Raw genomic sequence first — 44,682 nt, 5'->3', positions numbered from 1 at the left:
GTCACTCTGTCTTCTGGCTGCAAGTGCTCGTATCTCGTTCCCATTTGCGTACATTACCCTCGGTGAGGGTGTTGCACTTCAGATTTGAGACCGCCAGGGTTAACCCGAGCGTCCTAACCGGGTAATCTGCACCGAAAGTGACATCACCCTCAGCTGGCGGATGCGGGGGCAACTCTCGGGGGGCCAACGGAATAATCTGTGCACTGAGCGCCAACTCCGCTGAGCACCCAATAGCCTACTAAATTTATCTGATATTTCCTTTTTTGCACGAAGTAAATGAAAGGGCGAAATGCAGGGGTACGTTAAGTTGTTGATTTATATAGTGCAGCTTTCCGATTTTGCAGACGGAAATGCAAAAGCACGAAATAGGGTTATTTCTCGGCGCGTTTTGCGGGGGCGCGTTTCGAGGCCATTTCCCCCTTCAAAAGCACGCTGGCATACCGGGCCACGCTGAAGCTCATGGTGCCCCGGAAGTTGATGTGCCCGAAGTGGACTGGGCCGATCCGGCGCAGGATGCTGTCGTCAATTCTTTGCCCGCTGGACTTCAGCCGATCGACGGTCTCTTGCAGCCTCATCGTGTTCCAGCCGATCACGACGTTCGTCAAAAGCGCATGCGATCCCGAGATCGACTTGAGCTCATCGCGGCGGCGGCCTCTTTCGGCGGTGATTCGACCGTAGTAGATGGCCCGCTGAAGGAGGTGCACCGACTCACCGCGGTTGAGCAAAGTGTGGATTTCCCGCCGGAAGACGTCGTTGGTGAAAAAGTCGCACAGGAACACCGATCGCAGCAGGCGGCCGTACTGGTCCAGGCAGCGGCGGACGTCGTCCCCAGCAGCTGCGCTCCCGTGGCGGGCCAACGCCCAAGCGACGCTTACGCGACCAGACTTGATCGAGGCAATGAGGCGCATGGTTTGGTCCCAGCCTTCCCGGATGGCTTTTTCGGTGATGGCCGGTATAGCGACTCTCTCAAGTGCCTCCGACACATTGATCGAGCGGGGCGTCCATATCTTGCGGTCGGGCAGCCCCGCCAATTGGGGACACAAGTCGAACTTCAGCAGCTTGGCCACGCTCATGCCGGAGTAGGTGTAGCCGTGGGTGTCCACCGCCAAAAGGTCGACTTTGATGCGGTCTTCGCTGGTCGAGTTGTAGGCTTCGATCCCATGCACTGCGGGCGCGTCCTGGCGCGTCAACAACACGATGGGTTGGTCAAAGATGACCGGGTAGCTGCCCAGGATATGGGTGTAGATGCCTGCCGCCGCAGTCTTGCGACGGGGATCGGTGCGGGCAATGGACAGGTGGCGAGTTGCGTCGAGCGCCATCATGTCCGAGGAGGCCTTCTTCCCATCGCTCCACAGCTTGACGATCGGAAACCGCTGCTGGAATGCCACCACGCTGTCGTTGGCTGAGCGCAGCCGGCCAGGCGCCTCCAGCATACGCATGGCGGCAGACACGCGACTGATGGGCACGCCGGGAATCATGGCTGCTGCCGCCTTGGCGTCGATCTCTGTGCCGTGCGCGAGCAATCCTGCATACAGCGCAATGAGTTCTTCGGCGTCTTCCGGCTGGCGGCCCAGCAGCATGGTGCTGATTTGGGTCCGACTGTCGATCTCCAAAATGACGTCCGGTAGCTGTGTTGCGCCAATCAAGTCGCTCAGGCGTTGGTTCGTGTGTCGAAGCTCCGGGTCCTCCTCAGCTGCGCGTATCGCCGGTATACGCACGCACCCTTCTTCATCGATCTCAAGCAGGCCTTTTTCAAGCCCGACCTCCACATCGGCAAGGCCGGCACGCAGTAGCTCGTACTGGAGGTCAAGCGCTTTGCGCGGATCCAATTCCAGGCCATAGGCTTCGCAGAGAGCGATCTTGTCGCGTTCCCACTCGTCCTGGGGGATAAGCAAGCTCGCCTTGCTCTGATAGGTTGCGCTGTGGTTCACATACAGACTTCCGCCCCGCAGACCTTTGCTGATGCGCATCAAAGCGCAACCTTCGAAGGCTCTGAGGGCGGCCTTTCGATCCGGCACCTGAAGCAGTGGGCGCCATTTTGGTTCGACCAACGAAATGTCGAAGTCAACCGGCAGTTCCTTGGCGCCTGCAGCGCGAAGTGCCTGCAATGCCGAAACCAGCTTACCGTCGGCGTGCTCGGGATCTCCCCGCAGGTCCAGGCAGTTCATGCCATCAAGGACCGTGCGAACGCGTGCGCTCTGCTCGGTCAAGGTTTCCCTGACAACCTCAGCATGGCTGACGGGCGGACGGCCCAGCATGTCATCGGCCAACGCCGTGATGGCTGCCAGCCGTTCATGGGCATCGCGCGCGCTGTCCGCAGCAATGTCCCGCATCGATTCAATGGAATGGCGATACTCGATTGCGCGCTGTGCCTGTTTGGCCTGGACGCGTTTGGTGCCCGAACGGACGATGTCGTTGGTGTGCCGGTTGTTCCGAAAAATCGCCTCGTCACTAAGCTCGCCGAGCAGGTGTTTGAGAAAGCACACGATCTCGATCGAGCGGGTGCCCTCGATGCGGCGGGCGGTTTCGGAGGGCGGCCGATTGACCACGGCCTGGGCGAACGCATGGATGCGCCCAATCGAGAGCCCTTGCAGGTCCCACAGGTGCACGCCCAGTGTTTTGAGAGCATCAATGCGTGAGTTCACCTCTTTGAGGCCCTTCACCCCATGTTTGCCGGCCGATTGCTTCAACCACTCCAGCAACGAGATGCCAGGAGTCGGACTCTCTTCGTGCATGACCTTGAGCACCGCGCGAAGGCGTACTGGAGTGACCGCTGCTCGAATTGTTGCCAGGGCCAGGTTCTCGACAACCTGAAACGCAGATCGGGCCAGGTCGAGCACCACACGCTGGCCTGGCAGGACGATCCTGTTGTCGAAGAGCCATTCCTGCGCGCAGGCGAGGAGGTCATCGACGCAGGAGGCGTCGATCGCCTGCTGGGACAATGCTGCCTGCAAGCGTGCCTCGGCGTTAGAGTCGTAGGTAGAGAAGAGGAGTTGTTCTCGAACCCAAGCCCTATGGTTGCTGATGGTCCGGTCGGCATTCGAGTACAGCGACTTGAGGGAGGCAATCGCGGTCGAGTGGATGCCCAGTTGCTCGCACAGCATTGTCAACATCGCACTCGGCATCTTGAGCGCGGCATCGGCATTCCTGCCAGTCAGCGCGAGGAACGACAGCTGCACGGCCAGTCCCAGGTGGTAGCGCTTCGCGTAGCCACTGTTCCTAATCTCCCTGATCAACTCGTCCGGTAAACGGCAGTGCAGCTGCACGTCATCCGCATTCATGCCAGACGGCAGCTTTTCGTAGCCTACGAATCTGTATCGGTAGCTCGACATCAGCGTTCTCCTTCGCTCCGGGGAACACTATAAATCGCAGCTAAGTTGTTGTCGCCAGAGGCTTATTTGGAGATGGATTCCGAAATTGCACGGAAACCGAGACTACCCCTGTTCGGGCAGGTCGGTGTCGTCTTTGGCATCGTTATCGCCGGTGTGTGGATCGCCACACAGTGGACAGCCGCTGCACTGGGTTATCAGCTACGCCTAGGCTCGCCCTGGTTCGATTTCTTCGGTACGCCGGTCTATCACCCCTGGCGGTTGTTCGAGTGGTGGTTCGTCTTCGATGCCTATGCGCCCCGGGTCTTCGATATCGGCGGCGCGATTGCGGGCGGCAGCGGCCTGGTGGCTGTCGTAGTCGCCATCGCCATGTCCGTGTGGCGCTCGCGGCAATCGAAACTGGTGACGACTTACGGCTCGGCGCGCTGGGCCGACGCCGTTGATATTCGCAAGGCGGGACTAACACAGTCTGCAGGCGTCTTCCTTGGTCGGCATGACGACCAATACCTGCGGCACGAAGGTCCGGAGCACGTCCTGACCTTCGCACCTACGCGATCCGGCAAGGGCGTCGGCCTGGTGGTTCCTACACTGTTGAGCTGGCCAGCGTCCGCCGTCATTCACGACATCAAGGGCGAGAACTGGCAGATCACCGCCGGCTGGCGCTCGCGCTTCTCGCACTGCCTGCTGTTCAATCCCACCGATCCGAAGTCAGCGGCCTACAACCCTCTGCTGGAAGTCCGGCGCGGCGCGCATGAAGTACGCGATGTACAGAACATCGCCGACATCCTGGTTGATCCCGAAGGCGCGCTGGAGCGCCGCAACCACTGGGAGAAAACTTCGCACGCACTTCTAGTCGGCGCCATTCTGCACGTGCTCTATGCGGGAACCGACAAGACACTGCGCGGCGTCGCCAACTTCCTGTCCGATCCGGCGTGTCCGTTCGAGCTGACGCTGCACCGGATGATGACGACAAAGCATCTGGGCGATGCCCCGCATCCCGTCGTCGCATCGGCTGCGCGCGAGGTTTTGAACAAGTCGGACAACGAGCGGTCGGGTGTGCTGTCCACGGCCATGTCGTTTCTCGGCCTGTACCGCGATCCCACAGTGGCCGAAGTCACGTCGCGCTGCGACTGGCGCATCGCCGATCTGATCGCGTCCGAATCACCTGTGTCGCTGTATCTGGTGGTGCCGCCTTCGGACATCAGCCGCACGAAGCCGCTGGTGCGCCTGATCCTCAACCAGATCGGTCGCCGACTGACCGAATCACTTGATGGCAGCGACGGCATCGCCCGTCGCCACAAGCTGCTGCTGATGCTCGACGAGTTTCCTGCGTTGGGCCGGCTCGACTTCTTCGAGACCGCGCTGGCGTTCATGGCCGGCTACGGTATCCGCAGCTTCCTCATCGCTCAGTCGCTCAACCAGATCGACAAGGCCTACGGCCAGAACCATTCGATCCTCGACAACTGCCATGTGCGCGTGACGTTCGCCACCAACGACGAACGCACCGCCAAGCGCATCTCCGAAACGCTCGGCACGGCCACCGAGCTGCGCGCACAGCGCAACTACGCCGGCCATCGGCTGGCGCCCTGGCTGGGGCACCTGATGGTGTCGCGGCAGGAAACGGCGCGCCCGCTGCTGACTCCCGGCGAAGTGATGCAACTTCCGCCGGACGATGCCGTGGTGATGGTGTCCAGCTTGGCGCCGATCAAGGCGAAGAAGCTGCGCTACTACGCCGACACCAATTTCAAGCGCCGTGTGCTGCCGCCGCCCACGCTCGCAGCCGGGCGCTACGCCGATGCGCCGCCGCTCCGTCCTGACGACTGGAGCGGCTTGGCTATCCCTGTCGTACCTGCCGCATCGGCGGACTTGAACGACAGCACAGCCGCTACCGACGACGGCGGGCCGCGTCGGCAGCCAGAGCTATCCGAGGTCACCGAATACCTCCCCGACCAAGAGCCAGCGATCAACGACCTGGCGCTGCTCGATGACGACGACTTGCCGTTACCCCTTCCTCGTCAGCTTGACCCGGCCATGCAGCGCACGGCCCGGCTGGCGTCCCTCGACCAACACGACGGAATCGAGCTATGAGCCAATACCGCCTCAACCTGTTCATTCCGCACGAGCACGCCAAGCGCTTGGACGAGCTGGCCGCCAAAAAAGGCGTGTCCAAGTCGTCCATCGTCGCGGCGGCGCTGGCGTCCTGGCTGTCGCCGGATGCGGGCGACCAGCGTGAGGCGGCCATTGCAAAGCGGCTGGATCGACTGTCGCGCCAGTTCGAGAGGCTGGAGCGCGACCAGAACATCGAGATAGAAACGCTGGCGCTGTTCGTCCGCTACTTCTTGACGGTTAGCACGCCGGTTCCCGAAGCCCATCAGGAAGCCGCCCGCGCGCAGGGCAAGGCACGCTTCGAGCAGTTCGTCGAACAACTCGGCCGCCATCTGATGCGCGGGCGCAGCTTGGTGCGCGACGTAGTTGAAGAGCTGCATCCCGACACCGCTCACCTGGACGATACGGCGGCACTGGCCGAAGCCCAGGAGCGTGCCTCATGAGTGCCATTCCCTCGACTGTCGGGCAGTCCTTCGCCACCACCTCGCTCGACCGGCGCATCCGCATGTTGCGAACCGCGATGGGGCCGCTGATCGCCGCCGCGCTGGAAGACCCGGACGTGGTGGAGATCATGCTCAACCCCGACCGCACACTCTGGGTCGATCGCCTGTCCTCGGGCCGCGCGCCGCTGGGCGCAGAACTGTCCGAGGAAGACGGCGAACGCATCATTCGTTTGGTCGCCGCGCATGTCGGCGCGGAAGTCCATCGCGGTCAGCCGCTCTTGAGCGCCGAATTGCCGGAAACCGGCGAGCGCTTCGAGGGCATCCTGCCGCCGGCCGCGCCGGGGCCGGCCTTCGCGCTGCGCAAGCGCGCCGTCGGCGTGATCCCGTTGGATCGCTACGTCACCGACGGAATGATGACCGTCGAGCAGGCCGAGTTCCTGCGCAGCGCGGTACGCGAGCGCCAGAACATCCTGATCGCCGGTGGCACCAGCACCGGCAAAACCACGCTCGCCAATGCCTTGCTCGCGGAGATCGCCGCCACCGGCGACCGCGTGTTGGTGCTCGAAGACACCATCGAACTGCAATGCATGGCGCGCGACCACGTGCCGCTGCGCACGCGTGCCGGCGTCGTGTCGATGACCGAACTGGTACGCGCCACGATGCGGCTGCGCCCCGATCGCGTGATCGTCGGCGAAGTGCGCGGCGGCGAGGCGTTGGATCTCATCAAGGTGTGGGGCACAGGTCATCCCGGCGGCATCGCCACCATCCATGCCGGCTCCGCGCTGGGCGCGCTGCTGCGCCTGGAGCAACTGATTCTCGAAGTGGCTGTGAACCCGCCGCGGGCGCTCGTCGCCGAGGCCGTCAACGTCGTCATCCACATCGCCGGCCGTGGCCGGCGCCGCCGCATCGAGAGCATTGCCCGCGTCCTTGGCTTCGACGGCGTGGGCTATCGCCTCGCGGATGCGCTGGAGCCCCCGCTTCCAGAGCTGCCGCTTTCTTCCCCATCCCCTGACCACCTTGGGGTCGTCTCAGAAAACGGAAAATAAAGCACGCTAAGCCGGTTGCAGCGGCCGTAGCGGCCTGAACTTGCCCGCGCCGATCTTGGCGCTGCTGCGCCAGAGGTAATCGCCGGTCAGGTTGATGTGCTCCCAGCCGAGCGGCGACAGGTACTGCAACAGGCCGTCATCGACGGCTTGACCGTGGCCACGCAAGGCGTTCGCGGCCCGTTCCAGATAAACCGTGTTCCACAGCACGATGGCTGCCGTCACCAGGTTGAGGCCGCTGGCCCGGTAGCGTTGCTGCTCGAAACTGCGGTCGCGGATTTCGCCCAGGCGGTTGAAGAACACGGCACGGGCCAGCGCGTTGCGGGCCTCGCCCTTGTTCAGTCCGGCATGCACACGGCGGCGCAGCTCGACGCTTTGCAACCAGTCTAGGATGAACAGCGTGCGCTCGATGCGGCCCAACTCGCGCAGGGCGACGGCCAGACCATTCTGGCGCGGATAGCTGCCGAGCTTGCGCAGCATCAGCGAGGCCGTCACCGTGCCTTGTTTGATCGACGTGGCCAGCCGCAGGATTTCATCCCAATGGGCGCGGACGTGCTTGATGTTGAGCGTGCCGCCGATCATCGGTTTCAATGTCTCGTAGGCGGCATCGCCCTTTGGAATGTAGAGCTTGGTGTCGCCCAGGTCACGGATGCGCGGCGCGAAGCGGAAGCCCAGCAGGTGCATCAGCGCGAAGACGTGATCGGTGAAGCCCGCCGTGTCGGTGTAGTGCTCCTCGATGCGCAGGTCGGATTCGTGGTACAGCAGGCCGTCGAGCACGTAGGTCGAGTCGCGCACGCCGACATTCACCACCTTGGTGTGGAACGGCGCGTACTGGTCGGAGATGTGGGTGTAGAACGTCCGCCCTGGGCTGCTGCCGTATTTTGGGTTGATGTGGCCGGTACTCTCGGCCTTGCTGCCGGTGCGGAAGTTCTGGCCGTCCGATGACGACGTGGTGCCGTCGCCCCAGTGCTCGGCGAAGGGATGCCGGAACTGCGCGTTGACCAGCTCGGCCAGCGCCGCCCCGTAGGTTTCGTCGCGGATGTGCCAGGCTTGCAGCCAGGCCAGCTTGGCGTAGGTTGTGCCGGGGCAGGACTCTGCCATCTTGGTCAGGCCCAGGTTGATCGCGTCGGCGAGGATCGTGGTCAGCAGCAGGTTCTTGTCCTTGGCCAGGTCGCCCGATTTCAGGTGTGTGAAGTGGCGAGTGAAGCCCGTCCAATCATCAACCTCCATCAGAAGCTCGGTAATCTTGACGTGCGGCAAGATCATGGCCGTTTGGTCGATCAACGCCTGCGCAGTGTCCGGCATTGCCGCATCGAGCGGCGTGATTTTCAGGCCCGACTCTGTGATGATGGCGTCCGGTAGGTCGTTGGCCGCCGCCATCCGGTTGACCGTGGCGAGCTGCGTTTCCAGCAACGTCAGCCGTTCATGCAGGTACTGGTCGCAATCGGTGGCCACGGCCAGCGGCAATTCGCTGGCCTGCTTGAGGCTGGCAAATTTCGCTGGCGGCACCAGGTAGTCCTCGAAATCCTTGAACTGGCGGGAGCCTTGCACCCAGATGTCGCCGGAGCGCAGTGCGTTCTTCATCTCCGACAGCGCGCACAGTTCGTAGTAACGCCGGTCGATTCCGGCGTCGGTCATCACCAGCTTTTGCCAGCGCGGCTTGATGAAATCGGTTGGCGCATCGGCGGGCACCTTGCGGGCGTTGTCGCTGTTCATGTTGCGCAGCACTTCGATAGCGTCGAGCACGTCCTTGGCGGCGGGCGCGGCCCGCAGCTTGAGCACGGCGAGGAATTCCGGCGCGTAGCGGCGCAGCGTGGCATAGCTCTCGCCGATGCGGTGCAGGAAATCGAAGTCCTCGGGCTGCGCGAGTTTCTGCGCCTCGGTGACGCTCTCGGCGAAGGCATCCCAGGACATGACGGCTTCGATGGCGGCGAACGGATCGCGGCCGGCTTGCTTGGCCTCGATCAGCGCCTGGCCGATGCGTCCGAATAGCCGCACCTTGGCATTGATCGCCTTGCCGGATGCCTGGAACTGCTGCTGATGTTTGTTCTTGGCGGCGTTGAACAGTTTGCCCAGAATGCGGTCGTGCAGGTCGATGATTTCGTCAGTGACGGTCGCCATGCCTTCGATGGTGAGCGCAACCAGAGTCGCGTAGCGGCGCTGCGGCTCGAACTTGGCCAGGTCGGCTGGCGTCATCTGGCCACCCTCGCGGGCGATCTTGAGCAGCCGGTTCTGGTGCACCGACCGCTCGATGCCGGAGGGCAGGTCGAGCGCCTGCCACGCCTTGAGGCGTTCGATGTGTTCCAGCATGTGCCGCGAGTTCGGTTTGACCGGGGATTGCCGCAGCCAGGCCAGCCAGGTCGTCTTGCCGTTGTCGCGGCGCTTGAGCAGATCGTCGAGGCGACGGCGATGCATGTCCGATAGCGGTTCGGCCAAGGCGGCGTAGATGCGCCGGTTGGCGCGGGTGATCGCCTCGGCGCTCGCCCGCTCGACGGCGTTGAGAGCAGGCAGAATGACCGACTGCCGCCGCAGGTGCTCGATGAAGGCGCTTGCCAGCACAATGCCCTTGTCGGTTTGCATGGCCAGCTCGGTCAGCGTGTGGACGGCCTGCCGGTAGTGGCTCATGGTGAAGGGCCGGAAACCGAAGACGGTTTGCAGCTCGATCAGGTGCTCACGCCGGGTCTGCTCCCGCTGTCCGTACTTGCCCCAGCTTTCGATGCTGACCTTGAGCTGGTCGGCGACCAGTTTCAGCAAGGGCGGGAACGGCGGTTCATCAACGCCCAGTATGACGCCCGGAAAGCGTAGGTAGCAAAGCTGCACCGCGAAGCCCAGCCGATTGGCCGGGCCGCGCCGCTGCCGGATGATGGAGAGGTCGCTTTCGCTGAACGTGTAGTGACGGATCAACTCATCCTTGGTGTCCGGCAACGCCAGCAGGCTTTCGCGCTCGGCGGCGGAGAGGATCGAACGGCGGGGCATGCGGTTTCCTTCTTCTTGAAAACGTAGGTTTGTGACAAGCCCGCCAAGGCAACCGGCGCGGCTGTCATTTTCAGAAGACGACTGCACCATTCAGCGCGGTTTGAAGCCTCTTGTGCATACGGCTCCTGACAGCCAGATATCAGGACTCCTCTGCACGAAACTCGTCTATGCTCAATACTCGTGTGCACCAAAGCGAGATGAGCATGGCGACCGATACCGCACCGATTACCGAGCACGGCGTGGCCACCCTGCCAGAACAGGCATGGGAGCGTGCGCGTCGTCGCGCGGAGATCATTGGGCCGTTGGCGCAGTCGGAGACGGTTGGGCATGAAGCGGCCGACGCGGCAGCCCAGGCATTGGGGCTGTCCCGGCGGCAGGTCTACGTCCTGATCCGCCGTGCCCGGCTAGGATCGGGGCTGGTCACTGACTTGGCTCTTGGGCAGTCGAGCGGTGGCAAAGGTAAAGGCCGCTTGCCGGAGTCGGTCGAACGAATCATCCGCGAGTTACTGCAAAAGCGCTTCCTGACCAAGCAGAAGCGTAGCTTGGCGGCGTTCCACCGCGAAGTTGTGCGGGCGTGCAAGCTGCAAAAGCTGCGGGTGCCGGCGCGCAACACGGTGGCTCTGCGGATCGCCGGCCTCGATCCGCGCGAGGTCACTCACCGCCGGGAAGGACAAGATGCCGCCCGCGACCTGCAAGGTGTTGGTGGTGTTCCGCCACCCGTCTCCGCGCCGCTGGAGCAGGTGCAGATCGACCACACAGTCATCGACCTGATCGTGGTGGACGAGCGCGACCGGCAACCGATTGGCCGTCCATACCTGACCCTCGCCATCGACGTATTCACCCGCTGCGTGGTTGGCATGGTCGTTACGCTGGAAGCCCCGTCCGCCGTCTCGGTCGGCTTGTGCTTGGTGCATGCCGCCTGCGACAAGCGCCCTTGGTTGGAAGGGTTGAACGTAGAGATGGATTGGCCGATGAGCGGCAAGCCCAGACTGCTCTACTTGGACAACGCGGCTGAGTTCAAGAGCGAGGCGCTGCGCCGTGGCTGCGAGCAGCATGGCATCCGGTTGGACTATCGCCCGCTCGGGCAGCCGCACTACGGCGGTATCGTGGAACGGATCATCGGCACGGCGATGCAGATGATCCACGACGAATTGCCGGGGACGACCTTCTCCAATCCTGACCAGCGCGGGGAATACGCCTCCGAGAAGATGGCCGCCCTGACACTGCGCGAGCTGGAGCGCTGGCTCACATTGGCGGTCGGCACCTATCACGGCTCCGTGCACAACGGCCTGCTCCAACCGCCGGCCGCGCGCTGGGCCGAAGCTATCACGCGGACCGGCGTGCCAACCGTCATCACTCGCGCTACGGCTTTTCTGGTCGATTTTCTGCCCATCATCCGCCGCACGCTGACCCGCACCGGCTTCGTCATCGACCACATCCACTACTACGCCGATGCGCTCAAGCCGTGGATAGCTCGGCGGGACCGCTTGCCTGCGTTCCTGATCCGGCGCGACCCGCGCGACATCAGCCGCATATGGGTGCTGGAACCAGAGGGGCAGCACTACCTGGAAATTCCCTACCGTACCTTGTCGCACCCGGCTGTCACCCTATGGGAACAACGGCAGGCGCTGGCGAAATTACGGCAGCAAGGGCGCGAACAGGTGGATGAGTCAGCGCTGTTCCGCATGATCGGCCAGATGCGAGAAATCGTGACCACCGCGCAGAAAGCTACGCGCAAGGCGCGGCGCGACGCGGATCGACGCCAGCATCTCAAGGCAACGGCACCGCCTGTCAAAACCACGCCACCACCAGATGCGGACATGGCTGACCCACAGGCCGACAACCAGCCGCCGGCCAAACCGTTCGACCAGATTGAGGAGTGGTAGCCGTGGACGAATATCCCATCATCGACTTGTCACACCTGCTGCCAGCGGCACAGGGGCTGGCTCGGCTGCCGGCGGACGAGCGCATCCAGCGCCTTCGCGCCGACCGCTGGATCGGCTATCCGCGCGCGGTCGAGGCGCTGAACCGGCTGGAAACCCTGTATGCGTGGCCAAACAAGCAACGCATGCCCAACCTGCTGCTGGTCGGCCCGACCAACAACGGCAAGTCGATGATCGTCGAGAAGTTCCGGCGCACGCATCCGGCCAGCGCCGACGCCGACCAGGAGCACATTCCGGTACTGGTCGTGCAGATGCCATCCGAACCGTCGGTAATCCGCTTCTACGTCGCGCTGCTCGCGGCGATGGGTGCGCCATTGCGACCGCGCCCACGGCTGCCAGAAATGGAACAACTGGCGCTGGCACTGCTGCGCAAGGTCGGCGTGCGCATGCTGGTGATCGACGAGTTGCACAACGTCCTGGCCGGTAACAGCGTCAACCGCCGGGAATTTCTCAATCTCCTGCGCTTCCTCGGCAATGAACTGCGCATCCCACTGGTCGGGGTCGGCACGCGCGACGCCTACCTGGTCATCCGCTCCGATGACCAGTTGGAAAATCGCTTCGAGCCGATGATGCTGCCGGTATGGGAGGCCAACGACGATTGCTGCTCACTGCTGGCCAGCTTCGCCGCTTCGCTTCCACTGCGGCGCCCCTCGTCGATTGCCACGCTGGACATGGCCCGCTACCTGCTCACACGCAGCGAAGGCACCATCGGCGAACTGACGCACTTGCTGATGGCGGCAGCCCTCGCCGCCGTGGAGAGCGGCGAGGAAGCGATCAACCATCGCACGCTGAGCATGGCCGATTACACCGGCCCCAGCGAGCGGCGTCGGCAATTCGAGCGGGAACTGATGTGAAGCCAGCGCCACGCTGGCCACTGCATCCGGCTCCCAGGGAAGGTGAAGCCTTGTCTTCGTGGCTCAACCGCGTGGCCCTTTGCTATCACATAGAGGTGTCCGAGCTGCTGGAGCACGATCTTGGTCACGGTCAGGTTGATGACCTGGACACCGCGCCACCACTGGCGCTGCTGGCGATGCTTTCCCAGCGGAGCGGCATCGAACTGAACCGGCTGCGTTGCATGAGCTTTGCCGGCTGGGTGCCTTGGCTACTGGACAGCCTTGATGATCAGATTCCAGATGCATTGGAGACCTATGCGTTCCAGCTCTCGGTGTTGCTGCCGACACACCGCCGTAAGACGCGATCCATCACGAGCTGGCGTGCCTGGCTGCCCAGCCAGCCGATACACCGCGCCTGTCCGCTATGCCTGAACGATCCGGAGAACCAAGCCGTACTGCTCGCGTGGAAGCTGCCCCTGATGCTGAGCTGCCCGCTGCATGGCTGCCGGCTGGAATCCTATTGGGGCGTGCCAGGGCGGTTTCTAGGCTGGGAGAACGCCGACGCCGAACCGCGCACCGCCAGCGACGCGATTGCGGCGATGGACCAGCGTACCTGGCAGGCACTGACGACCGGTCACCTGGAGCTGCCGCGCCGACGCATCCATGCCGGATTGTGGTTTCGGCTGCTACGCACGCTGCTCGATGAGCTGAACACACCGCTTTCGGCGTGCGGAACCTACGCGGGGTATCTCCGCCAAGTCTGGGAAGGCTGCGGGCATCCGCTGCGTGCTGGGCAAAGTCTGTGGCGACCGTATGAAACCCTGAATCCGGCAGTACGGTTGCAGATGCTGGAGGCGGCGGCAACGGCAATCAGCTTGATTGAGGTGAGGTACATAAGCCCGCCAGGCGAGCAGGCAAAGCTGTTCTGGTCCGAGCCCCAAACAGGGTTCACCAGTGGCCTGCCGACGAAAGCGCCGAAGCCCGAACCCATCAATCACTGGCAGCGTGCAGTCCAGGCCATCGACGAGGCCATCATTGAAGCGCGGCACAACCCCGAGACGGCACGCTCGCTGTTCGCGTTGGCTTCCTATGGTCGGCGCGACCCCGCTTCCCTGGAACAGTTGCGCGCCACCTTCGCGAAGGAAGGCATCGCCACGGAATTTCTGTCACATTATGAGCCTGACGGATCCTTTGCATGTCTTAGACAGAATGACGGGTTAAGTGACAAATTTTGACGACCTTAACTTTCCGGCGCACACTGTCACATAATCGAACGTATATGTGACAGGTACGACATGCTGATAGGCTACATGCGGGTATCGAAGGCGGACGGCTCCCAGGCTACCGATTTGCAGCGCGACGCGCTGATTGCCGCCGGGGTCGATCCAGTACATCTTTACGAGGACCAGGCATCCGGCATGCGCGAGGATCGGCCCGGCTTGACGAGCTGCCTGAAGGCGTTGCGAACTGGCGACACACTGGTCGTGTGGAAACTGGATCGGCTCGGACGCGACCTGCGACATCTCATCAACACCGTGCACGACCTGACTGGGCGCGGCATCGGCTTGAAGGTATTAACCGGGCACGGCGCGGCCATCGACACCACGACCGCCGCCGGCAAGCTGGTCTTTGGCATCTTCGCCGCCCTGGCCGAGTTCGAGCGCGAGTTGATCGCGGAGCGCACGATTGCCGGCCTAGCCTCGGCCCGCGCGCGCGGGCGGAAAGGCGGCCGGCCGTTCAAGATGACCGCCGCCAAGCTGCGGCTGGCGATGGCGGCAATGGGTCAGCCAGAGACCAAGGTCGGCGACCTGTGCCAGGAACTTGGCGTCACGCGGCAGACCCTGTATCGGCATGTTTCACCCAAGGGTGAGCTACGTCCAGATGGCGAGAAGCTACTCAGCCGAATTTGATGCCGGCATGAGGCAACGTAGCGACAGCGTGGTTTGTCTCAATGGGAAGCGCTCATGATCGATCTTTGAAGGCCCGCAGCAGTCGTGTCACAGACAGGACGAACAAACCGGTCAGCGTGAGGGCTGCGATACCCCAGTACTCTCCGATGAACGCGCCGGCCGTCGTGCCGGCCAGCACAATGGCGAGAATCGGCAAATGGCAGGGACAGGTGAGCACGGCCAGCGCGCCCCACAGGTAGCCGGTGATCGGTTTGTGCGTCTCGGACGGCAAGCGCTCGGGGCTGTTCATGGCAGACTCTCCGCGTGCTGTGCCGGCTCGGTCGGCATGGTGGCCAACTGCACCTCCAGATCGGCCAACGCTTCGCGCCGACGCTCGACGAACTGGCGCAGAACGGCAAGCTGCGCGGCCGCTTCATCGCCGTCCGCAGCATCCAGCGCCCGGCACAGCCGCGCCAGCGCGTCCAGGCCGATGCCCGCCTCGAAGGCCGCCCGCACGAAGCACAGCCGTTGCAAGGCGGCATCATCGAACAGGCCATAGCCGCCCGGGGTGCACGCCACCGGACGCAGCAATCCGCGCAGCAGGTAGTCGCGCACGATATGCACGCTCACCCCGGCATCAAGGGCCAGCCGGGACACGGTGTAGGCGCTCATTGAAAACCTCCTTTTTTTATCCAGCGCAGCAGGAAAGCTGCTTCACGTCCTTGTTGAAGGTCTGCGCCGCAAGCTTCAACCCCTCGACCATTGTCAGGTAGGGGAACAACTGGTCGGCCAGTTCCTGCACCGTCATGCGGTTGCGGATGGCGAGCACCGCCGTCTGGATCAGTTCGCCCGCTTCCGGGGCCACCGCCTGCACGCCGATGAGCCGTCCGCTACCTTCCTCGATGACCAGCTTGATGAAGCCGCGTGTGTCGAAGTTGGCAAGCGCTCGCGGAACGTTGTCGAGTGTCAGCGTGCGACTGTCGGTCTCGATGCCATCGTGGTGCGCTTCCGCCTCGCTGTAGCCCACGGTGGCGACTTGCGGGTCGGTGAACACCACTGCCGGCATCGCGGTCAGATTGAGGGCTGCGTCGCCGCCGGTCATGTTGATCGCGGCACGGGTGCCGGCGGCCGCTGCCACGTAGACGAACTGCGGCTGGTCGGTGCAGTCGCCGGCCGCGTAGATGTTCGGGTTGCTCGTGCGCATGCCTTGGTCGATAACGATGGCCCCTTGCGCATTGACAGTGACCCCCGCCGCGTCCAGCGCGAGGCTGCGCGTATTCGGTGCCCGACCGGTGGCAACCAGCAACTTGTCAGCGCGCAATTCACCGTGTCCGGTGGTCAGCACGAATTCGCCGTTCACATGGGCGACCTGGCTGGCTTGCGTGTGCTCCAGCACCTCGATGCCCTCGGCGCGGAAAGCGGCTGTCACGGCCTCGCCGATGGCCGGGTCTTCCCGGAAGAACAAGGTGCTGCGTGCCAGGATCGTGACCTGGCTGCCGAGCCGGGCAAAGGCTTGCGCCAGTTCCAACGCCACCACCGACGAACCGATCACGGCCAGGCGTGCGGGAATGGTGTCGCTGACAAGCGCTTCGGTGGAAGTCCAGTAGGGTGACTCTTTCAGGCCCGGAATCGGCGGCACGGCCGGACTGGCACCGGTGGCGACCAGGCAGCGGTCGAACGTTACCTCGCGCTCGCCACCCTCGTTCAAACGGACGACCAGGCTCTGGTCGTCCTTGAAACGCGCTTCACCGTGCAAAACGGTGATGGCTGGATTGCCGTCCAGGATGCCTTCGTATTTGGCGTGCCGCAGTTCATCGACACGGGCCTGCTGCTGGGCCAGCAGTTTGCTGCGGTCAATCGCAGGCACAGTTGCCGCAATACCGCCGTCGAACGGACTTTCCCGGCGCAGATGGGCAATATGGGCAGCGCGGATCATGATCTTGGACGGCACACAGCCGATATTGACGCAGGTGCCGCCGATGGTGCCGCGTTCGATCAGCGTGACCGTCGCGCCTTGCTCGACGGCCTTCAGCGCCGCCGCCATCGCGGCCCCGCCGCTGCCAATGATGGCGATATGCAAACCGGCGCCCTCAAGTGCATCACGGATTTTTGGTTCATCTTTGAAATCACCAACCCGGATCGAGCCTTGATAACCCAATGCGGCGATGGCGGCCAGCAGTTGGTTGTGGCTCACGGCGGTGTCTGCCATGACTTGCGCGCGGCTTTCTGGATAGGACACCACAGCGGCATTCACGCCGGGAATCTTTTCCAAAGCATCTTTGACATGGGTGGCGCAGGATGTGCAGGTCATGCCATTCACGGTGATTTCGATCATTTTTTTACTCCATTGAATTTCGGGGTGCAGCAGGCATCGGCTTGGCGTTTTCGTTGGATGGCGTAGATGGTCAAGCCGATGAAAATCGCCAGCGCAGGCAGCAGCACATAGTCCAGATAGCCGGTCAGCGCGGACAAGCCGACCACACCGAGCAAAATGACCAGAACAGGGGTGAAGCAACACAGCGCCACGAGGGTTGTGCCAATGATGCTGACCCGCAGCAGTGTCTTCGGGTCTTTCATGATCAGTTCTTGACTGATGATGGGTAGCCCGCATCCTCGGTAGCCTTGGTCAGTTTCTGCACGCTGGTCTTGGCATCATCGAAGGTGACCACCGCTTCGCGCGTCTCGAAGGTCACGTCAACTTTACTGACGCCATCGACCTTGGAAATCGCCTTCTTGACAGTGATCGGACAGGCCGAGCAGGTCATGCCCGGTACGGACAGCGTAACGGTCTGGGTGGCGGCCCACACGGGGGCAACAACGGCAGCGAGGGCAAGGGCGGAAAGCAGCTTTTTCATGGTGAACTCCTGTGATCAATAGAAAAATGGCACGACGTAGGGAAATCCGAGCGCGACCAAAACCAGCACGGCCACGCCCCAGAAAATGAGCTTGTAAGTAGCTCGCACTTGGGGAATCGCGCAAACCTCACCCGGTTTGCAGGCGGCTGACGGCCGGTAGATGCGCCGCCAGGCGAAGAACAACGCCACCAGCGCCACGCCGATAAAGATGGGGCGATAGGGTTCCAACACCGTCAAGTTGCCGATCCAAGCGCCGCTGAACCCCAAGGCGATCAGAACCAGCGGCCCGAGGCAGCAAGCCGAGGCGAGGATGGCGGCCAGCCCGCCAGTGAAGAGCGCGCCGCGCCCGTTTTGAGGTTCAGACATACGTTTGTCCTTTCGAATCTGAATTGGATAGCTTAAGCTTACTTCCGTAGTTATGTACGGAGTCAAGCGATATGGAAAACAATTTGGAGAACCTGACCATTGGCGTTTTCGCCAGGACGGCCGGGGTCAATGTGGAGACCATCCGGTTCTATCAGCGCAAGGGCTTGCTCCCGGAACCGGACAAGCCTTACGGCAGCATTCGCCGCTATGGCGAGACGGATGTAACGCGGGTGCGCTTCGTGAAATCAGCCCAGCGGTTGGGCTTCAGCCTGGATGAGATCGCCGAGCTGCTGCGGCTGGAGGATGGCACCCATTGCGAGGAAGCCAGCAGCCTGGCCGAGCACAAGCTCAAGGACGTGCGCGAGAGGATGGCTGACCTGGCGCGCATGGAGGCCGTGCTGTCTGATTTGGTGTGCGCCTGCCATGCGCGGAAGGGGAACGTTTCCTGCCCGCTGATTGCGTCACTGCAAGGGAAGAAAGAACCGCGCAGTGCGGACGCGGTGTAGCCCGAGGGAACTACGCCTTAGCGTGCTTTATTTTCCGTTTTCTGAGGCGACTCCAACGTCAGAAAAGACCGTGCGGTCGACTTTTGATATTTCGTGCTGTCGCCTTCTGAAAGTGACAGCGGCACGGGAATCAAGGCATTGCGATTCTCGAAAATAGTTCTTGAAATTCTATTCTTGATTGCATATCATCTCAACGAGTTTCGATAAGAAAGGATGCGCATGCGACCGTCTGTTGTGCTTGACATGAAGCGAAGCGCAGTGCGTGAAGCGGTAGGCCGCTTTCGCGCCGCGAACCCGCGCGTCTTCGGCTCGGTGCTGCATGGCACCGACCGGGATGGCAGCGACCTCGACCTGTTGGTCGATGCGCTGCCCGGTGCCACGTTGTTGGACTTGGGCGATTTGGAAGAAGAACTGAAATCGCTGCTCGGCGTTGACGTCGATCTGCTGACTCCCGGCGACCTGCCGCCGAAGTTCCGGGCCAAGGTGCTCGCGGAGGCGCAACCGATATGAGCGAGAACCGCCTGCCCGATTACCTCGACCACATTCAGCAGGCCGCAACCGATGCGCGCAGCTTCGTGGAAGGGATGGCCAAGGACGACTTCTTGGCCGACAAGCGCACCCAGCAGGCCGTCATCATGAGCCTGATCGTCATCGGCGAGGCGGCCACAAAGGTGATGGATGGCTACGTCGAGTTCACCCAGGCGCATGCCGACGTGCCGTGGCGCAGCATGCGCAATATGCGTAATCGCATGGCTCACGGCTATTTCGACATCAACCTCGATGTGGTGTGGGAGACGGTACAGGAATGGCTGCCGGCGTTGCTCCAGCAATTGCCCGCCGTGCGTCAGGATGCCGACGATGAAGACCGTAACGACAAAGGCATGGAGCCATGACCAATCAAGCCGCCGATGTTCGGCCCCTCTGGCGTGTTCGATCCCGCGACCTATGAGCCGCGCTCGGGCAAGACCTTCTGGATGGCCGCAACGGACGTGAGTTCGCTGGTGGGCAAGGAGGCAGCAGCCGACACGCTCATCGGCAACTGCACGACCGCACGACCAGCCTCCCGTTCAAATTCGAGTTAGAACTCATATCCAGCCTGTCTGGGGGCACTGTGAAAAAGGGATCTCCGATGACTGTTGAATCGAGAATATTTTCTGTAGCCGAGTATGTTCAGCCGTCCGAAGGCGAGCCTATTCGTTCCGTTGTGCTTGAAACCCGAGACTCAATTATCGTGGTTTGGCATGTCCATCCCGGGCAGGAAATTGCGGCTCACATTCATCCTCACGGCCAAGACACGTGGACTGTTTTGTCGGGAATGGCTGATTACTTTCAGGGCAATGGGATTGTTCGTGCCCTCAGGGAAGGTGAGATAGCCGTGGCAAGACCGGGCCAAGTGCACGGGGCGCGAAATACAGGTACCGAGCCATTTGTGTTCGTCTCGGTTGTGGCATCAGCCAATGCCGGTTTCGTATTGGCTGAGCGATAGAGCCCAATCTCTGGAGTTGGTCCAATGAGCGGTCGGGGAGATAGGTAACAGACATGCAGCGGACACGGCTGCTAAACCAGGTCGCAAACCTCCTTGCGTCGCAGCGTGCCGCAAGCGACGCGATCAATCGAATGGGGTCGGCATGAGACTGAACACCATCCAGTTCCCGACCGCGTAGCCGCCTGTCCTGCCGATCAGGTCTTGACCATCGACGCCTGGGATCAGTCCTGAATGTTCTTGGAGACCACTACGTTATGAGCCGCAGCCGCCGCAAAACACCCATCGTCGGGCACACGACCTGCGGCAGCGAGCGCGAGGACAAGAAGCTCTGGCATCAGCGCTGGCGCACCCGTGAGCGCACGGCGCTGACCAGCGCGTCGCCCGAAGCCCTGAGCGCCCATCTGCCCCTGCTGGAAAACCAGGCCAGCAGCGTCTGGTCGATGGGCAAGGATGGCCGCTCCTACTGGCCCGTCAAGCGCCAGGCCGCCACGGCGGATCGCATCGCCAATCACAAGGGACGCAACCCGCAAGAACGCGCCTCCCTGAAAAAGCGCCTGCTGCGCAAGTGGATGAGCAAATGAAGCTCTCCTTCCATCAGCACATTGCGCTGTTCTGGATGATCGGTGCTCCGGGCGTCTTCGCGCCCGTGATCGAGAACGCCAAGCGGCCCGATGCCGGCGCCGTCATGGCGTGGGGTGTCGCGATCGTGGCGGTGATGATCCTCTTCACCCCTTTGCTGCTGCGCTGTCCACCATTCCGGCGCTGGTATGGCCGGACGGATGCGCTGTCGGAGCGGCAGCGCCAGGCGCTTGCCGAGCGCGGCCTGCGCCGCTACTACCAGACCGCTTTCGATGACGGCTACGTGCCCCGCGTGATGCCCTACGTGTGGCGCATCATCTGGACGGTCGGCGGGTTGATGGCTGTGACCGCCGTACTGCCTACCAACACCGGACGGCCAGCCTTCGATGCCTTGGTGGTCTTCTCGACCTGGTATCCGATAGGCGTGATGCTGCTGGTTTTCGCGTCGAGGCCCCTTGGCCGGTTGATTCGCCAAAGAGCACAGGAGCGGCGGAAATGAGCACGTCAACCATCGAGGCGCTGGCCAGCGCCTGGGCAAGGATTGCCGAGGAAGCGGAATTCCCCGCTGACTACGAGGGGACTGCCACACCACAAGCGCATCGGGCTAGCGAAGCTATTCAGGAGCAGATTCGGGAGCGCATCGTCGCCACCAACGACATGCGGCTGTTCAGCCTGCTGCACCTGCTGGGTCAGGCGTCGCTGCGCATGGAGCAAGCGCTGTGGCCGGAGGATTACGAGCGGATGACGCGCGAGGTTGAGGAAGCCCTGCGGCAAGCCACCGACGCCAACGCCAGATCGTACACCCACGAAGAAGTGATGCAGGCGATGCAGGAACGCATCGACCGGGCGCGAGACAAGCCATGTTGATTGGCTATGCGCGCGTCTCGACGCAGGATCAGAACCTGGAGCTGCAACGCGAAGCCTTGAGCAAGGCCGGATGTAAAAAGGTCTTCGAGGACAAGGTGAGTGGCACGCGGGCAGACCGGCCTGGCTTGGCCAAGACGCTCGAAATGCTGCGCGAAGGCGATACTTTGGTCGTCTGGAAGCTCGACCGGCTGGGCCGGTCGGTCAAGCAACTGGTCGATCTGGTCGGCGATCTGCACAAGCACGGTGTCCAGTTCAGGAGCCTCACCGACTCCATCGACACCGGCACACCATCCGGGCGGTTCTTCTTCCACGTCATGGCGAGCCTTGCCGAAATGGAGCGCGAGCTGACCGTCGAGCGCACCCGCGCCGGGCTGGAAGTCGCCAAGCAGCTCGGCCGCAAAGGCGGCCGCAAGCCGAAGATGACCGACAGCAAGATCGAGTCGGCCAAGAAGCTGCTGGCCAGCGGGGTGCCGCCCAAGGACGTGGCCAAGAACCTCGGCGTGTCCATTCCGACGCTGTACCGCTGGGTGCCAGCCTCCACGCACGCTTAGCGTGCTTTATTTTCCGTTTTCTGAGACGACCCCACCTTGGAGTACTGCCATGACACAGATGCACGCCCATACTTTCCGCATTTCCGTAAATCCGGCCTCAATCCTGGCTCGCCTGCGGCGCCTGGCCGGCCCCGCGCACCACGGCCTGCTGACGGCCGCCGTGATGCTGACGACGGCTGGCACGGCACGGGCCGCCGGTTCGTCGATGCCCTGGGAAGGTCCGCTCGAATCCATTCTCGAATCCATCCAGGGGCCGGTCGCGCGCATCGTCGCGGTCATCATCATCATCGCCACCGGCTTGGCGCTCGCCTTCGGCGACACGAGCGGCGGCTTCCGCAAGCTGATCCAGATCGTGTTCGGTCTGACCATTGCGTTCGCGGCGTCGAGCTTCTTCCTGTCGTTCTTCAGCTTCTCCGGCGGGGCCGTCGTATGAGCACGGCCAGCGACTTGCCGGGCTTCGAGGTGCCACTGCACCGCTCGCTGACCGAGCCGATTCTGATGGGCGGCGCACCGCGCACTGTAGCGATCGCCAACGGGACACTGGCCGCTGCCGTTGGCCTGGGCATGCAACTGTGGATTCCCGGCGTCGTGCTCTGGATCGTCGGCCATTCGCTGGCGGTTTGGGGAGCTCGCGTCGATCCGCAGTTCATGCAGGTGTTTGCCAAGCACCTCAAGCACAAGCCGCTGTTGGACGTCTGACGAGGAGATGCCGCGATGCTGAATCTCGCCGAATACCGTCAGCGCCCGTCCTTGCTTGCCGATTGGTTGCCATGGGCCGGACTGGTCGCGCCGGGTGTCGTCTTGAACAAGGACGGCAGTTTCCAGCGCACGGCGCGCTTTCGTGGGCCTGATTTGGACAGTGCCACTCAAGGCGAACTCATCGCCACGACGGCACGCCTGAACAACGCGCTGCGCCGACTCGGCGCTGGCTGGGCGTTGTTCGTCGAAGCCGAACGCCGGCCGGCGGCGGATTATCCGCACTCGGATTTCCCCGAACCGTTGTCGTGGCTGGTGGACGAAGAACGGCGCGCGACCTTCGAGGAATCAGGCCACCACTTCGAGAGCGGCTATCACCTCACGCTGCAATACCTACCGGCGGAGGAATCCCGTGCCCGTGCGGCCAAGCTGCTGTACGAGAACACGCCGACCGCCGGCGTGGACTGGCGCGAACGCCTGACCGCGTTCGTCGCGGAAACCGGGCGCGTCTTCGACCTACTCGATGGCGTGATGCCGGAGATCAACTGGCTCGACGACGCCGAAACACTGACCTACCTGCACGCGACCGTCTCGACGCGGCGCTACCGCATCGGTGTGCCGGACGTGCCGTTCCACCTTGACGCGCTTCTGGCCGACACGCCCTTGATCGGCGGCCTCGCACCGATGCTCGGCGACCAGCACCTGCGGGTCGTCACGGTGCGTGGCTTCCCAACCTCGACTTGGCCGGGGATTCTGGACGACCTCAACCGGCTGGGCTTCGCTTACCGCTGGAGCACGCGCTTTCTGTGCATGGACAAGTCGGAGGCCGAAAAGGAACTCGGCCGCCTGCGCCGGCAGTGGTTCGCCAAGCGCAAGAACGTGGTGGCGCTTCTGCGCGAAACCATCTTCCAGCAGGAAAGCCCGTTGGTGGATACCGACGCCAGCAACAAATCGGCGGACGCCGATACGGCCTTGCAGGAACTCGGCAGCGATCAAGTCGCCTTCGGCTACGTCACCGCGACTGTGACGGTGCTCGATACCGATGCCGACACGGCTGACGAGAAGCTGCGCATGGTGGAGCGCGCGATTCAGGGGCGGGGCTTCGTGACGATTCCCGAAACCCTCAATTCGGTGGAGGCGTGGCTGTCGTCGGTGCCAGGCAACGCCTACGCCAACGTGCGCCAGCCCATCGTGTCGACGCTGAACCTCGCGCACCTGATGCCGGTGTCGGCGGTGTGGGCCGGGCCGGAGAAGAACGAGCATCTCGACGGCCCGCCGCTGATCGTCACCCGCACCGAAGGCGCGACGCCGTTCCGGCTAGTGACGCACATCGGCGACGTAGGCCATACGCTGATCGCAGGTCCGACGGGCATGGGGAAATCCGTGTTGCTCGCCACGCTGGCGATGCAGTTCCGCCGCTATCCCGGCTCACGCATTTTCGCCTTCGACATGGGTCGCTCCATGCGGGCGACAGCGCTGGGCCTGGGCGGCGAATACTACGACCTCGGCGCTGATGGCGCGATCGCCTTCCAGCCGCTCGCGCGCATCGACCACGAGGGCTACCGAACCTGGGCCGCCGAATGGGTCGAAGGCCGCCTGTTGCACGAAGGCGTAGCTGTCGGCCCCGATGAGAAGGCCGCCATTTGGTCAGCGCTCGGCAGCCTCGCCGGCGCCCCGGTCGAGCAGCGCACGCTCACCGGCTTGTCGGTGCTGCTGCAATCGAACGCGCTGCGGCAGGCGCTCGCGCCCTACGTGCTCGGCGGCGCGCACGGCAAGCTACTTGACGCCGATCACGACCGCCTGGGCGCGGCCGACGTGCAGTGCTTCGAGATGGAGGAGTTGATGCACAGCAAGGCTGCGGTACTAGCCGTGCTGGGCTACCTGTTCGCACGCTTCGATGAGCGGTTCGACGGTGCGCCGACCCTGCTGATCCTCGATGAGTCCTGGCTGTTCCTCGACGACCCGGTATTCGCCGCGCGCATCCGCCAATGGCTCAAGACGCTGCGCAAGAAGAACGTCAGCGTCATCTTCGCCACGCAGTCGCTCGCCGACATCAAGGATTCGAGCATCGCTCCCGCGATCATCGAAAGCTGCGCCAGCCGCATCTTTCTGCCGAACCCTCAGGCAACCGAGCCGCAGATTCGCACGATCTACGAAGGCTTTGGCCTCAACAGCCGCCAGATCGAGATCGTCGCCACCGCGCAGCCCAAACGCGACTACTACTACCAATCCCGTGCAGGCAATCGCCTGTTCGACCTCGATTTGGGGCCCGTCACGCTCGCATTCGCGGGCGCCTCGACGCCCCAGGACCAGCGCGCCATCGACGGCGTGCTTACCGATGCCGGTGCACCGGGCTTTGCCGGTGCCTGGCTGCGCCATCGCGGCCTTGATTGGGCGGCCGACCTGCTGCCGTCCGCACCGTCCGCCGCGTCCTTCCTCGCTCGTCAACCTCTGGAGGTTTCGCCATGAAGATTCGCCTTGTCACCCTCGCTGTTGCCGCGTTGATCGGTGTCATGCCCGCTGCGCAAGCGCAGTGGGTTGTCGTCGATCCGACCAACCTTGTGCAGAACACGTTGACTGCGGTTCGCACGCTGGAGCAAATCAATAACCAGATTCAACAACTCCAGAACCAGGCGCAGTCGCTGATAAATCAGGGGCGCAACCTGGCGAGCCTGCCTTTCGACGTGGTCAACCGGCTGCGCTCGACGCTGGCGACCACCCAGCAACTCATCACGCAGGCGCAAGGGCTGGCGTTCCAAGTGCAGAGCATGGATCAGCAGTTCGCGCAGTTGTACCCGCAGCAGTACGCCGCGACCGTGAGCGGCAATCAGATGTACCAGGACGCGCACCAGCGTTGGCAGAACACGCTCAATGGCTTGCAGACCGCGATGCAGATGCAGGCGCAGGTGTCGCAGAACGTGACCGAAGACGAGGGTGTTTTGACGGATCTCGTAGGCCAAAGCCAGTCGGCTACCGGCGCCTTGCAAGCCATGCAGGCGACCAACCAACTCTTGGCCTTGCAAGCGAAGCAGTCCGTCCAGTCACAACAGCTCCAGCTCACGCAGGGACGTGCCACGGCACTGGAACTGGCGCGGCAGGCCGCTGCCGTCGAACGTGGGCGCGAGGTGACGCGGCGCTTCCTCGGCACCGGCACGGCGTACAGGCCGCAGTCGGTCAATTTCTACGGCAACTGACGGGCATAGCCATGAAACGCGCGCCCATCCTGTTCGCCTTCGCGTGCCTGCTGGCCGGCTGCAACCGGCCGCAGGCATTGTCGGTCGATGCGCTGGCCGCTGATCCGGCGCAGCTGCACGCGTTGCGTGCGCAGTGCCACCGTGGCGAACACGACGACGGGTTCTGCGCGCGAGTGGACCAGGCAGACCTACGCCGCTTCCTCTCCGGGCGGGCCGGGCCAGGTGAATACCAAACGCTGGCTGACCTGCCGCCGATCCCGGCCAGCTTCGACGGCCCCAGCACGCCGACGGAGGAACGGCCATGAACGACGTTTCCATCATTGACCATTTTCTCAACGTCTTTTCTACCTACATCGACTCCGGCTTCGGTCTGCTGCGCGGCGAAGTCGCGTTCCTGACCGCGACGCTGGTGGCGATCGACATGACGCTCGCCGGGTTGTATTGGGCGCTCGGCCATGCGACCGGCCAGGGCGACGACGTGATGGCGAAGCTCATTCGCAAGGTGCTCTACGTCGGCGCCTTCGCCTACATCATCGGCAATTTCAACATGCTGGCCAGCATCGTGTTTCGCTCTTTCGCCGGCTTGGGCCTGACAGCGTCCGGCTCGACCGTGAGCATGGCGACGTTCCTGCAACCGGGACACCTCGCTAAGTCCGGCATTGACGCGGCGGCGCCGATCCTTCAACAGATAAGTGAGATGGCAGGCTTTCCGGAAGTGTTTGTCAACATCGCGCCCATCGTCGTGATGTTCCTCGCCTGGTTCATCGTCATCCTCAGCTTCTTTGTGCTGGCGGTGCAGCTCTTCGTCACGCTGATCGAGTTCAAGCTGACCACGCTCGCCGGCTTCGTGCTGGTGCCGTTCGCGCTTTGGAACAAGACCGCGTTCCTCGCTGAAAAGGTGCTCGGTAACGTCGTGTCGTCGGGCATCAAGGTATTGGTGCTGGCTGTCATCGTCGGCATCGGTACGGGGTTGTTCGCAGAGTTCCCGACCACGCCGGGCGAGCCTTCCATAGACCATGCGCTGGTGGTGATGCTGGCGTCGTTGGCAATGCTTGCGCTGGGCATCTTCGGGCCAGGCATCGCCACCGGGTTGATTTCAGGCGGCCCACAACTCGGTGCTGGCGCGATGGCTGGCGCCGCCCTGGGTGCGGCGGGGACCGCAGTCGCAGTCGGCGCTGCCGCTACCGGCGTCGGTAGCGCTGTGGTGGCTGGAGCGCGCATGGCACCAGCTGCCGCCAGCGCCATCGGCAGCGGCGCCCGCGCCGCTGCCTCGACCGCCAGCAGCGCACGGTCGGCGTTTCAGGTCGGTTCCGCCTCTGCCGGCGGTGGTGCGAAAGGTGCAATGGCGGGCCTAGGTAACGTCGCCAAGACCGGCGCGCAGGCGGTCGGCCAGAGGGCCGCCGCTAGCGCGCGCTCAATCGGGCAGCGCGCCGCTGCCGCCTTCCGCTCGGATGGTGCGGAACAGGCGTCCGGTGGTGGCGCAACGGCCGGTGCTGCCGCATCAGGCCCGACCGCCGCAGGCGAAGCCGCCGCGAATAGCGCCAACCAACAACAACCCGCCTGGGCCAAGCGGCTGCATCGCCGCCAGCAGATATCCCATGCCGCCACCACTGCCGCACACACGCTGCGCGGCGGGGACGGCGGCGGCTCGGGCAGCGGACCAAGCCTTACCGATTCCGATTCTTGAGGAGAACCAGCTATGCGATTCAAACGACCGCAGGTGCGCTACGCCGATACGCCGCAGCCTGCCACCCCGTATCAAGCCGCCGCGCAGGTATGGGACGAGCGCATCGGCTCGGCCCGGGTGCAGGCGAAGAATTGGCGGCTGATGGCCTTTGGCTGCCTCGCGCTGGCGCTCTTGATGGCGGGCGGCCTGGTTTGGCGCTCGGCGCAGTCCATCGTCACGCCCTACGTGGTGGAGGTGGACAAGACCGGCCAGGTGCGCGCGATCGGCGAGGCCGCCACGCCGTACCGGCCAGCAGATGCACAGGTCGCCTACCACTTGGCGCACTTCATCACGCTGGTTCGGTCGCTGTCGATTGACCCCATCGTGGTACGGCAGAACTGGCTGGATGCCTACGACTACACCACCGATCGCGGCGCAGCGGTACTCAACGACTACGCGCACACGAATGATCCGTTCGCGCGCGTCGGCAAGGAGTCGGTAACCGTGCAGATCACCAGCGTCGTTCGCGCCAGCGATTCGTCGTTCAACGTGCGCTGGACGGAGCAGCGTTTCGTCAACGGCGCGCCGGCGGGCACCCAACGCTGGAACGCCGTGATTTCCATCGTCCTGCAAACCCCGCGCACCGAGCAACGCCTGCGCAAGAACCCGCTGGGCATCTACGTCAACGGCTTGTCGTGGAGCCGCGAACTGGATGCGTCCGAAGGAGCCAAGCCATGAACCTGTCTTTCCGCTTTTACGCTTTTGTGCTGACTTTGGCGGCCACCGCGTCGTCACTGATGGGCTGCGCCTCGCAGGGCAAGCCCCCGCCGCGCATCTCGCTCGATGAGCCGGTGCTGGCGCAACCGTTGCCCGAACCACCGAAGCCGGTGGAAGTGGTGGAGGTGCCGAAGGTGCTGCCGATGCCGGCGCAGATGAAGCCGCTGCCTGACGTGGACGAAGTCAAGCCCGCGCCGGAGCCGGCCGACGAAACCGTGCGAGTCTCGCGTGCCAACGCCGAGGCGCGCATGGCGCCGACGCGCGAGGGCTACGTCAACGCGATTCAGGTGTGGCCTTTCACCGACGGCGCGCTGTATCAGGTCTACGCTGCGCCGGGGCGCGTCACCGTCGTGTCCCTACAGCCGGGCGAGGAACTGGTGACGGTCGCCGCCGGCGACACGGTGCGTTGGATCGTTGGCGATACGTCCAGCGGCGCCGGCGCCGAGCTGCGCGTCAACGTGCTGGTGAAGCCCACCCGGTCGGGTCTCAAGACCAATCTGGTCGTCACCACGAACCGCAGGACATACCTGCTGGAACTGACCTCGACGGAAAAAGCGTGGATGGCATCGGTGTCTTGGGACTATCCGAAAGATCGGATGTTGGCCTTGCAGCGCCAGTCGCAGGCCGCGCAGGCGACGGCGCCGGTCGATACCGGCCTGTCGCTGGAGAAGATCCGCTTCCGCTACGCGGTCAGCGGCAGCAATCCACCGTGGAAGCCATTGCGCGCTTTCGACGACGGCGAGAAGGTCTATATCCAGTTCCCGGGAGGCATCGCGCAGGGCGAGTTGCCTCCCTTGTTCGTGATCGGCGCTCAGGGCGACGGGCAACTGGTGAACTACCGCTTCCGCTCACCGTACTACATCGTGGATCGGCTGTTCGGCGCGGCCGAACTTCGCTTGGGCGGGGACAAGGGCGACGTGGTGCGCATCGAGCGCACGGATGGCACGCGGGGGAAATGACCATGAGCCAGGACGAAACCCCAGATGTGCCGATTCCCGACACTGCGCCGAAGGTCGCGCCCGAGAACGTGGCGCTGCGGGCTCAGCCGCGCCCGGTGACACGCTTGAATCGGCGAACGCTGGCGCTGCTGACCGGCGGCCTCGGCGTGGCCGTGCTGGGCGCAACGATGTGGTCATTGCAGCCGACGCATCGGCGCAGCGGCAACGAGCCGGCCGAGCTTTACAACGTCGATCGCGTCTCGCGCTCCGAAGGACTGGACCAGCTTCCCACTGATTACTCCAAGCTACCGCCTAAGGTGCCAGAGTTGGGGCCGCCGTTGCCCGGCGACCTGGGGCCGGCCATCGTGAAGTCTCAACAGCAGGCGGTGGCCCGCTACTCGCCGCCCGGCCAAGACCCCGGCGCCGCCGAGCGTGACGCGCGGCGCAAGGAGGCTGAAGCGGCAGCGGGATCGTCAGTGTTCTTCCGCTCCAGCAACCAGCGCGCCGCTACGGCGCCGACGCAGGTGGCCGCCGCCGGCCCGACATCTGGCTTAACCGGCTTCGATCCGCAGGCCGCAGGACCGGCCTCGACGGCGGCCCAGCCCGCCGACCCGACTGCCGTGCAGAACCGCCAAGACCAGAAAGAGGCGTTCCAGAAAGTCGGAACTACGGAAACCCGTAATTCCGGCATTCTGCAAATGCCGACTTCGCCGTACCAGGTGATGGCCGGCACGGTGATCGCCGCGGCGCTCGTAACGGGCATCAAGTCCGACCTGCCGGGCGACGTGATCGGCACGGTGACGGAGCCGGTGTACGACACCGCGACCGGCCGCTATCTGCTGATCCCGCAGGGATCGCGCATCTTCGGCAAATACAACAGCCAGGTCGCTTATGGGCAGAGCCGCGTGCAGGTGGTGTGGAACCGGGTCATCCTGCCGGACACGTCATCGCTCACGCTCGACAACTTGGCCGGCACTGACCCGGCCGGCTACGCCGGCCTGGAGGATGGCGTCGATTGGCATTGGGATCGCATCTTCGCTGGCGCGGCACTGACGACGCTGCTGGGCGTCGGTGCCGAGCTGGCCGCACCGGAGAATCGTCAGGGCGGCGATCGCGTCATCATCGCCGGACGCGACAGCCTGCAAGACAGTGTGAACCAGGCGGGACAGGAGATGACCCGGCGCAACCTCAACATCCAGCCGACACTGACAGAGCGGCCCGGCCTGCCGGTGCGCATCATCGTCAACCGCGACCTGGTGCTGCGGCCATACCAGCCGCTGTTCTTCAACCGGGGGACTTCACGATGAGCACAACGCGCAAACTGCGACTGGGGCCATTGCCCAAGACCGAGAGCGTCAAGCTGACCTTCGCGTGCCCGATCAGCCTCAAGGCCGATCTCGACCGCTACGCCGCGCTGCATGCGCAGGCCCACGGTGAAGCAGTCGATGCGACGACGCTGATCCCATACATGCTGGAGGCGTTCATGGCCGGAGATCGGGGATTCAGGAAAAGCGGCGGGGCTAAGGATTTATCCGTAAATAATATTGACGGGCAGTAAGGCCCCGCCTCCGAAACCAAGCTGACCACGCTTTACTATCATCAGCCACCGCATGACCAGCGCGCAGCCCAAGGGCTGCGCGTTCGCTTTCAGCGGCGAGGTGGGGATGAGAATCCCTCGACGGTTGCTTGATCGCCCGCCATGACGCGATGAGGCTTTCTGCCGCGATGCTTCTGTGTGGCTCCTGGCCCATAAAGTCGGAAGCTCTCCAAGCAACCTCGATTCGATCTAGCCCGTTGACCTGTATAGGCTTCTGATGCGACCTGCATTCAGGCAAAACGCTTGACACAAGCCATTTTTTATCGACTGATATAAAATAACGGGAGTCCGCTGCGATCCCCGCCGCGACTGCCTTGCTCGAAGGGAGATCCAAGTGGCCGTTATTGATCTTGATCGACAACTGCAAGAATTGCGAAAGGAGTTCGCCCGCACCGCTCCAGCCGGCCGGGTCGCGCTCTATGAGTCCAGGATCGAGGAACTGCGATCGACCTTTGCGAGGCACGCTGCGCTGAAGGAGGGAGACAGGGCCCCCGACTTTTCGTTGCCGGACGCCCAAGGCGGCACGGTGTCGCTGTCCGCTGCTCTCAAGCAAGGTCCTGTGGTGGTGACCTTCTATCGAGGTGGCTGGTGTCCGTACTGCAACCTCCAACTGCGGTCCTACCAGGCCTTGCTGCCCGAGTTGGCATCCTTTGGCGCAAGCATGCTGGCCATCTCACCTCAGCTTCCGGACGCATCACTGTCAACCGCGGAGCGCGAGGCGTTGACGTTTAACGTCCTGAGCGATCTGGGCAATGACGTGGCTCGCCAATTCGGGCTGGTCTATCCATTGCCGCAGGAACTGCGCGATGCCTTGAGTTCCAGCAACAAGGCGCTGCCGAGCATAAATGGGGACGCCAGTTGGGAGCTGCCCGTTCCCGCCACCTATGTGATCACGCCGAACCAGAGGATCTCGCTGGCTTTCATCGAGGTCGATTACCGGCAGCGATTGGCCCCGCAGCGACTTCTTGCGGCGCTGCAAGAGCAGGCGGTTACGTGACGCAGGCCGTCGACTTGGTGCAAGAAGCGGTAGTCGGACCGGCTGCCGCGTCGTGGCCTCAGAGATCATCCCGGAACGTCTTGCGCGGATTCTGCTGGGCCGGGCTCAGCGTCACGATCTTTGCGGGCTGGTTCGTCGTGACGCGCTTCAGTGTCACGCGCGAACTTCGCCTGTGGGATGTGACCGCGCTGCGGTTCGGCATCGGTGCCGTCATTCTTCTTCCAGTGCTGTTGCGGGGAAAGAGACGCCTATCAGCCAAGGAATGGCGTGAGGGGCTGGTCTATGCCTGCCTTTGGGGGTTGCCCTTCGTCCTGGCGGTCGCGCTCGGCCTGCAGCTCACGTCGGCCGGCCGCGCGGCAGCGATAGCGCCGACCCTGATGCCGGTATTCGCGGGCGCCTTCGCGTGGATTTTCCTGAAAGAGAAACAGGGCCGCGCGCGCTGGTGTGGCTACCTCGCCATCATCATCGGACTGGTGTGCATGGTTGCAGGCGGTGTTTCCGCTCACGGTGGCATGAACCCGATGGGCCTCATCGCCCTGATGACTGCCGCCGCCATGTGGGCCGTCTACACGCTGCTTTTTCGGCGCAGCGCCCTGACACCTGTGCAGGCCGCAGCCCTGATCTGCTTCTGGTCGGCCATCCTCTTCCTGCCGATCTATATTTTTGGCGGGCTCAGTCGCCTCGCCATGGCCTCACCCAGCGAGATCGGCTTGCAGGCCGTCTATCAGGGCGTCCTGATGAGCGGCGTTGCGATCGTTTCCTTCAATCGCTCTGTCGCGCTTCTGGGCCCATCTGCGGCCACAGCCATCATCGCCCTGATTCCGGTCGTTGCTTCGCTGGCCGCCATTCCCGTACTTGGAGAGCTGCCGTCTGGTGGAGAGTGCGTTGCACTTGCCGTCGTTGTTGGCGGCGTGCTCTTGGCAGCACGTCCTGCCCGTAAAGCAGCGAAGCCATCGATTTCCGCAACCACGAGGCATACACCATGATCCGGTTCTACTTTCATCCGACCCCCAACCCCGCAAAGATCGCGCTCTTTCTGGAGGAGACCGGTCTGGCCTACGAAGCCTTGCCGGTCGACACAAGCAAGGGCGAGCAGCATGCGCCCGCCTTTCGTGCGATCAATCCGAACGGCAAGGTACCGGCCATCGTCGATACCGAGGGGCCGGGCGGCAACGAAGTCAGGGTCTTCGACTCGACCGCCATCCTGATCTATCTGGCGGAAAAGACCGGCCAGCTTCTGGGCACGTCCGAGGATCGGCCGGAGTTGCTGTCCTGGCTGCTCTTCATCGCCTCGGGATTGGGGCCGTTCTCCGGGCAGGCGGTGCACTTCCAGTTCGCCGCACCCGAGGGCTTGGACTACGCGGCCAATCGTTACCGCCGCGAGGCGGAGCGGCACTATCAGGTTCTCAACGATCACCTGTCCGGACGCGAGTTCATCGTCGGCAGCGGTTTCACGATCGCCGACATCTCCGCCTGGGGCTGGCTCGATCGCGCTTCCCGCGTGCGCAAGGGCGCCGAGGATCCTCTGGGGCCCTTTCCCGAACTGAAGCGGTGGTTCGCAGGCGTGGATGCGCGTCCGGCGGTCGCTCGCGCCCGGGCGCTCGCCAAGAGCCATGCGTTCAAGGCGATCAACGACGAGGAGACCAAGCGTGCGCTCTTCCCGTCGAACTATCCCCCTGCATCGGCGCAAGGAGTTTGAAATGGAACTGAAGAACAAGCGGGTCCTCGTCACGGGCGGATCGAGCGGGATCGGCCTCGCGCTGGCCCATGCGCTGATCGCGCGAGGCGCCAGGGTGGTCATCACCGGAAGGCGCAGAAGCGTCCTGGACGATGCACTGCGCAGCCTTGACTCGGCGACGGGCGTCTGCGCTGACGTGGGAAGTCCCGAGGGACGCGCGGCCACGCTGGACCAGGCGATACAGACGCTGGGCGGACTCGACATCCTCGTCAACAACGCCGGCGGCGTGCGGGCTGGCCGGCTGGAGAACACCACGGAAGCCGATATCGAGCAGATGGTGATCGTCGACTTGCTCGCGCCAGTCTTGTTGACCCGCGCGGCGCTCCCCGCTCTGCGGGCCAGCGGAGATGCCATGGTGGTGAATGTCGCATCCGGCATTGCCCTGGTCGGCGCACCCTTCTATGCAACGTATGCCGCGGTGAAAGCAGGTCTGGCTCGCTTTGGCGAGGCGCTCAGGCGCGAGCTCAAGGGCGAAGGCATTCATGTGTTGACGGCCTATCCTGGAGGCACGGACACGCCGATGATGAAGTCGAATCGCGCTGGTCCCGAACTGGGGTTTTCGCGCGAGCCTGCTTCTGCGGTGGCCGATGCCATCGTCGCCGGGATCGAGGCGAACGCTTTCGAGGTCATCCGGGGCGGGGAGGCGAGAGCCCAGATGATTGCGCTCAACCGTAACGATCCGGTAGCGGTCGATGCGAGGTTCCTGACGCTCAAGAGCGCGCTGGAAGAGGCGGTCAAGGACCACAGCGCATTGTGACGACGCGGCATCAAGCACCGCATCCACTCACGAAGCCAACCACGAACCGATCCAGGAACGATCATGGCGCGCCCCAGAGAGTTTGACGAAGCAGTGGCCCTCGATGCCGCGATTCAATGCTTCTGGTCGAGGGGCTACGAAGCCACCTCGGTGCGGGACCTGGCCGACGCGATGGGTATCGCCGGCCCCAGTCTGTACAACACGTTTGGCGACAAACGCACGCTGTACCGGCAGGCGCTCGAACACTATGTCGAGCGAGGCTTTTGCGATCGGGTCCGGCGCTTCGAGTCCCAGTTGGCACCTCGTGCGGCCATCGGTGCGTTCTTCGATGAGATCATCGAATTGTCGCTGGCCGACGACCAGCGCAAGGGATGCCTGATCGTGAACTCGGCACTGGAGCTGGCACCTCACGACGCGGAGTTTCAGGCTGCACTGGCCGCTGTCTTGCGCGACATGGAGGCCTTCTTCTACCGTTGCGTCAAGGCCGGCCAAGATGCCGGCGCGATCAACATCACGTTGCCGGCCGATGATCTCGCCCGGATGCTGCTCGGCTTGCTAATGGGGCTGCGCGTCCTCGCGCGATCGCGGCCAGAACCGGAATTGCTGCGTGGGCTTGTCCGGCCCGCATTGGCGCTGCTCGATGGCGCCGGCACATCTCAACGACGGAGTCGCAAATGATCGACCTCTACTATTGGCCCACGCCCAATGGCCACAAGGTCACGATGTTTCTGGAGGAGGCTGGCCTCGAATACCGCATTCATCCTGTCGACATCAGTGCGGGCGACCAGTTCAAGCCTGAGTTCCTCGCGTTCTCGCCGAACAACCGGATGCCTGCGATCATCGACATGCAGCCGGTCGACGGCGGGGAGCCCGTGACCGTCTTTGAATCGGGCGCCATCCTGGTCTATCTTGCGGAGAAAACGGGTCGCTTCATGCCGACCGACCTGCGTGAGCGCAAGGCGGTGCTGGAATGGCTCTTCTGGCAGGTCGGTGGACTCGGCCCCATGGCCGGTCAGAACCATCACTTTGGCATCTATGCGCCCGAGAAGATCCCCTATGCCATCACGCGCTACGTCAACGAGACCAATCGCCTGTACGGTGTGCTCGACCGACGCCTGGCCGTGCAGGAATATCTCGCAGGTGAAACCTATTCGATCGCGGACATGGCGACCTACCCCTGGGTGGTGCCGTGGAAGCGCCAGCAGCAGGAACTCGACGAGTTCCCCAGTCTGCGGCGGTGGTTTGATGCGATTCGCAATCGTCCCGCGACGATCAGGGCCTATGCGCGCGGCGAGCCTTTCGCATCGCGTCCTGCGGTGACGGAGGAGGGCAAGAAGCTTCTGTTCGGTCAAACTGCCGCAGGCCCGCAGGCGCGCTGATACGTTTATGGTGCACACACCAGCGATTACTCAAAGTCAAAGCAATCACGCGACGTGGGCGTGCGCCAGCTGCTGCAGGGAGCTCGGGAATTCGTGGAGATCTTTCGAGGCGCGGGCATGATATCGCTATGACCATCGAACCGTGGGCGGACGCCCAGCTATCTGAAGATATTCCTCGGCTTGCTCAGGGCGGTGAGAGCGAGACTGTGGAATTCAAGCGAGAGCTGCCAAAGCAGGTGCGGGATCTTGCCAAGGAAATCGCGGCTTTCGCTTCCAGCAGCGGGGGCCGACTCCTTCTTGGAGTGGCAGACGACGGCTCGATTCCAGGAGTCGAAAATGCACATGACCCAGCGGCTCGAGATGATCTCGGCAGAAGGATCGTGGGCGTTTGCCAGATCATCGATCCCCCCGTCCGCCCGCAGATCGGCTGGACATCGGCAAATGGGCTCGGCGTTCTCGTCATCACTGTCGAGAAGGGTTCAGAGCCTCTGTACTACGTGGATTCGCGCGCGTACATCCGGCACGGCACGGTCTCCCGACCGGCGACGGCCTCAGAGGTTCGCGCTGCCTTGACAGCTTCCATGCCCGGGGAGGCCGCAGAAGGACCCAAGAATCATCCGGAGCTGTCTGCGCTGGCCGACGTGCTCGCCAACGTGCGACGCTGGAGCGATACGGACTCCGAGATGCGAAGCCTGAAACCCTGGATTGAAGATTGGTCGGCAGATGCGGAGGTCTATGCGTCAAAGCTGCGCGACCTGTCCGTCTCCGACTGGGCCATTGAGAGCCACGTCAATGAACGGTTGGAAGCCACAGCTGAGAAGCTCGATGAAGTCGCACAGTTCCGGCACTACCTCGGCGAAGGGGAAAACTTCAACGACGTGTGCAACTCCGCAGGCTTCGCTGCTGCGGAGTTGATGCGCGATCTGGTCGATCCTGTCGAGGTCAGCGATGAGACACAGCGAAAAGTCCTGGAGGCGATTGCCAAACTTGCCCGCAAGTTGACCCAAATGTGGGACCGTGCCAACAAAGAGATCTTCGATGGGCGTGTCGAGAAAGCCCAGCAGGAAACCTATGGCATCGGCCAGCAAATCGCCACTTGGACCTATTTCAGGCTGTCTGTTGTGCCGGAAAGCACGCTGGCCGATCTGCGCCGAATCGGTCTTAGCCTGCTCCAACTGGTGTCCATGAGGGTCTACATGGATGGCGGCGCTTCACTACAGCGCATCGTCGATGATGCTCAGACTCTTGTGAAAGAGCTGAATGCGAACGTCGAGAGTTTCCTGCAGTTCGATCGCTGAGTACTGTGTGCGCCGCCGTTTGCCCTTGGGCGGCTGCGGGCCACGGCTGCCAGAGGCGTGCTCGCTCCAGCGGTACGGTGACCGTGCGCGCACTCAGCGTCTATGCGCTGGCGCGCGCCTCAGGTCGCCGGGAAGCACAATCCCCAGGCTCCCATGCAACTCCTGACATGGATGCGGTCCGTAGCTACCCGGAACCCGAATACCCTCTAAACCCGCGTCAGATATGGGTTTGCGTCCGTCCGACGCAAATCGAAAGTCCTTGACAGCGGACATTTTTTATTGCACGCACCCGTTTGACACGATGCGCAAGGCGAACAACAATTCCGCCACTGGATCTTTCCACGCGAGTTGCCGCATAGCAACCCCATCTGCGCATCATGCGCAACTTTCAACCCTACGGGAGCCATTCCCGCAGGGTATGGCTTCACGTCTTTCAATTTGAAGCCATGCAAACCACACAACACCCACGCATCCCCGTCAATCTCATTGACCGTGGGAACAATCCACGCAAGCACTTCGATGAAGCGCACCTGAATGATTTGGCCAACAGCATCAAACAGGTCGGCGTTCTGCAGCCCATCCTGGTCCGCCCCACGGACAATGGCCGGTTCCAGATCGTCGCTGGCGAACGCCGCTACCGTGCGACCATTTTGGCCTTTGGCAACGATGAGTCGATTTCCATCCCTGCAATGGTCCAAACCATGTCTGACGAAGAGGCCGATCGCGCCGCTTTGACCGAAAACGTGGTGCGCGAAAAAATGAGCGCACTGGACGAAGCCGAAAGTGCTGCGCGCATTCTCGGCTCCTGCAAGGGCGATCGTGACGAGGCCGCGCGCATGCTCGGCTGGAACCGCACCACGCTGGACCGCCGCCTGTCGTTGATGTACGCCATCCCCAGCGTGCGCGATGCACTGCGCAACGATGACATCACCCTTGGCCACGCTGAACTGCTCGCAGTCCTGCGCAAGGAATCCCAGGAAGTGGCTCTGTCCATGCTCCTGAAACAGGAAAAACGCCCCTCGGTGGCGGCTTTCAAGGACATGCTCGAACGCATGGCGCTGTCCCTGGAATCTGCGATTTTCGTGAAGGAAGACTGCCAGAATTGCCAGTTCAACACGGGCAATCAGCAGGCACTGTTCGCAGAAACCCTCACCACGGGCAACTGCACCAACAAGCCGTGCTACGACCAGAAAACGGATGCACACTTGGAAGCACTGGCCCAGTCGCTGCGTGACGACTACCAGGTGGTCCGCATCATCCGGCCGGGTGACAACTTCACCATCATTCCACTGCGCGCCGATGGACCCAAAGGTGTCGGCACCGAACAGGCACAAGCCTGTCGGTCCTGCCAGAACTTTGGTGCTGCGGTATCCGCAGTCCCGGACAAGTTGGGGCAGGTCTACAAGGACCAATGCTCCGATACCGCCTGTAACGTGCGCATGGTCGCTGCACGGATCAAGGCCGAGACGGTCCAATCGGCGCCGCAGCAGACTCCCACTGAGACAGCCGCCAAAACCAAAGAGCAGGGCGGCCAGACGGAAGCAGCCAAAGCACCGAAGAAGGCCGCGCCCGAAAGCTCGGTTGAGCCGTCGAACGCCGTCAAGACGTACCGCGAGGAGGTCTGGCGCGCGATCTTCAAGCGTGTCGTGCAGCGTGCTGATACGGTCACCAATCGGTCGGTCCTGCTGGCCATCGTCTTGCATCGCCCCAGTGTTCTCTCATCGAGAAACCTGAGCGAAGAGACCGCCGCATTGGGCTTGAAGCACACCGAAACCAATGTGGGCAAACTGCTTGCGGATTGCCTCTCGCTCGAAAACGCACAGTTGTCTGCCGCACTGAGCCATGTCGCAGCAAGCGCCTCGGCCGATCTGGAAATTCAACACATCACGGGCATTCTCAATACCCTTGAAGTGAAGATCGAACAGCATTGGCAACTCAACGCCCAGTTTCTCGGTCGCTTGACCAAGAACGAAATCGATACCTTGTGTACCGAACTCGGAATCAAAACCGTCCTGGACGGCCAATACGCGAAGCTCCTTGCAGGCAAGAAGGATGACTTCGTGAAGGGCGTCCTCGAAATCAAGGATTTCGAATACATCGGGCTGATCCCCAAAGCCATGAAATGGCCCAAGGGCTAACCCCCGCGCTGTCATTTGCATGACAGCACCCCGAACGCCCCCCACGGCACTGACTTCGGTCATGCCCTGGGGGGTTTTCTTTTGGGCGCATCCATTTGCATATCGGTGAAACGCTGTCTAGAATGTTTCTATTGGTCTTTTGATCATTGCTCCCTGCAGCTCGCAGGCCTTGCGCTTTTCGCGCTGCATCAACCCCCACCGGGAACCACTCCCGGTATGGGCAGTGGTTCCCCTCACCAGGAACCACCATGTTTTTCACAACGCTCGCTCCCCTGCTCAACGCAGGCGCCAAGATCAAGATCGAGATCGCGGCAATGAACGATGGCGAAATCGCCTTCGACATTCACCCCATCCCCACAGCAGGCCGTCCCTTGCTCGCAAAGCGCTTCACCGGCACCGCCGCTGAGCTCGATGCCAGCATGGCCGAAATCCTCACGTCCTTTACCAGCAGCAACGTCAGCGTCGCTGAGCAAATTGCCGCGATGGATGTGATGGCCAAGGAATCCTGCAAGGAAGTCTCTGCCGCCGCCACTGCTGCGCCCAAGCCGCGGACGTCGAAACCGCTGAAAAATGCGGCTCCAGCAGGGCTTCTGGACAACGACGAGGATGACGAGGGCTCCGCAGGTTCCCCTGAGCCCCTCAGTGCTCCGAATCCCCCGGCAGAAAAAACGGGCGCCGATTTGCTGGGCGCTTTCACGCTGTAAGGAGACGCTCATGGCAGTCAAAACCACCGTCCTGACGCGCAAGTTCTCTTACGCCAGCATCTCGCTGAACGATCCCAGCCCCACCTCCTCGCCGGAAGAAGTGAAAAACTTCTACGCTGCGCAGTTCCCCGAACTGCTCACGGCCTTGGTCGAGGGGCCGGTGACCAAAAATGGTGTTTCCGTCTACACGTTCACGCGTGCAGCGGGCTCCAAAGGATGACAACCAGCATCCTCAAGGCTATGTCCGACATGGCCGCAGGCAAGGTGAATGGCGACAAGCCGTCCCCCTTGGACAACCAAACCCCCTCTGACATCAAAGGCAGCAAACAATGCTCCTCGATACTCATGCAGGTGGTGAATTCACGATTGACATCGCATCCGCTTCCGGTGCCGCAACAGGCCTTCGGTTTTTGGGGATGAATGCACCGGGTGCCGGTCTCTGGTGTCTACCAGAGATTGGTCCCGATGTTCCCCAGAGCCTGTCCACGGACAAAGAAGACCAACAACGCCTTGCCCAATTCAGCCTACAGCTGCATAAGCAAGGCGTTCGTTTGCTTGATCAAGAATTCACGACCCTGAAGGCGGCCATCGCGCCGCAAATCCTCAACATCTCCCACCTCAGAGAGCTTGGTCCGCAAATGCTGCTTCCGCTGCATTCGTGCCTGGCCATCGAAACGGAAGGGGATGCGCGATATATCACCCTGCGCGGCTGTGCGGAGTCCAATCTGTCTGTGTTCAGCCTCAAAGCCACGGTCGAGCGACTGAACCAGGTACAGGCCGGTCTGGGATGGTATGTGACAGATGCAGTGCAGATGTCTCACGCAGCCAACCTGCGCCTCTACGAGCCATCCTACTTCGGGACCTACGCAGAGATGCTTTACTTCTACGGAGCCGAGTCCGATGAAGAGTTTGCTGCCATGGCGCTGGAAGGCGAAGACCCCACACCGGAAGACATGGCCCAGTTCCTTGAAGACACCCCGATCACCAGGGCGCGTGTCGTCGAATCTTTCGGCGGACACGCGCATCTGCTGGGCTGGGGTGAACCGGCAAAGCCCGTCAAGGCGAGCCAGATTCAATGGGCGTCATTGACCCCTCAGGACGCAAAGCTGCTCAAGGCGGCTCAGCAATTCATTCGACAAGCCAAGAAGGTCTCCAAACTGACCGCACCGTTCGAGGAACGGGACACGGGCGCCGACTTTGGCGCACTCGCGATCATCGTGTGGGATGACCCGGACATCGGCATCGAAATCATGGATGCGGCAGAAAGGGATTCCTACGAATGCGGCGAGGGCGCAGAGATCATTTTTGACCTTCGCGCTGACATCGACAAGCCAGAGACCTGGCCAGCCCTCATCACCGCCTACAAGGCACAAATGGGTCTTTACGCCCAACTGTGCACATTTCTACGGCTCTTGCCGGAAAAGGAAATTTGATGCTCGAATCATCACTCAAAATTGACAGTGCAGCACTGCAATTGAGCAAGGCCATTCTTGTTTATGCAGGTGACTCTGAAGCCATCGCGACCATCCACCAGGTGGCCAGCGTGAACAACAAACCCACCATCCAGGCTGGCCGGTTGTTCACCTATTCGGACCTGGAGGCGCTTCACGGCGGCCTGTCCGATTCGGCCAACAAGCACGGCGCGGTATGGGTTGAGCCAACCCTGCTGGCCTACGGCGGCGGCAAGACCATCTGGTACAGCGAGCCTGGCAAACGCGCCATGTTCTTCAAGACCAATGGATCAGCAGGTGAAAAATTGGAAGCGAGTGCACTGCTCCCCGTCCCCGGATTGGTATGGATGCGTGAACGCGAATTCCTCTACGTTTACGCCTTTCGTGGGGCCAAGCGGCCTGACTACGACACAAAGCTCTGCCAGGCGCCATTTTTCAACGTCTACGACTCCGGTCGTGTCTGCGAGGGAACGGCCATCAAACCACCGGAAGACGCACCCAACATTGCATGGGAGAACGCGTTTTTCCAAAGCCGATTCACCCATGCCAATGTCCATGAGAGGAATCGGCTGATTCAAGGCATGGAGCCTCTCGTCTTCTGGACAGAGATGCTTCTTGCACCGAAACAAACCTTCCCACCCAAACGTCTGGTTGATCTGGACATCACGGTGGGAGACCTCACGAAAATGAAGGTAAAGCAATGAACATCGAACAGGTTCTTCGGGACCAGTTTCCCGTCATCCATGCCGCACGGTCCGTACCTCATCAGCCCCTGGCTGAAACTGGGGTGCGGTATGTGGTGTCAAGTCAGGGCCTCTGGCGCGAGCTGAGTACCGCCTGGCTCTATGCCTTGTTGCCCCTGGCCAAGGCGCCATCGGCCATGATCCCCTTCGGCTCGTTGGAAAGCACTGTTGAATTTCGCTGCAGTGCTCCACCCGTCGAGTTCTGGCGGATGTTCAAGGCCCACGCCCAACAGCATCTTCCCAACGAAGCCGCTGCGGCCTTTGTGTGGGATGAAGTCCTCGACGACTGGCGATTCGCCATTCGCCATCCTCTGTCACAGGGGCGGGCGCACATCGACTACAAGGAAGTCGTAACAAAGGAGGGCGAGCATATCGTGTTCGATCTCCACAGCCATGGCCTGTTTCCCGCAGGCTTCAGTGAGACCGACGACAAGGACGACCTCGGCAGCATCAAAATTGCCGCCGTTCTTGGCAACGTAGGGGAAGGAAACACCCTCGTTTGTCGGCTCAACGCCATTGATCAACGCCTTGCCATCGACATCGATGCACACGGGCAACTCAAGGTTCATCTCCATGGAACACTCCATTCATCCTGAGCTTCTCACGAAGCAAGTGAATGTTCTGGTGGTGGGCGCAGGCGGGACAGGCAGCCGGGTCATCGAGGCCCTGGTCAACCTGCACCGGGCCCTCATCGCCAAAGGCCATCCCGGCGGCCTCAATGTCACGGCGATGGATGCTGACATCGTTTCGCAGTCCAACATCGGCCGACAGGCTTTCTACCAACCGGACGTCGGGACGTACAAGGCCATCACGCTGGTGAATCGGGCCAACATGGCGCTCAACGGCACGGCCGTCTGGAAAGCATCAACGGATCTGCTCGATGAGAGTACCAATCTGCGAGATTTCCAGCTGGTGATCGGCGCGGTGGACAACCGCTTGGCTCGCTACGCGATCATGCAGGCTATGATGAAGACGTCCTACAAGATGGCCTATTGGCTTGATTTTGGGAACAAAACCTCACAAGGCCAGGCCATCCTCGGCGAGATCGCTGCCGACAGGCGGGCCATGCGTGAAATCAATCGCCTGCCGCATGCCGGCGAACTCTTTCCTGACTTGGTGAACCCCCTTGTCACGAATGACGACGATGGCCCATCCTGCTCCCTCGCGGAAGCGCTGGAGCGGCAGTCGCTCTACATCAACCAGGCGGTAACGATCCAGGGCATGAGCATTCTCTGGAACCTGTTCACCAAAGGGGTCATCAACAATCACGGTGCTTTCATCGACCTCGATCAGAGCACGGTGCTACCCATGCGGATTGACCCCACTCACTGGGCGCGTTTTGGCTTCAAGCCAAAAGCACCACGCAAAAAGGCGCAAACCGCCTGACTTGCACTTCAAACAAAAACCCCCTTGGTCACCCAAGGGGGTTTTTTCTTGGTTTGCCAAACGGCTCGCTTTAGCCCACACCTTTCAAAATCGCCCCGGCCACGACCGGATCGATGACCCGTCGCCGCGCCAGATCATTGACCATTTCGCACATAGGAAAGAAATCGTCAGACTTGACGTTGCCCTGCAGTTGCTTTTCCAGCTTCATCCATTCGCCCTCCTCGATGCGCTGGCGAGCCTGTTCGCCGGGCATCAGCACATCGCACACCATGGAGTACCCCCTACCATTGGAGTGAGGTGCAAGATCTTGCCGAATGACCGCCATCAGCGACCACGCCATCACAGAGCGCATGGCCCCGGCCTGATCGCCCGTCAGCGCAAGCAGCTTTCGCAAGGTGCCCGTGATGGATCGCCCATGGGTCGTCACAATCATGAGCGCCCCCGATTCCCCACCAAAAATTGCCGCTTCCGCAGATTCCTTGTCTCGAACCTCGCTGGCCAGGATGGCATCTGGCGAATGCCGCATGGCATCGCGCAGGCCACTGGCAAAGGTATCGACGTCCGTCCCGACCTCCCGCTGCGTGAACACTGAATGCTCACGCTTCATGGGGAATTCGATGGGGTCCTCCACCGTAACAATGTGGCTTGCCGTGTTCTTGTTCAGCCAGTCAAGAATGGACAGCGCCGTGGATGTTTTGCCGCTTGCGGTGGGGCCCGTGATGACCAGCAAGCCTCTGGGGTTCCCCTTCAGACAGTTCAAAAGAGGGGCGGGCAATCCAAGACTGTCGAGTTCTTGTGGTGGCCGTGTGACCCGAATCACCATCGAATTGCGGCCACGCTTTTGCTGGAAAAGTGAAACCCTCAAATACTCGCCGGTTGGGGTGCTGGCAGAACGGCTCACCGAACCGTGCTCCTTCAATGCCGGCCCCACGTTTTGTACCCAGTAGTCTTGCGCGTCGGTGGTGACGGGTTGCTCGCCAAGGAAATGGCAGAAAAAATCCTGAATGTCTTGCTGCGTGACCACCATGTCGGTCCCGGGAATCTTCAATTCCGACAGGCCGACCACCCCCTGGGCTGACTTGATTGTCACCGGCTCGCCTTCGCAGATCAGCAAATCAGTGAACGAACCAGCGAAAACAAGCGATGCATTGATGGCGCCCACAAGCCGATGCTTTTCGTGCGCAAAGTAGTTGATTTCCGAGACCTCCATCCCGCTGCTGCTCAGGACAGGTGTATCGCCCCGCGTTGCATATTGCTCGTTCATCGATTTCCCCTTTAGACGCATTTACTTGCTCAGATGCAATGGATTACCCAGAATCCATCCACACATTTATGAAAACGGCCAAACCCAAACACGGGGTCTCCTCGTTTTCAGTGCAATAAGTGACGGTACGCAAAGCTAGCACTGGCGCGGGGGTGGTCTGGGTAGACCGTTGATTTCATTGACTTTC

49 protein-coding genes are annotated in these 44,682 nt (G+C 62.3%); 40 read left to right on the top strand and 9 right to left on the bottom strand.

The window, feature by feature from the left end; genetic code table 11:
- Positions 1–371: 371 nt before the first annotated feature.
- Complete coding sequence (locus tag BLW02_RS15550; RefSeq protein ID WP_092700002.1) at positions 372–3,332, bottom strand: Tn3 family transposase; 2,961 nt, start codon at positions 3,330–3,332, stop codon at positions 372–374.
- A 72-nt stretch (positions 3,333–3,404) separates the two neighbouring features.
- On the opposite strand from BLW02_RS15550, the gene BLW02_RS15545 reads away from it, so the two are divergent.
- The 3 genes from BLW02_RS15545 to trbB are packed head-to-tail and all read left to right on the top strand — an operon-like array spanning position 3,405 to position 6,924.
- Positions 3,405–5,417 (top strand): conjugal transfer protein TraG, encoded by a 2,013-nt coding sequence (locus BLW02_RS15545; RefSeq protein ID WP_092700000.1) that lies wholly within the window; start codon positions 3,405–3,407, stop codon positions 5,415–5,417.
- The gene (locus BLW02_RS15540; protein ID WP_026437440.1) at positions 5,414–5,878 is read left to right on the top strand and encodes a ribbon-helix-helix protein, CopG family; all 465 of its coding nucleotides are present in this window, start codon (positions 5,414–5,416) and stop codon (positions 5,876–5,878) included. Before BLW02_RS15545 ends, BLW02_RS15540 begins: the two co-directional genes overlap by 4 nt.
- A complete protein-coding gene (gene trbB / locus BLW02_RS15535; protein ID WP_026437439.1) occupies positions 5,875–6,924 on the top strand; it encodes a P-type conjugative transfer ATPase TrbB in 1,050 nt (349 codons plus the stop codon). Before BLW02_RS15540 ends, trbB begins: the two co-directional genes overlap by 4 nt.
- Positions 6,925–6,930: 6 nt before the next feature.
- Here trbB and BLW02_RS15530 read toward each other — a convergent pair whose 3' ends face one another.
- Positions 6,931–9,897, bottom strand: a complete 2,967-nt coding sequence (locus tag BLW02_RS15530) for a Tn3 family transposase (protein ID WP_092699998.1) — start codon at positions 9,895–9,897, stop codon at positions 6,931–6,933.
- 167 nt (positions 9,898–10,064) lie between these two features.
- Between BLW02_RS15530 and BLW02_RS15520 the strand changes: the two genes are divergently transcribed.
- The 4 genes from BLW02_RS15520 to BLW02_RS15505 are packed head-to-tail and all read left to right on the top strand — an operon-like array spanning position 10,065 to position 14,583.
- Positions 10,065–11,783, top strand: a complete 1,719-nt coding sequence (locus tag BLW02_RS15520; RefSeq protein WP_013521181.1) for a Mu transposase C-terminal domain-containing protein — start codon at positions 10,065–10,067, stop codon at positions 11,781–11,783.
- 2 nt (positions 11,784–11,785) lie between these two features.
- Complete coding sequence (locus BLW02_RS15515; protein WP_011137966.1) at positions 11,786–12,694, top strand: TniB family NTP-binding protein; 909 nt, start codon at positions 11,786–11,788, stop codon at positions 12,692–12,694.
- Entirely contained in the window at positions 12,691–13,908 is a 1,218-nt protein-coding gene (locus tag BLW02_RS15510; RefSeq protein WP_011137967.1) for a TniQ family protein, read from the top strand. The genes BLW02_RS15515 and BLW02_RS15510 overlap by 4 nt, the downstream gene beginning before the upstream one ends.
- A gap of 60 nt (positions 13,909–13,968) precedes the next feature.
- The gene (locus BLW02_RS15505) at positions 13,969–14,583 is read left to right on the top strand and encodes a recombinase family protein (protein ID WP_000904941.1); all 615 of its coding nucleotides are present in this window, start codon (positions 13,969–13,971) and stop codon (positions 14,581–14,583) included.
- Between the two features lie 52 nt (positions 14,584–14,635).
- Here BLW02_RS15505 and merE read toward each other — a convergent pair whose 3' ends face one another.
- From merE to merT, 6 genes are read right to left on the bottom strand one after another with little or no spacing between them, the layout of a single operon-like run.
- Positions 14,636–14,872 (bottom strand): broad-spectrum mercury transporter MerE, encoded by a 237-nt coding sequence (merE, locus tag BLW02_RS15500; RefSeq protein WP_001087809.1) that lies wholly within the window; start codon positions 14,870–14,872, stop codon positions 14,636–14,638.
- Positions 14,869–15,234, bottom strand: coding sequence for a mercury resistance co-regulator MerD (merD, locus tag BLW02_RS15495; protein WP_003465059.1), 366 nt, complete (start codon positions 15,232–15,234; stop codon positions 14,869–14,871). The genes merE and merD overlap by 4 nt, the downstream gene beginning before the upstream one ends.
- Positions 15,235–15,250: 16 nt before the next feature.
- Positions 15,251–16,897 (bottom strand): mercury(II) reductase, encoded by a 1,647-nt coding sequence (gene merA, locus BLW02_RS15490; RefSeq protein WP_092699996.1) that lies wholly within the window; start codon positions 16,895–16,897, stop codon positions 15,251–15,253.
- Entirely contained in the window at positions 16,894–17,139 is a 246-nt protein-coding gene (merF, locus tag BLW02_RS15485) for a mercury resistance system transport protein MerF (RefSeq protein ID WP_000654684.1), read from the bottom strand. The genes merA and merF overlap by 4 nt, the downstream gene beginning before the upstream one ends.
- A 2-nt stretch (positions 17,140–17,141) precedes the next feature.
- Positions 17,142–17,417 carry a mercury resistance system periplasmic binding protein MerP gene (gene merP / locus BLW02_RS15480; RefSeq protein WP_000735441.1) on the bottom strand — a complete coding sequence of 92 codons (276 nt, stop codon included), beginning with the start codon at positions 17,415–17,417 and terminating at the stop codon, positions 17,142–17,144.
- 15 nt (positions 17,418–17,432) lie between these two features.
- Entirely contained in the window at positions 17,433–17,783 is a 351-nt protein-coding gene (gene merT / locus BLW02_RS15475; RefSeq protein WP_001294667.1) for a mercuric ion transporter MerT, read from the bottom strand.
- Between the two features lie 71 nt (positions 17,784–17,854).
- Between merT and merR the strand changes: the two genes are divergently transcribed.
- The 33 genes from merR to BLW02_RS15310 all read left to right on the top strand — a co-directional run bounded on the left by merR (position 17,855) and on the right by BLW02_RS15310 (position 43,231).
- The gene (gene merR, locus BLW02_RS15470) at positions 17,855–18,289 is read left to right on the top strand and encodes an Hg(II)-responsive transcriptional regulator (protein ID WP_000429838.1); all 435 of its coding nucleotides are present in this window, start codon (positions 17,855–17,857) and stop codon (positions 18,287–18,289) included.
- Positions 18,290–18,508: 219 nt separating this feature from the next.
- Positions 18,509–18,799 (top strand): nucleotidyltransferase family protein, encoded by a 291-nt coding sequence (locus BLW02_RS15460; RefSeq protein WP_001247892.1) that lies wholly within the window; start codon positions 18,509–18,511, stop codon positions 18,797–18,799.
- Complete coding sequence (locus BLW02_RS15455; protein WP_003100872.1) at positions 18,796–19,182, top strand: HepT-like ribonuclease domain-containing protein; 387 nt, start codon at positions 18,796–18,798, stop codon at positions 19,180–19,182. Before BLW02_RS15460 ends, BLW02_RS15455 begins: the two co-directional genes overlap by 4 nt.
- A gap of 15 nt (positions 19,183–19,197) precedes the next feature.
- Positions 19,198–19,371, top strand: coding sequence for a hypothetical protein (locus BLW02_RS20045; protein WP_003154411.1), 174 nt, complete (start codon positions 19,198–19,200; stop codon positions 19,369–19,371).
- Positions 19,372–19,418: 47 nt separating this feature from the next.
- Positions 19,419–19,775, top strand: a complete 357-nt coding sequence (locus tag BLW02_RS15450) for a cupin domain-containing protein (protein ID WP_003465043.1) — start codon at positions 19,419–19,421, stop codon at positions 19,773–19,775.
- 254 nt (positions 19,776–20,029) lie between these two features.
- Positions 20,030–20,356 carry a hypothetical protein gene (locus BLW02_RS15445; RefSeq protein ID WP_003100858.1) on the top strand — a complete coding sequence of 109 codons (327 nt, stop codon included), beginning with the start codon at positions 20,030–20,032 and terminating at the stop codon, positions 20,354–20,356.
- Positions 20,353–20,853 carry a hypothetical protein gene (locus tag BLW02_RS15440; protein WP_003100856.1) on the top strand — a complete coding sequence of 167 codons (501 nt, stop codon included), beginning with the start codon at positions 20,353–20,355 and terminating at the stop codon, positions 20,851–20,853. The genes BLW02_RS15445 and BLW02_RS15440 overlap by 4 nt, the downstream gene beginning before the upstream one ends.
- Entirely contained in the window at positions 20,850–21,221 is a 372-nt protein-coding gene (locus tag BLW02_RS15435; RefSeq protein WP_003100853.1) for a hypothetical protein, read from the top strand. The genes BLW02_RS15440 and BLW02_RS15435 overlap by 4 nt, the downstream gene beginning before the upstream one ends.
- Entirely contained in the window at positions 21,215–21,772 is a 558-nt protein-coding gene (locus tag BLW02_RS15430; RefSeq protein WP_003100847.1) for a recombinase family protein, read from the top strand. Before BLW02_RS15435 ends, BLW02_RS15430 begins: the two co-directional genes overlap by 7 nt.
- Before the next feature lie 49 nt (positions 21,773–21,821).
- Positions 21,822–22,205 (top strand): TrbC/VirB2 family type IV secretion system protein, encoded by a 384-nt coding sequence (locus tag BLW02_RS15425; protein WP_014995132.1) that lies wholly within the window; start codon positions 21,822–21,824, stop codon positions 22,203–22,205.
- Positions 22,202–22,471 (top strand): VirB3 family type IV secretion system protein, encoded by a 270-nt coding sequence (locus tag BLW02_RS15420; RefSeq protein WP_026437607.1) that lies wholly within the window; start codon positions 22,202–22,204, stop codon positions 22,469–22,471. Before BLW02_RS15425 ends, BLW02_RS15420 begins: the two co-directional genes overlap by 4 nt.
- Before the next feature lie 15 nt (positions 22,472–22,486).
- Positions 22,487–24,937 carry a conjugal transfer protein TrbE gene (gene trbE / locus BLW02_RS15415; RefSeq protein WP_026437606.1) on the top strand — a complete coding sequence of 817 codons (2,451 nt, stop codon included), beginning with the start codon at positions 22,487–22,489 and terminating at the stop codon, positions 24,935–24,937.
- A complete protein-coding gene (gene trbJ, locus BLW02_RS15410; RefSeq protein ID WP_026437605.1) occupies positions 24,934–25,662 on the top strand; it encodes a P-type conjugative transfer protein TrbJ in 729 nt (242 codons plus the stop codon). The genes trbE and trbJ overlap by 4 nt, the downstream gene beginning before the upstream one ends.
- Before the next feature lie 11 nt (positions 25,663–25,673).
- Complete coding sequence (locus BLW02_RS15405; RefSeq protein ID WP_026437604.1) at positions 25,674–25,967, top strand: EexN family lipoprotein; 294 nt, start codon at positions 25,674–25,676, stop codon at positions 25,965–25,967.
- Positions 25,964–27,349 (top strand): P-type conjugative transfer protein TrbL, encoded by a 1,386-nt coding sequence (gene trbL / locus BLW02_RS15400; RefSeq protein WP_026437603.1) that lies wholly within the window; start codon positions 25,964–25,966, stop codon positions 27,347–27,349. The genes BLW02_RS15405 and trbL overlap by 4 nt, the downstream gene beginning before the upstream one ends.
- Before the next feature lie 12 nt (positions 27,350–27,361).
- Positions 27,362–28,066, top strand: a complete 705-nt coding sequence (gene trbF, locus BLW02_RS15395) for a conjugal transfer protein TrbF (RefSeq protein ID WP_026437602.1) — start codon at positions 27,362–27,364, stop codon at positions 28,064–28,066.
- Positions 28,063–29,064, top strand: a complete 1,002-nt coding sequence (trbG, locus tag BLW02_RS15390; protein ID WP_026437601.1) for a P-type conjugative transfer protein TrbG — start codon at positions 28,063–28,065, stop codon at positions 29,062–29,064. Before trbF ends, trbG begins: the two co-directional genes overlap by 4 nt.
- Positions 29,065–29,741: 677 nt before the next feature.
- Positions 29,742–30,350 (top strand): TraB/TrbI/VirB10 family type IV secretion system protein, encoded by a 609-nt coding sequence (locus tag BLW02_RS20450; RefSeq protein ID WP_369794879.1) that lies wholly within the window; start codon positions 29,742–29,744, stop codon positions 30,348–30,350.
- Positions 30,347–30,601: a DUF2274 domain-containing protein gene (locus BLW02_RS15380; protein WP_092699994.1), complete on the top strand. Its 255-nt coding sequence runs from the start codon at positions 30,347–30,349 to the stop codon at positions 30,599–30,601. The genes BLW02_RS20450 and BLW02_RS15380 overlap by 4 nt, the downstream gene beginning before the upstream one ends.
- 373 nt (positions 30,602–30,974) lie before the next feature.
- Positions 30,975–31,637 (top strand): peroxiredoxin-like family protein, encoded by a 663-nt coding sequence (locus BLW02_RS15375; protein WP_013521175.1) that lies wholly within the window; start codon positions 30,975–30,977, stop codon positions 31,635–31,637.
- Between the two features lie 80 nt (positions 31,638–31,717).
- Positions 31,718–32,623 (top strand): DMT family transporter, encoded by a 906-nt coding sequence (locus BLW02_RS15370; RefSeq protein ID WP_238323270.1) that lies wholly within the window; start codon positions 31,718–31,720, stop codon positions 32,621–32,623.
- Positions 32,620–33,336, top strand: coding sequence for a glutathione S-transferase family protein (locus BLW02_RS15365; RefSeq protein WP_013521173.1), 717 nt, complete (start codon positions 32,620–32,622; stop codon positions 33,334–33,336). The genes BLW02_RS15370 and BLW02_RS15365 overlap by 4 nt, the downstream gene beginning before the upstream one ends.
- Position 33,337: 1 nt before the next feature.
- Positions 33,338–34,132, top strand: a complete 795-nt coding sequence (locus BLW02_RS15360) for an SDR family NAD(P)-dependent oxidoreductase (RefSeq protein ID WP_013521172.1) — start codon at positions 33,338–33,340, stop codon at positions 34,130–34,132.
- A gap of 63 nt (positions 34,133–34,195) precedes the next feature.
- Positions 34,196–34,810, top strand: a complete 615-nt coding sequence (locus BLW02_RS15355) for a TetR/AcrR family transcriptional regulator (RefSeq protein ID WP_013521171.1) — start codon at positions 34,196–34,198, stop codon at positions 34,808–34,810.
- Positions 34,807–35,511 carry a glutathione binding-like protein gene (locus tag BLW02_RS15350; RefSeq protein ID WP_013521170.1) on the top strand — a complete coding sequence of 235 codons (705 nt, stop codon included), beginning with the start codon at positions 34,807–34,809 and terminating at the stop codon, positions 35,509–35,511. Before BLW02_RS15355 ends, BLW02_RS15350 begins: the two co-directional genes overlap by 4 nt.
- A gap of 128 nt (positions 35,512–35,639) precedes the next feature.
- Positions 35,640–36,809 carry an AlbA family DNA-binding domain-containing protein gene (locus BLW02_RS15345; RefSeq protein WP_092699992.1) on the top strand — a complete coding sequence of 390 codons (1,170 nt, stop codon included), beginning with the start codon at positions 35,640–35,642 and terminating at the stop codon, positions 36,807–36,809.
- 446 nt (positions 36,810–37,255) lie between these two features.
- Positions 37,256–38,947, top strand: a complete 1,692-nt coding sequence (locus tag BLW02_RS15340) for a PRTRC system ParB family protein (protein WP_092699990.1) — start codon at positions 37,256–37,258, stop codon at positions 38,945–38,947.
- A gap of 248 nt (positions 38,948–39,195) precedes the next feature.
- Positions 39,196–39,651: a PRTRC system protein E gene (locus tag BLW02_RS15335; RefSeq protein WP_092699988.1), complete on the top strand. Its 456-nt coding sequence runs from the start codon at positions 39,196–39,198 to the stop codon at positions 39,649–39,651.
- 10 nt (positions 39,652–39,661) lie between these two features.
- Positions 39,662–39,871: a PRTRC system protein C gene (locus tag BLW02_RS15330; protein WP_092699986.1), complete on the top strand. Its 210-nt coding sequence runs from the start codon at positions 39,662–39,664 to the stop codon at positions 39,869–39,871.
- Positions 39,872–39,980: 109 nt separating this feature from the next.
- Positions 39,981–41,084 carry a PRTRC system protein F gene (locus tag BLW02_RS15325; protein WP_092699984.1) on the top strand — a complete coding sequence of 368 codons (1,104 nt, stop codon included), beginning with the start codon at positions 39,981–39,983 and terminating at the stop codon, positions 41,082–41,084.
- Positions 41,084–41,806, top strand: a complete 723-nt coding sequence (locus BLW02_RS15320; protein WP_092699982.1) for a PRTRC system protein B — start codon at positions 41,084–41,086, stop codon at positions 41,804–41,806. Before BLW02_RS15325 ends, BLW02_RS15320 begins: the two co-directional genes overlap by 1 nt.
- Positions 41,803–42,441, top strand: coding sequence for a PRTRC system protein A (locus BLW02_RS15315; protein ID WP_092699980.1), 639 nt, complete (start codon positions 41,803–41,805; stop codon positions 42,439–42,441). The genes BLW02_RS15320 and BLW02_RS15315 overlap by 4 nt, the downstream gene beginning before the upstream one ends.
- Entirely contained in the window at positions 42,419–43,231 is an 813-nt protein-coding gene (locus BLW02_RS15310; RefSeq protein WP_092699979.1) for a PRTRC system ThiF family protein, read from the top strand. The genes BLW02_RS15315 and BLW02_RS15310 overlap by 23 nt, the downstream gene beginning before the upstream one ends.
- 70 nt (positions 43,232–43,301) lie before the next feature.
- On the opposite strand, the gene BLW02_RS15305 is transcribed toward BLW02_RS15310, so the two are convergent.
- On the bottom strand, positions 43,302–44,495 hold the full coding sequence (locus BLW02_RS15305) for a type IV pilus twitching motility protein PilT (RefSeq protein WP_159433793.1): 1,194 nt from the start codon (positions 44,493–44,495) through the stop codon (positions 43,302–43,304).
- Positions 44,496–44,682: the final 187 nt, after the last annotated feature.

It is taken from the genome of Acidovorax soli (assembly GCF_900107605.1).
GTDB classification, from domain to species: Bacteria; Pseudomonadota; Gammaproteobacteria; order Burkholderiales; family Burkholderiaceae_C; genus Acidovorax; species Acidovorax soli.
This window is presented reverse-complemented; position numbering and strand designations above follow the sequence as displayed.

Bases quoted from the DNA above. Each gene is read 5' to 3' on its own strand.
- BLW02_RS15405 (WP_026437604.1), top strand. From the start codon at position 25,674: ATGAAACGCGCGCCCATCCTGTTCGCCTTCGCGTGCCTGCTGGCCGGC.
- BLW02_RS20045 (WP_003154411.1), top strand. From the start codon at position 19,198: ATGTTCGGCCCCTCTGGCGTGTTCGATCCCGCGACCTATGAGCCGCGC.
- BLW02_RS15450 (WP_003465043.1), top strand. From the start codon at position 19,419: ATGACTGTTGAATCGAGAATATTTTCTGTAGCCGAGTATGTTCAGCCG.
- merT (WP_001294667.1), bottom strand. From the start codon at position 17,783: ATGTCTGAACCTCAAAACGGGCGCGGCGCGCTCTTCACTGGCGGGCTG.
- BLW02_RS15520 (WP_013521181.1), top strand. From the start codon at position 10,065: ATGCTCAATACTCGTGTGCACCAAAGCGAGATGAGCATGGCGACCGAT.
- BLW02_RS15540 (WP_026437440.1), top strand. From the start codon at position 5,414: ATGAGCCAATACCGCCTCAACCTGTTCATTCCGCACGAGCACGCCAAG.
- merD (WP_003465059.1), bottom strand. From the start codon at position 15,234: ATGAGCGCCTACACCGTGTCCCGGCTGGCCCTTGATGCCGGGGTGAGC.
- trbF (WP_026437602.1), top strand. From the start codon at position 27,362: ATGCGATTCAAACGACCGCAGGTGCGCTACGCCGATACGCCGCAGCCT.
- BLW02_RS15550 (WP_092700002.1), bottom strand. From the start codon at position 3,332: ATGTCGAGCTACCGATACAGATTCGTAGGCTACGAAAAGCTGCCGTCT.
- merF (WP_000654684.1), bottom strand. From the start codon at position 17,139: ATGAAAGACCCGAAGACACTGCTGCGGGTCAGCATCATTGGCACAACC.
- BLW02_RS15315 (WP_092699980.1), top strand. From the start codon at position 41,803: ATGAACATCGAACAGGTTCTTCGGGACCAGTTTCCCGTCATCCATGCC.
- BLW02_RS15320 (WP_092699982.1), top strand. From the start codon at position 41,084: ATGCTCGAATCATCACTCAAAATTGACAGTGCAGCACTGCAATTGAGC.
- BLW02_RS15340 (WP_092699990.1), top strand. From the start codon at position 37,256: ATGCAAACCACACAACACCCACGCATCCCCGTCAATCTCATTGACCGT.
- BLW02_RS15345 (WP_092699992.1), top strand. From the start codon at position 35,640: ATGACCATCGAACCGTGGGCGGACGCCCAGCTATCTGAAGATATTCCT.
- merP (WP_000735441.1), bottom strand. From the start codon at position 17,417: ATGAAAAAGCTGCTTTCCGCCCTTGCCCTCGCTGCCGTTGTTGCCCCC.
- merA (WP_092699996.1), bottom strand. From the start codon at position 16,897: ATGATCGAAATCACCGTGAATGGCATGACCTGCACATCCTGCGCCACC.
- trbJ (WP_026437605.1), top strand. From the start codon at position 24,934: ATGAAGATTCGCCTTGTCACCCTCGCTGTTGCCGCGTTGATCGGTGTC.
- BLW02_RS15530 (WP_092699998.1), bottom strand. From the start codon at position 9,897: ATGCCCCGCCGTTCGATCCTCTCCGCCGCCGAGCGCGAAAGCCTGCTG.
- BLW02_RS15455 (WP_003100872.1), top strand. From the start codon at position 18,796: ATGAGCGAGAACCGCCTGCCCGATTACCTCGACCACATTCAGCAGGCC.
- BLW02_RS15365 (WP_013521173.1), top strand. From the start codon at position 32,620: ATGATCCGGTTCTACTTTCATCCGACCCCCAACCCCGCAAAGATCGCG.
- BLW02_RS15505 (WP_000904941.1), top strand. From the start codon at position 13,969: ATGCTGATAGGCTACATGCGGGTATCGAAGGCGGACGGCTCCCAGGCT.
- BLW02_RS15310 (WP_092699979.1), top strand. From the start codon at position 42,419: ATGGAACACTCCATTCATCCTGAGCTTCTCACGAAGCAAGTGAATGTT.
- trbL (WP_026437603.1), top strand. From the start codon at position 25,964: ATGAACGACGTTTCCATCATTGACCATTTTCTCAACGTCTTTTCTACC.
- BLW02_RS15355 (WP_013521171.1), top strand. From the start codon at position 34,196: ATGGCGCGCCCCAGAGAGTTTGACGAAGCAGTGGCCCTCGATGCCGCG.
- trbB (WP_026437439.1), top strand. From the start codon at position 5,875: ATGAGTGCCATTCCCTCGACTGTCGGGCAGTCCTTCGCCACCACCTCG.
- BLW02_RS15420 (WP_026437607.1), top strand. From the start codon at position 22,202: ATGAGCACGGCCAGCGACTTGCCGGGCTTCGAGGTGCCACTGCACCGC.
- BLW02_RS15330 (WP_092699986.1), top strand. From the start codon at position 39,662: ATGGCAGTCAAAACCACCGTCCTGACGCGCAAGTTCTCTTACGCCAGC.
- trbG (WP_026437601.1), top strand. From the start codon at position 28,063: ATGAACCTGTCTTTCCGCTTTTACGCTTTTGTGCTGACTTTGGCGGCC.
- BLW02_RS15360 (WP_013521172.1), top strand. From the start codon at position 33,338: ATGGAACTGAAGAACAAGCGGGTCCTCGTCACGGGCGGATCGAGCGGG.
- BLW02_RS15435 (WP_003100853.1), top strand. From the start codon at position 20,850: ATGAGCACGTCAACCATCGAGGCGCTGGCCAGCGCCTGGGCAAGGATT.
- BLW02_RS15430 (WP_003100847.1), top strand. From the start codon at position 21,215: ATGTTGATTGGCTATGCGCGCGTCTCGACGCAGGATCAGAACCTGGAG.
- BLW02_RS15335 (WP_092699988.1), top strand. From the start codon at position 39,196: ATGTTTTTCACAACGCTCGCTCCCCTGCTCAACGCAGGCGCCAAGATC.
- BLW02_RS15380 (WP_092699994.1), top strand. From the start codon at position 30,347: ATGAGCACAACGCGCAAACTGCGACTGGGGCCATTGCCCAAGACCGAG.
- trbE (WP_026437606.1), top strand. From the start codon at position 22,487: ATGCTGAATCTCGCCGAATACCGTCAGCGCCCGTCCTTGCTTGCCGAT.
- BLW02_RS15445 (WP_003100858.1), top strand. From the start codon at position 20,030: ATGAGCCGCAGCCGCCGCAAAACACCCATCGTCGGGCACACGACCTGC.
- BLW02_RS15440 (WP_003100856.1), top strand. From the start codon at position 20,353: ATGAAGCTCTCCTTCCATCAGCACATTGCGCTGTTCTGGATGATCGGT.
- BLW02_RS15325 (WP_092699984.1), top strand. From the start codon at position 39,981: ATGCTCCTCGATACTCATGCAGGTGGTGAATTCACGATTGACATCGCA.
- BLW02_RS15460 (WP_001247892.1), top strand. From the start codon at position 18,509: ATGCGACCGTCTGTTGTGCTTGACATGAAGCGAAGCGCAGTGCGTGAA.
- BLW02_RS20450 (WP_369794879.1), top strand. From the start codon at position 29,742: ATGCCGACTTCGCCGTACCAGGTGATGGCCGGCACGGTGATCGCCGCG.
- merR (WP_000429838.1), top strand. From the start codon at position 17,855: ATGGAAAACAATTTGGAGAACCTGACCATTGGCGTTTTCGCCAGGACG.
- BLW02_RS15350 (WP_013521170.1), top strand. From the start codon at position 34,807: ATGATCGACCTCTACTATTGGCCCACGCCCAATGGCCACAAGGTCACG.
- BLW02_RS15305 (WP_159433793.1), bottom strand. From the start codon at position 44,495: ATGAACGAGCAATATGCAACGCGGGGCGATACACCTGTCCTGAGCAGC.
- BLW02_RS15545 (WP_092700000.1), top strand. From the start codon at position 3,405: ATGGATTCCGAAATTGCACGGAAACCGAGACTACCCCTGTTCGGGCAG.
- BLW02_RS15425 (WP_014995132.1), top strand. From the start codon at position 21,822: ATGACACAGATGCACGCCCATACTTTCCGCATTTCCGTAAATCCGGCC.
- merE (WP_001087809.1), bottom strand. From the start codon at position 14,872: ATGAACAGCCCCGAGCGCTTGCCGTCCGAGACGCACAAACCGATCACC.